Origin of the sequence: Peptoniphilus sp. GNH, assembly GCA_021307325.1 — a bacterium.
Taxonomy (GTDB): domain Bacteria; phylum Bacillota; class Clostridia; order Tissierellales; family Peptoniphilaceae; genus KA00134.
The window spans coordinates 1,786,735-1,844,405 of sequence record CP089931.1 but is presented as its reverse complement, the minus strand read 5'-3'; the positions used below and the strand labels follow the sequence as shown (position 1 = coordinate 1,844,405).

Below are 57,671 nucleotides of genomic sequence, written 5' to 3'. Positions count from 1 at the left end.
TAAAGGCTAAAAAAGTTTCAAAGGCTGAACCAGTTGAAAAGGAAGTTGATGTTGTAGTAGTAGGTGGCGGCGGTGCAGGTCTATCAGCAGCTATTTCAGCAGCACAAAATGGTGCCAAGGTTCTACTTGTTGAAAAGGCTCCAGCACTTGGTGGCAATACTGTAAGAGCAGGCGGACCTTACAATGCAGCCGATCCAGAAAGACAAAAATCTCTTCCACCAGCTGATGATGCAGCTATGGAAAAAATTATGGCCCTTACAACAAAAGAAGCTAAGTCTGAAGAACATAAAAAACTCATGGAAACTTTAAAGGCTGAACTTGATGAATATAATAAGGGACCAAAGGATCATCTATTTGATTCAGTAACTCTACATAAACTTCAAACTTATGACGGTGGAGATTATGCCGGCAAACTTGAATTTATCGAAAAACTTGCAGACGAAGCTCTTCCAACATCAGTTTGGATGGAAAAAAACGGCGTTCAATGGAAAAATGAAATCACAACCGTTCCTGGAGGACTGTGGCCTAGAGCCCATCTTCCTATAAATTCAGCAGGACAAGATTACATCTTGGCAGGCAAAAATGCCGCTGAAAAAGCAGGTGTTGAAATTCTTTTAAATTCTCCTGCAGAAGAACTTATAATAGAAAATGGAAAAGTAACTGGCATAAAGGGAAGCTCTGAAGGCGCTCCTATGACTGTAAAAGCAAAAGCAGTTGTACTTGCAACAGGTGGTTTTGCAGGCAATAAGGAAATGAGACAAATCTATAATAAAGCCTTGATAGACTCTCTTCCAACTACAAATGCTCCTTCTGTTACGGGTGATGGTATCAAGATGGGAGAAGCTGCTGGTGCCAATACAATCGGTATGGAATTTATCCAATGTCTTCCTCTAGGCAATCCAGAAAATGGATCTCTTAATGGATGGATAGGAGGATCAGGTGTAGAAAATTACTATCAAATCAACAAAGAAGGCAAGAGATTTATGGCTGAAGACGGTCGTCGTGATGAAATGACAGCTGCCCTTCTTGCACAAACTGATGCTTTCTCCTATGTTATTTCATGTGGCAACAACGAACTTGAAGTAAACGACAAAGGCGAAAATATTTGGGGCAACAAAATTGATGAACTAGTTGAAAAGAAAATAATTTTCAGAGCAGATACTATCGAAGATTTAGCTAAACAATTGAGTATTGATCCTGCTGTTTTAAAAGAAACTAATGACAAATTCAATTCTTATGTTAAGTCTGGAAAAGATGCTGATTTTGGCAGAACACTTTTTGGAAAACCAATGGACAAGGCTCCTTTCTTTGCATCTCCAAGAGTGCCTACTGTTCACCATACAATGGGCGGACTTGAAATCGACCTAACTTGCCACGTTCTTGATAAAGACGGTAAGACTATCCCAGGTCTTTTAGCTGCTGGAGAAGTTACTGGTGGTATCCATGGAAAGAACAGACTTGGCGGAAACGCTCTAGTTGACATCCATGTATTTGGTAGAATTGCAGGAGAAACTGCTGCAAAAGAAGCTAAGTAAAATTTAATCAAAATCTATAATAAAAAAGAAGGCGGCACTTCAAAGTCCGTCTTCTTTTTTAATTTATATAATAATTCTTAGTTTTAGTCTTTAATAAAATCAAAGCTAGAAATTTTTTCTTTCACTCAACTAATTGCAGGCAGAAAATAATTGTAAGCGAGTTATAAAATATTTGCTATCAAGGGCTAGAACATATTTTACTCTCACAAAATATATATTTTTTATTTTATTTCCAATCCTATTATTCATAAAAAGCCAAGTTTATTTGACTGTGACCCTTAAGTATAAATTCGTCAGCTTCTAAAAGATTTCCGTCTATGTTTCCCAAAATAGGCCTTTCAAATTTGAATTCCGCCTTTTTAGCTCTAAAGATATAAACTCCTTCTTCGCCGAGATGCTTTCCTTTTTTGTACTTGGGCAGAAGCCTTGCTATTTTAGGAAGCGAAAATTTTTTTACAAGTACAAGCTCAAAGATGCCATCTTCTAGATTGGACTTAGGCGATTGATTAAATCCCGAACCATAATAGGAGCCATTACATATAGCCATAAGCATATATTCGCCCTCTCCTATGACTTCCTGGTCTTTATCGTCTATGAAGCGGTATCTGAGCTTGTATCCAGGAATCTTTAAAAGAGTCTTTAGGATGCCAAATAAGTAGGCCCTCTTTCCTAAAAATTTATGCTTTTCTAAGATATCCAAGGTGTTTTTCAAAACAAGCGTGTCCAAACCAAAGGAGCAGACATTAAGTGATGTGGAATCATTTATATCCATAAGGTCTATTTTTCTTATTGAGGGATTACAAATATGTTCTAGCATATCATCCCAATTATAGGCTATACTTTTTGCAAAATCATTACCTGTTCCCATGGCAATAATACCTAGGCAGGTTTGACTCCCCCTTATAGCATTGGCCGCTTCTGAAATAGACCCATCCCCTCCTGCTATATAGACAAGCCCTTCTTTGTCATATTTTTTTGCGAATTGGCCTACCACATCTACTATGTGACCCTTTCTATTTGTTCTTATAAGCTCTAACTTGTCTATTAATCCTTCTTGCTTAAATCTTTCAACAATCTTTTTTTCTAATTTCTTATCATAACTTCCTGCTTTAGTCGAAAAAACCAGGAGGATTTTTTTAAAATTCATTAATCTAATTCCTTATAACTTGTTCCAAAAATCGGATTTTCTTCCTTGTCTATATACCCAGCTTCATAAAGCGACTTGACCTTTACCAAAATCTCTTCCTGACTGTAAGTTTCTTCCCCTCTTGAAAGTCTTTGGGCAACCATCAAACCATCTCTTAATTCATTAAAAGGCAAATATTGCTTAAATATTTTGTAAAATTCTTCATTTGATTGGCTAAGCCTTTCTTCCAATTCGTCAAAAGGATTGTCCTTGTGGGGAGATTTGGTCGATGCTGCTCTTATTCTAACAAAACTAGTCCTTCCAAGCTGAGAAGATGATATAAAAACATCTCCCGAACTCAAATACGGCAATCTCTTTGCTTCATCAGAAGACAAATCTGTTTCCTCTCTTATTGTGTCTATGTCAGAAGCTCTTACAGTCCTAAAGATGAATTTTGAATTTAATTGGGCTGTGACTGTTTCATTTAAAAGAGTTGGCCTTTGAGTTGCCAAGACCAAGAATACACCATATTTTCTTCCTTCTTGCGCAATTTCTTTTATTATTCTACCAGACGGAGATTCGTATCCTTTGGGGGCAAAATTATGGGCCTCATCAGTTACTATAAAAAATGGCGGGAAAAAGTCCTCAGCCTCACCTCTAAATTGAGCATCCTTGTAGGCCCTTCTCTTTTTGTAGAGAGTTGTCAAAAGGTAGGTTGAGAAGACTTGAATAGTTCTAAGAGAGCCTTGAATGACACAAACTCTGCCAGACTTTAGCTCTTCTTGCAAGAGTTCGATTCCATTATTAAATACTCCCTCTCTCCTTAGAGCATTAAATCTCCACATCACTCCCTTTACTGAATTAATGTTTAAGCTCTTGCCGTATTTGTTAAAAACCTTGAGCCTTCTTAGCCAATTTTGTTGCTCTTCTGCTCCCAAGCCTTCTTCGTTTAGCTTTTTCTTTATGGCTTCTTCTCCACCGAGTGCCAAGCCTTCAATCAAATCTCCCAAAAGTGTAGATAGGCTCTGCTCTGTCATGAAATTTTGAAATACCAAATCGACAACATTTTCCATGGATTCTGTAATGGGAGCAATAGCCCCTACTAGCACCTTGAAATCATATGAATTTATCGTCTTAAAATCTATGCCCACATTGTTTCCTATTTGCAATTTTTTAAAGAGTCCATCAAAAGATATTTCATCTTCTGTAGTATCTTCAAAATCCATTTCAAAATGAGGATCCAAAACCACTGTCGGCAGCTTTTTTTTCATGATTTCTTCAAGCAAAACCCTAAGTCCAAAAGACTTACCCGAACCAGATCCTCCAAAGACTCCTATATGAGGATACTCATGTAGCCCCTTATAATCAAAGACATAAGGCAGGTCGTTTTGTTTTTTTATATTTTCGTCATCAAAAATCTTGACTAGATTTTTGTACTTATCTTCTGCTTGCTTATACAAGTCATCTGTGTTTTTTACAACTCCCAAAACCAATCCCTTGGCCGGATCAGTCTTTAAAAGAATTTTCTTTACCTCTTCAAAATCTGGCAGTCTTACATTACTTCCTGTCAATATGGGATACATGGCCTCTTTGAAAAATCTAAGTCTTGCCACAAAAATAGTATCCTCATCCACATCAAAACCAAGACCAGAAAGACTTTTTAAAACATCATCATCTATAAAGTCTCCCGAAAAATCTAGCGGCAAATAGCGGTTATAGGTCTTAGCTTCCACAACTTCACCAAGGATATCTCCATGAACCCTATCTTCTACAACTAAAAATTCACTTATCCTAAAATTTCTATCACTTGAGCCAATATAAACTTCTTGTTGACTTGTAAGTCCTAAAACCTTCATCATCTCTTGTCCCTCTCCGAAATAAAAAATTTCTCATATATATCTCTATCCAAATTGTCTTGGCAAATTCTATCTATAAACTTATCGCTCACCTTGCATTGCCTATCCACCATATCCAAAATGAGAGGCACTCCCCTTGAAGATGATGGAACGAGTGAATAAATCAAATTTGAAATCTCCTCCAAATGGTCTTTTTGCTCGTTTAATATATCTATTCCTATGACATTTACATCTCTTGCCGGTCTTAAAAAGGCTGACGAAAGACCTTCGTAAAATTTTTTAGAATGAGTTTCTTTTATGAGCATGAGATCTTTATAGTTTAACTTGCCGTAGAGAAGCTCTCTATCATAGCTGAGATTATCCATCTTAAATGCCGAAGAAATTATCTTAGTTTTTATATCTTTTATGACACCGCAAAGGATGACTCCCCTTGCAAGGGCCTTAGCTCTAAAATCTTCCCATACCTTTCCAGCATCAATCTTATATCTTATAAGTCCTCCGTCCATTATTATAAGACTGGGGCTTTTTTCTTCAATGGCTTTTATCCCAACTTCAACCTCAAGTTGAGCAAGAATCTTTGTGGATTGATCTTCTCTTTCAGAGCCTCCATCCCTAATAGGACTATAAATTCTTGCCAATTCCACATTCTCATCCCTGCCCAAAAGCCCAACAGCCCTAAATATTTGCAGATAGTGGGGATAAGCTCCCCCTTTCTTATTTACAGAGCCGTCAATCGCACAGATTTTTCCAAATTTTTTCAATTTTTCTTCTGGCAGTTTGCTAAGCTTTTTAAAACTGCCCACATCACTTAGCCTATCTTTAAATTCCTGATCGCTTAAATTAAAAATTTCCCTGTACTTATCATTTATAGATTTATTTAATTGTAAAAGCTCTTGTCTTATATCGCTAATAATCATTTCAACTCCAAAGATTTTTTGTATAAATCATTTTTAGAAATTCCATATTCCTTAGCCAAAATCTTGACAGCCTCTGACTTGCTCATACCCTCACTTAGTTTTTCTTTAAGTAGCTCATCCAAATCGTAGACTTTTTCTTCCAAATTTTTTTCAACTACAATTACAAATTCGCCCTTTAAAGTCAAAAAACCTTCCTCTAATACCTGGTCCAGGTCTGTGTGAATGTAGTCCTCAAAAGTCTTGGAAAGCTCTCTTCCTATGAAAATCCTCCTCTTGCCAAAGATTTCCCTCATATCTTTCAAAAATTCTAAAATTCTATGAGGAGCTTCGTAAAATATTAAGGTCGATTCAAGATTTTTCAAATTTTCCAACTCTTTCCTTCTCCTTTGGGATTTCGGATCCAAAAATCCCCTAAAGCTAAAAAAGTCATTATCAAAGCCGGAAGCCACAAGAGCAACAACAAATGCACAAGGCCCCGGCAAAACTGTATACTCTATTTCATTTTCAATTAGAAGCCTTATCAAGCTATTGCCTGGATCAGAAATGCCAGGCATACCAGCATCTGAAATAACCGCTATATTTTTGTCCACCTTTTTTAAAATTTCTTCGGCAGCCTTTTTCTCGTTAAACTTGTGATAGGAAAACATGGGCTTTTTGATTTTCAAGTGGTTCATAAGTTTTGCAGATGTCCTAGTGTCTTCTGCATATATTTCATCGCACGTTCTCAAAACCTCCTCCACCCTTATAGTTATATCGCCAAGATTTCCTATGGGGGTAGGACAAAAGTAAATCATAATATTACCTCATTTTTCATTATGGATTCATAGTCCTTTGAATAGTTCTCATCTTCATAAATCAATATATCTCTCAAGTGATCTGCTCCTCTCTTAGAACCCTTTATGGCCTCTATCAAAACAACTCGAGATTTTGATTTTTCATCTTTTTTTACAAAGCAAAATTTTTTTACATGGATATTTTCATTCTCAAAAATTTGAAAAATTTCAGGCGCTCTTGTAGATGGACCCACCAAATATAATCTGCCCTTGTCCTTTAAAATGTACTTTGCCATTTTTATAAACTCTTTTAAGTCCAAGATGCCATGCCTTGCTGTAGCTTTAGCATAAGTCAAATTTTTTAAATAATTGTCGTAGTAGGGCGGATTTATTAAAACTGTGTCAAAAGAATTGGTGGCAAAATAGTCTTTTAAGTTGGCAACATTTTCATTCAAAACTTCTATCTTGTGATCAAGTCTATTCTCCCTTATAGATTCTTCTAGCATCTGCGAATATGACTTTTGAATCTCTACTGCAACGACCTTCTTGACCAAATTTGAACCAGCAATGCGCAAACTTATTATGCCTGTTCCCGCTCCAAGATCAGCGCAAATACCACTTGCTCTTGCAAAAGAAGTAAGTGCTAAAGAATCCAAAGAGTAGGAAAAACCATTCTCCGCTTGATAAATTATGTAGTCAGTCCCAGGAACTGTATCTTTTCTCATATAATCACCTTTTCTCTATTATATAGAATAAAGACTCTTTTATAAAGAAAAAAGCCCGGACTAACCGAGCTAAAATCTCATTTTATATTACACTTTTCAAAATTTTTAAAATTCATCACCTATCAGTCAAAAAATAAAAATACAAGTTATAATCTTGCAAATCTTCAGAAATACTCAAATGATCAAAAATCAATTTGTATTTCATATTTTCGTAATCTCCCTTGATTTCCAAATCCTCTGGACTTATTTTAGAGTTGGCCTCCTTAAAAGCCTTAACCCTATTTTTCAATTGGTTTATATCAATTTCAGCAATCGTATCCGGTTTTTCATCAACAATTTTATATATGTTCAACTTATTATTTTTGCAAATGAACCTCAGCGCCCCATATGCATATGCTACACTGGTATCATTTGAAATCATTATATGAGTAAGCTTGGTGTAGCCATCGACATTGAGGGTAAAGTCTCCAGAATTTAAATCATAATAAATTGGCTTATTTCCCAAACCACAATTGACACCAACACGTTGAAACCCAAAGACTTCTTCCACATCCGCCATTTTAAAGTTTTCAGGCAAGACTTTTATAGCTGACATTTCATCATTTCGATTCAGATATTCTAAAGATGATAGGATAATTTCCTTATCATTTTTGGATATTTCTGTATTAGGTATTATCTTGCCACCATTTACCATATTGTTTCTCTCCAAGGCTTTCATAAGTCTATTTGCCTGAGAGTCTAGAGATACAGCCTCAGCTGAAAGCGGGCCAAATAAGCTTACAGAAAGTAAAATTGTAAAAATAATTGGCAAAGCTATGTTGGAAGACTTCTTATAGATTGTGAGATATAAATTTGCTGAAAAAACAAATACTCCCATCATAAGAACAAAATACCTATTTATAGTAAATCCATATTGACTAACTCTAAGCCACATAGAAAAAAACATCATGCCCAAAAGAGGTAGGCTTAATATGGGTGATAATCGTCTAAATTTTTCCAATATCTTGACATCTTTTATATGACTTATGAAAAAATTAAATAATATTAGGAAAATTTCAAACCAGAGAACTAGATTTGTTATGATATTTTGCGGAAGGTCTCTTTGAATTAAAATCTTTCCAAAGTAGAGGTACAAAATTCCCATATATACAGAAAATATGGGCAAAATTATATAAGTAAATAAAACCTTCAATACTTTAGGAAAATTATAATCGTTTAAAGATCTGCTATTTGTCGGAAAACCCGAAAGAAAAACCGCTCCTGCAAATGGCAAAAAGGCAATAATCGCCGCTTTTTCATAAAAATTTCTTGAAAAGCTAAGGCCTAAAAGCTTGTTTGCCGCAAAATAAATTGCACAAATTCCAATGTAGACAACAAGAGAATACACAATAGAAGTCACAAGTGAATACAGAATCTCCATAACATAGGCTATATAGTCCTCGTGATAGGAAATTTTTCCTATATAAAAACATCCGATTGCAAACAAAATTAAAGACCCAAAATACTTGTAATTTGGCATATAAACATTTGCCTCAAAAAGCAATTTATAAACACCAAATATTACAGGAATAGCCAAAATATATGCAATAATAGAAATCTTAAAATTCCTTACCCTGTATTCTTCATAGCTTATGTTATAAGTGAGGCCCTCGCTCAAAAGTCTCAAAAATGCTGTAAGAGCGCATATAAATACGAATAGACAGCCCAACTTAAAATATCTAAACTCTTGATTATTGTTGGCATTTATACTTGAAATCTCAATTATATAAAAAACTGCCGCTATACAAACAGAAAGCATGGGCAGGGGAAATCTTATAAATGAACTGAATAGATTTGACAATCTTCCCTTGATTTTAGTTAAATACGCCATATATCCCTCCGAGTCTAATATAATACTTATAGATAATCTTGACAAGACTTTTACTCACACTTTAACCAAACTGTAACCATCTACAAGGTCTAGTCATGATTAATATTCAATTTCGAGAAAATACAATCCATGAGCTGGAGCTGTGGGGCCAGCATACCCCCTTCTGGTCTTGTCCAATATCTCTTTTATTTCTTTTATATCTTTTTTTTCATGGCTTAACTTGACAACACTTCCAACCATGATTCTAATCATATTTTTCAAAAAGCTCTTTCCGTAAAAGTCTATTATAATAAGATTATTTTTTCTTCTCACTTCTATCTTGTCAAGTCTTCTTATTGTGTCTTTTACCACTGCATTTTTGCCCATAAAGGATGCGAAATCTCTTTCTCCTGTAAGCTGGTCAAAAAATCTTTGCATATTTTTTTCATCGAGTTTAAAGGGAAAATGCCAAGCCCTATCCTCATACAAGCTATTTCTATACCTGCCATTATAAATTAAATAGCGGTAGTGTTTTTTCTTGGCAGAATATCTAGCATGAAATTTTTCATCTACATACTTTGAGCCTATTACGGAAACGTCCTTGGGTAGATGATAATTTATTACTTGAGGAAGATTTCCTATATCGATTTTTGTATCAGAATAAAAATTTACAGCTTGACCTTGAGAGTGAACTCCCCTGTCAGTTCTTCCTCCATAAAAAATTTTTACCGGGTGCTTAACCGTATCCTCAATCGCTCTTTGAAGAACTGATTCAACGGTTCGCTTGCCCGGTTGTTTTTGAAAGCCAAAAAAGCCACTTCCTATATAGGAGATTTCAAGAAATATGTTTCTCAAAATACAAACCTCCATACAATTATAAGTGCATAGAAGGCACAATTGCCGAAAAATAAGAAATAGTCCTTCTTTTTAAGACTTAATTCATTTAATTTTGTCCTTCCTTCGCCACCTCGATAGCATCTGGACTCCATCGCTGTTGCAAGCTCTGTCGCCCTTTGAATGCCATTTAAAAATAAAGGCACCAAAAGTGGCACAAGGCTTCTTGCTCTTTTTAAAATGTTTCCCGACTCGAAATCTGCCCCTCTTGCCATCTGAGCCTTTGTTATTTTATCCGTTTCTTCAATAAGAGTTGGTATAAATCTGAGCGCTATTGTCATCATCATTGCCAATTCGTGAGCTGGCATTCCAATCTTTTTAAAGGGCATCAAGAGGCTCTCCAATCCATCAGTAAGCTCGATAGGCGAAGTTGTCAAAGTCAAAAGCGAAGTCCCAACTACTAAAAATACTAGTCTTATAGCCATAAAAAAAGCTTGATAAAGGCCCTCATAGGTAACATGTAGTCGCCATATAGAAAAAATTTCCCTGCCACCTGTGAAAAATACATTTATTAAAAATGTCAGCAAAATTATCCATCTCAAAGGCTTTATTCCTCTTATGACCATAGAAAATGGCAAGTGAGATGTCTTTATTACAAGAATCAAATATGCCAATACGAGAATATATGGCACAAAAGAATCTATAAAAAACAATGATATTATAAAAATGAGCATAACTATAATTTTCATCCTTGGATCAAACTTATGAACTATTGAATTGCTGGGGAAATATTGTCCGATAGTTATATCTTTAAGCATTCTTTTTACTCCTCAAGTAGTTTTTCAAAACTTCAAAAGCTTCATCTACAGTTATGGCGTCATTGTCGATTTCAAGGCCCTTTTCCTTGAGTCTATTCATGAAAGTCTTAACCTGGGGCAGGTCTAAACCATAAGACCTAAGTTCATCTTCTCTTTGAAACAAGTCTCTAGGACTTCCATCCATTACAAGCTTTCCCTTACTCATAACTAGCATCCTAGATGTATATCTGGCTACATCTTCCATGCTGTGAGATACGAGTATGATAGTGATTTTTCTTTCTTCATATATTTTTAATATTTCATCCAGGATTTCCCTTGCTCCTCTTGGATCCAAACCTGCAGTTGGTTCATCAAGAATCAAAATTTCTGGTTCCATTGCTAAAACTCCAGCAATAGCTACTCTTCTTTTTTGTCCGCCAGAAAGGTCAAAGGGTGATGAATCTTTGAAAGTTTCATAATCTAAACCCACACTAGCCATGGCAGCCTTGACCCTATCTTTTATCTCATCGTTTGAAAGTTGCAGATTTATAGGACCAAAGGCTATATCCTTCTCAACCGTTTCCTCAAAAAGTTGATGCTCGGGATATTGAAAGACCAAACCAACTTTTTGCCTCAAGCCCGTTAATCTTGTAGAGCCTTTGCAGATAGATCTTCCTTTTACCAAGACATCACCTGATGTTGGTTTTAAAAGTCCGTTCAGATGTTGAGTAAGGGTTGACTTACCCGATCCAGTATGTCCTACTAGTCCTATAAACTCCCCATTTTCAATTTTCAAGCTCACATTGTCAATGGCTATTCTTGCAAATGGAGTATTCTCTGAATACACATGACTTAAATTTTTAACTTCTAATATTGACATACCTTATCCACCAAATCTTCCACAGTCAAAATGTCTTTGGGAAAATCATACCCCTCATTGTTAAGTCTATATGCAAGCTCTGTAACTTGGGGGACATCCAAGCCTAAACTTCTTATTTCTTTTACATTGGAAAAGACCTCTTTAGGACTACCCTTTAAAAAAATCTCTCCATCATTCATGACAATAACCCTATCAGCCATTACAGCCTCATTCATAAAATGAGTTATAAGAACAATGGTCTTGTTTTCTTCCTTGTTCAATTTCAAAACTGTATCCATGACCTCCTGCCTTCCTTGAGGATCAAGCATAGCAGTCGGTTCATCCATTACTATATACCGAGGACTCATTGCTAAAATTCCTGCAATTGCTACTCTTTGCTTTTGCCCACCAGAAAGAAGATGGGGGGCTTGTCTTTTATAGTCGCTCATGCCGACAATCTCAAGGCACTTGTCTACCCTTTTTCTAATTTCTTTTGATTCGACCCCTAAATTTTCAGGACCAAAAGCTACATCTTCTTCAACTAGGGTAGCGACAATTTGATTGTCTGGATTTTGAAAGACCATCCCAGCTCGAGACCTTATATCCCAAATTTTCTCTTCATCTCGGGTATCCATACCGTCTACCAAAATTTGACCCTCTGTCGGATTGAAAATCCCATTTATAAGTTTTGATAGGGTCGATTTGCCAGATCCATTGTGACCCAGTATAGCTACAAACTCGCCCTCTTTTATATTTATATTTATATTTTTTAATACATAGTCCTTGTCTTCTTCATAGCGAAAACTCAAATTTTTTATTTCGATCATACTAACCTCTCAACTAGTTTATAAGTTTATTACAAACTAGACCAATTATCAATCTTTCAATTTTTTAATAAGTTTTTTTAATTCATCGACTTCATTGATCTTAAAAATATAAACAAGAAGCAAATATACTATACCTCCCAAAGCTAAAGAAAGAAGTAAGCTCAAGCTTTGACCCAAATGAGTAAATATGCTTTTGGTTATAAAATTTGCACATATTATCATAAAAGATGAGGCCAATAAAATCTTTAATAAATTTATAAAAAAATTCTTAGTTAAAATCCATCCCAATCTGCTTTTAATACTTAATATCAAAAGTAAGGCCCCTATCCAAAATGAAGAAGATGTGGCAACTGCAAGACCCATAATGCCATAAGATTTCATCAATATTATCGACATAATCCAATTTACAAGAACCACAATAATAGAATTTATAAGAGCAGTTCTGGTATCCTTTAGGGCATATAAGAGCCTCAAAAGAGTTTCTCTTAAACCTATTGCTATAACTCCAAGAGCATAAAAGGACAAGGCGTATCCTGTTACCCTTGCATCCTCAAGAGAAAACTTGCCGCCCTTAAAAAGAAGATTTACCAAGGGCTCTGCAAAAAAGAATAAAACTATGGATGCTGGCACAACAAATACTGCCATTAGGGAAAGCCCCTCTCTTGTTTTTGCCTTGAGTGATGCAAAGTCATTTTCAGAAGATGCCCTGCTCATAGTCGGATAGATGGCAGTAATAACAGATGTTACCACAATACCCGTCACAAAAGATTGTAATTTATAAGCAAAGTTTAAGGTCGAAACAGCTCCCTCAAACATTTCACTTGCTAAAGATTTAGAAATTATAAAATTTAGTTCCATAACAGATGTTGCCAAAAAAATTGGAAGGATGGATTTTAGGCATTGTACAAGCTTTTTATCTTTAAAATTAAAACCCAAAAGAGATTTGTAGCCCGACTTTTTTAAATATGGATGGAAAAATATATATTGGAAACTAAATCCAACAAAAATCCCCAAAGCCAAAGAATTTATGCCAAATTTTTTAGCAAACACCATGGAAGCTATAATAATCGCATTCATTAAAATAGCATGAGAAACAGAAACTATAAAGTGTCCCTTGATTTGCAGATATGACTTGAAAATCGAATAAATACCTGTTGCTATAATAGAAAGTAAACCCGCCCTAGTCAAAAATACTGCATCAGAAAAAACTTGTCCCTCAAATCCAGGTGCCATAAGACCTATTATTTGACCTGCAAAAATAAGTCCTAAAACAAGTAAAATCAAACAGATGAGAAAAATCGCTCCTGCTAAATTGCCGGTAAACTTGTTTGCCCTTTCTGTTCCTTGCTCATGTTCTATTTCATCATAGATTGGAATAAAAGAACTGACCATGGCCCCCTGGATTACATTAGAGAAGGTCATGGGTATTTGAAATGCAATTAAAAAAACATCTGCTAAACTAGATGTCCCAAAAAAATACGCCAGAGCTTTTTCCCTAGCCAGACCAAAAATTTTTGATATAACAGTTATAATCATAAGGACAATGGATGTCGCTTTCATATTTCACCTCTTCCTAGAATTGTATAATAAAAAAAGCCAAAATAAAAGCTGGCTCTTTATCAAATTACTCCAATTATAGTATTTTTTTGAGTCAATAAAGATTTCTATACAGGACTTAATTTTTATATTTTTCCAAAAAAATCTTTGAAAACGTTTGACAAAAATAAGTCTGTCTGTTATTATAATAACAGATTCAATCAATTTGAATCTTATTCATCTTTTTTCTTCCAATACATAGAGATTTATCTCTGGGACCTCTTAGGGGGTCCATTTTATTTTTCAACGTTTTTATTTAGCTTTTTAACTTTTAATTAAAGCCTCTGTCTTTAACTTTTTAAAAATAAAATGAGCCACCCTTAGCAGCTCATTCTAATATCTTCATCTTATATTTTAAAATTTTTCTATACTTGCCTTTTCTATGATTACATCATCAAGTGGCTTGTCCATAGCATTTTTAGGAAGTGATGCTATTTCATCAACCACATCCATACCTTCAAAAACTTGACCAAAAACTGTATGCTTTCCATCTAGCCAAAATGTTCCGCCCAAATTTTCATAAACATCTACAACTTGATCGGGATATCCCTTTTCTTCTCCCATAGATCTCATCTGTCTTATTATATCTTCTTCAACAGGTCCTTTTTGAACTATAAAAAATTGAGATCCATTTGTGCCTGGTCCAGCATTTGCCATGGAAAGAGCTCCTCTAAAATTTCTATAATTCACATCAAATTCGTCTTCAAAAGGTCTGCCCCAGATGGATTCTCCTCCTCTTCCTGTACCTGTTGGATCTCCACCTTGAATCATAAATTCATCAATTATTCTGTGAAATATTATTCCGTCATAGTAGCCATTTTTTATATGTATCTTAAAATTTTCCACTGCCTTGGGTGCTATGTCGGGGAAAAGTCTTATTTTTATATCTCCGTGATTTGTTTTTAAAATTGCAATTTCTTCACCTTTTTCTGGTGTTTTTATTTGTTCTAGCATAATTCCTCCTAAATTAATAATTTAAAATCGTCGGTCTTTTTTCTTATTATAGCATAGATTAGGCTAAGCCCCAGTCCATTAAAAATCATGGTCAAGCTCATAGAAGTCCAGATGCCCAAAATTCCCATGCTCGTCATAAGAAATATGGCAAGTGGTACTCTTGAGGCGTGGCATATAGTTGATGCCATGGCTGGATACTTGGTAAGACCTAATCCATTTAACATACCTGCAGTCCCAATTTGAAGGCACATGAAAAATTCAGATGGCGAAATTATTTTTAAGTATTGGGCCCCTGCAATTTGAGTGTGAATATCTTGAGGTACGAAAAATTTAAAGAAGTCCTTGGCAAATATAAATAGAATTACTGTCCCGAACAAGCCTATAAAATACATTATATTTAAACCAATTTTTCGTCCTCTTTTGATTCTTTCATAGTTTCCTGCCCCAAAATTTTGTCCCATAAAGGCTGAAAAAGCTGTCGCTATACCATCTGATGTGAGCCAAGTTATAGATTCTATTTGAGAGCCGATAGAATAAACTGCTATATATTCTTCCCCGCAAATTGCTATATACTTGTTTAGAATTGTTCCTGCAATAGCGTGCACCATGCTTTGGGATGAAGCGGGAATTCCAAGTTTCAATATTTTTTTATAGTAAAATTTGGGAGCCACTTTTAAGTAGTTTGTCTTTACAAATTCCATTTTGAAGCTAATTGCAAAATATAGATATAAAAGAGTGGCTAAAAATTTGGCGAGAACTGTCGCTAAAGCGGCTCCTGCAACTTCTAATCTCGGAAATGGTCCAAGGCCGAATATCAAAATTGGATCAAATACTATATTAAAGATGAGAGCCACTAGGGCAACTTTAAATGGGATTACAGAATTTCCCTTGGCTGAAAAATTTGTCACTAGAATTGTATTTGTAAAAGAAAAAATATATCCTATTGTCACAATATAGTAGTAAGTCATGGTTTGCTCAAAAACTTCGCTTGAAAGCTTATAAAATCCAACTATAGACTTGCCAAAGAGCAAATAAATTGCAATTATAAAAAAGCAAATAAAATAGTGTACATGTCCTCCTGCTCTCATGACCTCCTCTGCCTCAACTTCATCCCCTCTGCCATAGGCTTGAGCAAGACCGACAGATACCCCTGTTTTACCTATTAAAATCAAGGCCTCTGTTATCCAAACAAAAAATCCAACAGTCCCCACAGCTGAAACAGCTCCTGTTGAAAGTCTGCCAAGCCATATGAGATCTATTATCGTGTACGCCATTTGAATAAAGGCTGTGCCCATTAAGGGCATAGCCATTTTTAAAATTACACTTGATATGTTTCCCTCCAAGAGGGAATTTTTATTTATTTCTTTCAATTAAAAATCACCTATATAGCTGCATAAGAAGTAAATATGCCAAGATATTGCATGACTGAAGCTACAATTACAAAAATATGCCAGATTGCATGATTAAAAGGAATTTTCTTGTTGGCATAAAAGAAGGAGCCTATTGAGTAAAATAAACCACCAAGCGACAAGAATATTATTAATTTAATCCCGGCTGTTCTATACATGGGCCTAAAAAGCATAACCGATATCCAACCCATAATAAGATACAGAGCAAGGGACAACTTATTATATTTGCCAAACTTGCCATAGGTAAAGATTTTAAATAAAACTCCTAAAAGAGCCATTAACCATATAAAAACAAGCATGACTATCCTAAAGGCCCCTCTTAAAGATAAAAGGATTATAGGAGTATAAGTTCCTGCTATGAAAATAAAAATTGATGAGTGGTCCATCACTCTCAAGATTTTTTTTATTTTTTGCCAGGGTACAGAGTGATAAATGGCACTCGAGAAATACAAAAATATCAAACAGGCCCCATATATGGCAAATGCAGTTGTAGAGATTGCCGATTTCATCTTAACAGATCTCACAAGCAGTAAAACAAGTCCAAGTATGCCTAGACCAAATCCCAACCAGTGAGTCAAGGCATTTGTGAGTTCTTCTGCAAAAGAATATGTTACAATTTCTACCTTGTCTCTAATTTTTTTAATCATTATACATCTCCTTGATCCGTTATTATAATAGGACCATTTTTTGTAATTGCCAATTGATGCTCGTATTGGGCAGATAACTTTCCATCTCTTGTCCTGGCAGTCCATCCGTTGGAATCCATCTTGAGCTGATAAGTTCCTTGATTAATCATCGGTTCAATCGTAAATACCATGCCTTCTTGTATTCTAAGACCCCTGCCCGGCTTGCCATAATGTAGAACTTGGGGATCTTCGTGCATATCCTTTCCTATGCCATGTCCTACGAAATCACGCACGACAGAAAAGCCATTAGACTCTGCATGGACTTGAATCGCATTTCCTATATCGCCCAATCTATTTCCTATTATGGCCTGATCTATTCCAAGATACATACATTCTCTTGTGACATCCATAAGTTTTTTTGCTTCGTCACTTATTTTGCCAACAGCATACGACCATGCCGAATCTGCCAACCATCCTCGTAGATTTACAACCATATCAACTGTTATGATATCTCCTTCTTTTAAAACATATTCTGTCGGAAAGCCGTGGCAAATTTCATCATTAACTGATGTGCAGGTTGCAAAAGGATAACCCATGTAGCCTTTTTGTTCTGGGCTTGCCCCGTTTTTTCTCATAATATCTTCACAAAATTTGTCCACTTCAAGAGTAGATACACCAGGTCTTATAAAATCTCTCAAAGACTTGTGTACCAAGGTCAAAACCTTGCCAGCTTCTATCATTTTTTTAATTTCTTCTTCTGTTTTTATAATAATCATATGTTACACCCACTATATCAACCAAATCCTTATCATCTTCAGCCCAAATAAGAGCCTCGGGGTTCAAATCAAATGCCATCAAAAGATCTTCCTCGGCACCTTTTAACCCCAACCTACACTTGGAACATGCCCTGTTATACCAAAGCTTTTCATCGTGTGGATAGCGTTTTATACCTCTATCAAGGGCCTGAATCGATTTTAAAAAGTTATCTTCTTCTATATAAAGAGCCGACAAATTTAAATAGACCAAGGATTCATCAAAATGCTTTTCAGCTCTTAGGTAATATTTTTCAGCTTCATCTAAAAGACCCTGTTTTTTTAGAATGACCCCCATATTGTAGAGGGCTCTGCCATAGTCATTTTTTAATTTAAGAGACATACCGCAGTATTTTTCTGCCGTCTTATAATCTCCCATCTCTTCGTAAATAGAAGCCAAATCATTTAAGGCTATGTGATCTTTAGTATTTAAGCTTATTGCCTTTTTTAGACAAGCTATGGCATCTTCTTTTTTACAAATCTTGTCATAAGATAAGGCCAAATAATACCATGCCTCTTGATAATCTGCATCCAGATCAATAGCTTTTTTGTATAAAGCTATTGAAGTCTTGGGATCTTTTCCTCTTGCATCATTAGAAATTGCAAGTCCATAATAAGCTCCCTCTTGATTTTTATCTAACCTTAAAATTTGCTTGAAATTATCAGAAGCATTCGAATAGTCTTCCAACTGCAAATAAATTCCAGCAATTTCATAAAGAGTAGATAAAGACTCTTCCTTGGAGCAAGAAAAATTCAAGGCCCTTTTAAAACTTTGCAAACTCATATCTAAATTTCCCTTTAAATAAAAGTCCTTAGCCATTAAAATATAATTGTTAAATTTTTTATTTAGAGAAATTTTATCCATAAACAAATTATAGCACAAGAAGTTTTTATTTGTTTATGAGAGCCGGGTGATTGTTTGAGAAGTTTTTTATCCTTTGATGAATATTTTAAAAATTTATTTGGTGAAAAAGTTGCAAAGCTCTCCCTAGATGGAGGTTTTACTTGCCCCAATAGGGATGGGCTGATTTCAAGACAAGGGTGTTTGTTTTGCAGCGAAAGAGGAGCTGGAGATTTTGCAGCCGATCCAAAAGTTTCGATAAAAGAACAAATTAAAAGTCAAAAAGAGCTTCTTGCCAAAAAATGGAAAGCGAAAAAATTTATAGCCTATTTTCAAAATTTCACAGCTTCCTATGGTCCAATCGAAAAATTAGAAAAAATTTACCAAGATGCCCTGATGGAAGATTCAATAGTGGGACTTGCAATATCTGCAAGGGCAGATACTATAACCGATGATTTTTTAGAACTTTTAGAGAAATTGAATAAAAAAACCTTCCTCTGGCTGGAGCTTGGCCTACAAAGTGTAAATGAAAAAAGCATATCCTTAATAAATAGAGGATACAGCCATGAAGTATTTGACGAAAAAATAAAACTTCTAAAAGCCCACAATATAAAATTTTTGTATCACGTAATTTATGGACTGCCTGGAGAAAATCGCAAGGATTTTTTAAATAGTCTTACTTATGTGAATAAAACTCTACCTTTTGGGGTAAAATTTCACTCACTATATATACAGACCGACTCAAAACTCTATAACTACTATCTATCTCATCCCTTCAAGCTTTTGACCAAGGATGAATATGTTGATATAGTTTGCGAATCCATAGAAAAATTGGACAAAAGAATTGTAATTCACAGAGTCACAGGAGATCCAAATAGGGACAAACTATTTTTGCCTCTTTGGACTAGGGACAAATTATCTGTAATAGCATCCATAGATAAAAACTTAAAACTTAGAAGAAAAAAGGAGGAAGTATGAAATTTGTATTTACAGAAAAAGCTCTTTCTTATTTGAAAGCAAAAAATGTTGAAGAAATTACAATCACAACCTACCATGGCAGAACCTGCTGTGCAGCTCCAATAGCTGAACCCGTCATAAATCTCGGCGCCCCCGCGGCATGGGATGATTTGTTTTTATCCTTTGAGCTCGATGAGCCTAAAATAAAAATTCATCTGACAAAACTTTTGGATTTCAAAGACAATACTGTAATACTAGATTTGGAAAAATATCTCATGTTTGAAAATTTGTGCGCTAAAAATTTAGATGTAAAAGATTTAGTTTAATATATACTCCGTGTGCTTTAATAAAGACTAATGTAGTTTGTGCTAATTTTGGCTTAATTAAATACTTATGTAAATAAAAAATGAGTTCAGGATGATTATCCCGAACTCATTTTTATTTATAATACTTAATCTCTTATATTGTCTTAGGCAATTACTTGTCCATTTCTGACAAATTCTTGTAAGTTTCGTATCTGTCCTTTGCATCTTCTTCTGCAATTTCGAAGAGTTGTTCTGCTCTTTCAGGGAACATTCTAGAAAGTGAAGTATATCTAACTTCTCCATCTAGGAATTCTCTGTATGGCATTGTAGGTGCTTTTGAATCAAGAACGAAAGGATTCTTTCCTTCTTTCTTCAATTCAGGGTTGAATCTGTATAAGTGCCAATATCCAGCAGCTACTGCACGTTTTTCTTCTTCGATTGAAGTTCCCATACCTGATTTGATTCCATGGTTGATACATGGAGCATAAGCTATGATTAGAGATGGTCCGTTGTAAGCTTCAGCTTCTTTTATAGCCTTTAGAGCTTGATTTCTGTCTGCTCCCAATGCTATTTGAGCTACATATACATATCCATAAGTTGACATCATAAGACCAAGGTCTTTCTTCTTTGTAGTCTTACCTGCTGCTGCAAATTGAGCAACTGCACCTGTAGGTGTAGACTTAGATGATTGTCCACCTGTATTTGAATAAACTTCTGTATCTACAACAAGGATGTTTACATCTTCTCCTGATGCAAGAACATGGTCTACACCACCAAATCCTATATCGTAAGCCCAACCGTCTCCTCCGATTATCCATTGGCTCTTCTTAGGCATGAATTTCTTTAGAGATTTTAGTTCATATATTACATCATTAGCTTCTTGATTCTTGTAATCCTTGTCTAAGAAAGGATAAACTGCTTCGCATTTTTCAACAATTGTTTCTTTGTTTTCCTTGTTATCAATCCATGCTTGGAAAGCAGCATTTGCTTCTGAGTCAAGGTTTAGTTCGATGAATTTTTCCATCAAAAGTTTGATTCTGTTTCTAGTTTGTACTTGTGAAACTTCCATACCGAAACCATATTCAGCATTGTCTTCAAACAAAGAGTTAGCCCATGATGGTCCCTTGCCGCATGCATCTTTGCAATATGGAGTTGATGGAGCTGAGCCTGCCCAAATTGAAGTACAACCTGTGGCATTTGCTATACTCATCTTGCTACCAAATAGTTGAGTTATAAGTTTTACATAAGGAGTTTCTCCGCATCCTGCACAAGCTCCTGAGAATTCAAGATGAGGTGCAAAGAATTGAGAATTCTTTATGTTATTTGGTGTAAATTCTTTTTCTTTTGAAGTAACTTTTTCAGCTGCGTATTCCCAATTTTCTTTTTGAGCTTTTGCCATTTCATCGAAAGGTTTCATTACAAGAGCTTTTTCTTTAGCTGGGCAAACTTGAGCACAGTTTCCGCAACCTGTACAGTCTAATGGAGATACTTGGATTCTATATTGGTAATCCTTAGCTCCAGGTCCTACACCTTGCTTTGTTTCAAACTTTTCAGGTGCATTTTTGCTTTCTTCTTCATTTAGCAAGAATGGTCTGATAGCTGCGTGAGGACATACAAGTGAGCATTGGTTACATTGGATACAGTTTTGAATATTCCATTCTGGAACCTTTACAGCAATACCTCTCTTTTCATATCTTGAAGTTCCTGATGGGAAAGTTCCATCTGCCTTATCTACAAATGATGATACAGGAAGATCATTACCTTCTTGTCTAGTCATAGGCATTAGAATTTCGTTTATAAATTCTGGAGCTCCGTCAAGTGAACGAGTGATATCAGATGTAGCATTTGACCATTCTGCAGGTACTTTAACCTTGTGAAGAGCATTTACTCCTTGGTCAACTGCTTGATAGTTCATTTGTACTATGTCTTCTCCCTTGTGACCGTATTCTTTTACAATTGATTTCTTCAAATATTTCATGGCATCTTCTACTGGAAGTACCTTTGACAAGTTGAAGAAAGCTGATTGAATAACCATGTTTATTCTTTCGCCAAGGCCTATCTCAGCAGCAATCTTAGTTGCATTTATTGTATAGAATTCGATATTGTTATCTGCTATATATTTTTTCAATGAGCCAGGAAGATTATTTTCAAGTTCTTCGTCTGACCATGTAGTATTCAATAGGAATGTTCCACCTTTTCTAAGACCCTTTAGAAGATCATAAAGATGAACATAGGATTGTCTTGAGCAAGCTATGAAATCTGCTTCACTAAGCAAATAAGTTGAAGTTATTTCATTTTTACCAAATCTCAAGTGAGACATTGTAACCCCGCCTGATTTCTTGGAGTCGTAGTCAAAATATCCTTGAGCATATAGGTCAGTGTTATCACCAATTATTTTGATTGCAGATTTATTTGCACCAACTGTTCCGTCTGATCCAAATCCCCAGAACTTACATCTGATTGTTCCTTCTGGTTCTGTTACAATCTTGTGTTCTATTGGAAGAGAAGTATGAGTAACATCATCAATTATACCAATTGTGAAGCCGTTTTTAGGTTCTTCTCTCTTTAAGTTGTCATACACTGACATGATTTGTGATGGGTTGGTGTCTTTTGAACCAAGACCATATCTACCACCAACGATAAGTGGAGCATCAGATCTACCATAGTAAACGTCTCTTACATCAAGATATAGAGGTTCTCCAGCAGATCCCTTTTCCTTAGTCCTATCTAGAACAGCTATCTTCTTAACTGTCTTAGGCATAGCATTTAAGAAATGTTCGTGTGAGAAAGGTCTGTAAAGATGAACTTTTAAAAGACCAACTTTTTCTCCCTTTGCAAGTAGATAGTCTACAACTTCTTCTATAGTTTCTGTTACAGAACCCATAGCTATGATAACATTTTCTGCATCTTCTGCTCCGTAGTAATTGAATAGACCATACTTTCTGCCTGTTAGCTTAGATAGTTCATTCATATATTCTTCTGTAATTCCAACGATATTTTCATAATATCTGTTAGATGCTTCTACAGATTGGAAATAGATATCTGGGTTTTGAGCTGTACCTCTTACTTCAGGTTTTTCTGGATGAAGAGCTCTGTTTCTGAATTCTCTTACAGCATCCATATCAACTAGCTTAGCAAGATCATCATAATCAAGAACTTCTACTTTTTGAATTTCGTGAGATGTTCTAAATCCATCAAAGAAATGAAGGAAAGGAACTCTACCCTTTATAGCTGCAAGATGGGCTACACCAGCAAGGTCCATAACTTCTTGAACTCCACCTGAAGCAAGCATTGCAAATCCTGAAGCTCTAGTTGCCATGACGTCTTGATGATCCCCAAAAATAGAAAGTGCATGAGATGCTAGTGCTCTAGCTGCAACGTGAAATACTCCCGGTAAAAGTTCCCCAGCTATCTTATACATGTTTGGAAGCATTAATAGAAGACCTTGTGACGCTGTGTATGTGCTTGTCAAAGATCCAGCTTGAAGTGATCCGTGAACAGCTCCTGCTGCGCCGGCTTCTGATTGAAGTTCCTTTACAAGAACTTCTTGTCCGAAAATATTTTTCCTTCCTGCTGCATTCCATGCATCAGCATGTTCTGCCATAGGTGATGACGGAGTGATAGGATATATACAAGCCACATCAGAAAAAGCATAAGCTACGTGAGCTGCTGCTTCGTTTCCGTCCATAGTTTTAAATTTTTTAACCATATTTACCTCCTAAAATTACTATACACAATACTCGTTTTATTATACTCCTTTCAGAAAAAAATAACAAACTTTTTAACAAGCTTTATGAAATTAAGTTTGATTCCAACTTGTCCCCAAAACAAATTGCCCCCAGAAATATAAAGAAGTGCTGTTTAAAATTATACAGATTTCTATTAAGTATTGTTAATTTTTTAGTTCATATTTATTTTATTACTAAAGCAGTCTTTTATGCAACTTATTTTTAAATAATTTAATAATTTTTAATATCCGACTTTTAAAAAACAAAAGACACTATGTAATAGTCATAGTGTATTTAAGTTAAGCTTATAAATCCAGTTTAAATCCTTGTATTTTTACAATCTTTTCTATAAGTTTTTTCTTTTCCAAAAGTTTTTGGGCTATAACTTCTGTTTTGCTTTTGCAATCTTTAAAGCTAGGATAAGAAACTGACAAGGCACTTTTTATTTTTCCGTCAATTTCTATTGGCACTGCTACACAACATACATTGGCTGATGCCTCTTCCTTTTCTATAGAGTATCCTCTTTTTCTTATCCTCTCAAGTTCAAGTAAAAATTCATCGAAATCAGTTATTGAATTTGGTCCTATTTTTTCCAATTTCCCATCTGGATAAATTTTTCTAATCTTTTCAACAGGCATTTCTGCCAAGATGGCCTTTCCTAGAGAAGTGACATGAGCTGGTAGTTTTTTCCCTACGGCGCTTACAACTTCTATGGAATCTTTTGAATTGACCTTTTCCAAATATAAAACATTTGATTCTGTCAAGATGCCAAATTGACTAAGTTCACCTATGTCTTCTACCAAACTTTCCATTTCTTCTTTTATAAAAGATAAAAGAGATAAGTCCCCCGAGTAAGAAAGTCCCAATTGAAAGAGCTTAAATGATATGCAATATTTTCCATCTTTTAAACTTAGATAGTTCAAGTCTACCAAGGTACTTAAAATAGGCGATAAAGTTGATTTTGGAATAGAGGTCTGTTCTGAAATGTCGCTTAAATTAAATTTCTTATCCCAATTGTCATCTATTAATTCTAATACTTTTAAAGTTCTCCATGTCGGTTTATGTAATGACAAAATATATTCCCATCCTTTCTATACTAATATTATATTATGAATATTTTTTTCGCCATACAAATTTTAAATTTTTTTCGTCATAAAGAATTTTTATTAAGGATAAAATAATACACATCATAAGCTTCTAAATTCAATTTGCCTTATAAAGGGTAAAACACTTTTTTTATTAACGGAAGAAAATTTTAATGTTCAATTTAAGCTTTAGGATAAAACTATTTTTAATGAGATTAGAAAATAAATCCATAAGCTAATAAAATGGCTAAAACAAAAAAAGTAGGTCAGAAAACTCCGACCTACTTATATAAACAATTTTATATTACTTATCCCTCTTAGTTAGGAATTCATTAATTTTTGGAGCAACTTCTCTTTGGCTTCTACCACCTACGAAAAGTCCGATATGACCAGTTTCTATTTCATGTAATTCTACATCCTTAGATCCAATCACATCAGGAATAACTCTTGTTGAATTTGGTGGCACTTGATTGTCCTTTGTTCCCAAAAGTACGATTGTTGGGCAAGTCACTTTCTTCAAGTCTACCTTTTGTCCATCTAATACGAATTCTCCCTTGTAGAGTTTATTTTCTACAAACATATTTTGAACAAACTCTTCAAAGCATCTGCCGGCTTGATCTGGAGAGTCAAAAATCCAATGTTCCATTCTCAAAAAGTTTGCCAGAGCTTCTTCATCATCCAAGATGTCAAGTATTGATACATACTTATCTACAAGTAGGTCAAAAGGTTTCAAGAATACAAAGCCTGCATTCATAAATTCTCCTGGCACGTTGCCAAAAGCTTCAACCATCTTAGCTGGATTCAAATCAGAACCCCATTTGAAAAGAGTTATGTCATGGCAATGGAAGTCCATTGGAGTAACCATGCTTACTAAATTCTTTATCTTTTCTTGGTGAAGGGCTGTATATATGAAAGAGAATGTTCCTCCTTGGCAAATTCCAAGTAGATTTATTTTTTCAACTTTGTGTTTTTCTCTTATAAAGTCTACACAAGCATCTATATAAACATTTATATAGTCTCCCATGCCAAGGTATCTATCCTCAGCTGTTGGATAACCCCAGTCTATGATATAGACATCTTGACCACCCTCAAGAAGTTTTTCAATTACGCTCTTTCCTGGTTGGATGTCCATCATGTATTGCTTATTTACAAGCGCATATGAAACCAAAAGAGGTGTCTTATTGAGCTTCTTTACTTTTGGAATGTAGTGATAGAGTTTCATCTTATCCATTCCAAAAACCAATTCTTTTGGTGTAGAAGCCATTTCTTCAACATAGTCCACATTCATAAGTGTTTCTATGCCTTTTAATAACTTTTCTTGAGAACCTACCATTTTTTCAAGAGCAGATTCCGCATTTATTCCAAAGATATTTTCCACTTTTATACCTCCTTCAATTATTTAGAAGCCTTTTTTGCTTCGCTACTAGCTTCATTCTTAGCTTGCAATTGCTTCTTTAAAGCTCTTACTTCTTTTTTAAGCTCATAAACTGTCTTGTAAAGGCTGTCCATGTCGCTTTTTACTGGTACAGGTAGGACTGATTTTATTTGACTTTCCAAAACCTTGTCAGAAGCTATCTTTAAATCAAGTAGAGAATTTGTAAAGGTTGAAAGAAGTTGTGAGAATTCACCTGTTAGGAATATTTCATCAAATTTTCCGCCAATTGCCTTTTTAAAGTTCTTATAGAACTCGTCAAAAGACTTCGGTTGCTTGCCTTCTTTTAAATCATTAAAGCTCTTTGTTATCATTTCTGAAGTTGTAGAGCTTATAATTTCGCTCATTCTAACTATAAATTGTGTGAAGAAAACCATGAACTTTACATATCTGTCAGTAGCTTCTAAAATTTGTGCTTGTTCATTTCTTTGGATTCCCATTTGAGGCATTTGTAGAAATTTTCCAAAAGTCTTGTCGTAGTTAACTCTCCACTTATTGAAATATTCTAGGAATCCTTGAGGATCCTTAAAAGCGCCCTTCATGAAAGCGTCTGACAATTCCACGATTGATTCAACCCATGGGCCATAAACAGTCTTCATTGTAGAAACAAATGTGTCATTTACGCTGATTGAAGATTTTACCAGATGTTGTATATTTTCAGGCAAATACGGCATCAAGTACAAATTTAGCATGTTTAGGCTTTGAGCCTTTGTATCTTCTATCAATTTTTCAAGATTTTCTTGATTTGGTTCAATGTTTTTGCTATAAATATCTGACCAAAGCTTATAAATATTGTAATAAACTTCAGATCCTTGGCCCATTTTTCCGATTACTTCCATAGGGCTGCCATAATAGCCTGTGAATGGATTTGAACTTAAAAATTGACTAAAAAATTTTTGATATTGTTCTGCCGGATTTGTTGAGAATGGTGCTGACAAATTTCCACCATAACTTTGTGCCATTTGGCTCCACATATCCATTAACTTCTTTTGAGATTCTAAATACTGATTGAATATGTTAAAATCTTTTTCCATTTCTACTTCCTCCTTTTTATAGTGTGTTACGAAAATTGGCAAGCCGGATAATTTTATTTATCTTTTCAGCTCTTATATAGTTTATATCACAAAAAATAATATTTAAACAGTAAATTTTAATTTTTTCTGTATTTTTAGCATAATTGAGCCGATTATTTTTTGGGGCAATGTTTTCCCTTATATTATAATTATTATTAATTTCTTTTGGTGTAGCTTCAGCTTTCTTGTTTTATATTTCTCTTGAGTTTTCACATTTAATATGCTATTATACTTAATGCATTAAATATTTGTCGGGATGTAGCGCAGCCCGGTAGCGCACATGTATGGGGTGCATGGGGCCGGAGGTTCAAATCCTCTCATCCCGACCATATTTTTTTGTATATTAATTAAATATAAGTGAAAATGAAAAATGACATCGTTTGTATTGATGTCATTTTTTTGTTTTTTATATTTATTTTTTATTTTTTATCAAGCTTTTCTTGCTTTCTCAAGTAAAAAAATAGGATTATTCCAAGAGCGATTCCCGCTAGACTAACTAATTGTGATACTCTAAAACTTCCAATGTATAAAGAATCTGTTCTCATCGCTTCTATAAAGAATCTGCCAAGACCGTATAGAATGATGTAGGCTACGAAAACTTGTCCTCTGAATTTTTTATTCTTGCTAAGATAAGTGTAGAGAAAAATAAAAATCGCAAAATTCCACAAGGACTCATATAGAAATGTGGGATGAACTTTTATCCCTTCCACTTCAATCGCCCAAGGAAGAGAAGTAGGACCCCCATGAGCCTCTCCATTTATATAATTTCCCCACCTTCCTATGCTTTGTGCAAGGACAACTCCAGGTGCCAAAGAGTCCAAAAAAGACCAAAAGGATATTTTTTTCTTTTTACAAAATATATATGCAACTATAATCCCTGTGATTATTCCACCATATATGGCAAGACCTCCCTCTCTCAAGGCGAAAATCTTTTTAAGATCATTTTTATAGTAGCCCCATTCAAAGACTACATAATAAATTCTAGCTCCTATGATTCCCAAAGGTACTCCAAAAAGAGCAAAATCTATAGTACAGTCCTTATATAAATCCTTATCTTTTTCTGCAATTCTTGTAGCAAAAACAAGGGCACATAGGACACCTAAGGCTATCAAAACGCCATACCAGGCAATCTCCAAACCACCTATTCTAAATGCAACTGGATCAATTTTCTTCATCTGCTTGTCTCACTATCTCCAAACCTGCAGAAACTCCAAGTCTATTAGCTCCAGCTTCAATCATTTCCTTAGCTTTCTTATAGTCTCTTATTCCTCCAGATGCCTTTACTCCCATTTCAGGTCCAACTGTCTTTCTCATTAGTAGAACGTCTTCTACTGTCGCTCCTCCAGTCGAAAATCCAGTCGAAGTTTTTACAAAATCTGCTCCAGCTTTTTTAGAAAGTTCACATGCCTTTACTTTTTCTTCTTCTGTCAAAAGGCAAGTTTCAATTATGACTTTTAGGACTTTATCGCCACAAGCATTTTTTATGCTTCTTATCTCATTTTCCACATAGTCATATTGCTTGTCTTTTAAAGCGCCTATATTTATGACCATGTCTATTTCACCTGCTCCATTTTTTAGAGCATCTTCAGTCTCTGCAACCTTCACTTCGCTAGTATTTTGTCCCAAAGGAAATCCTATAACTGTGCATACCAAAACATCTGTTTTCTTTAAAAGCTCTGCACATTTTTTTACATAAAAAGGATTTACACATACAGACTTGAAGTTGTGATCTGCTGCTTGCTTACAAAGTTCTTCTATTTGTTCTAGCCTCGCATCTGCCTTTAACAAAGTGTGGTCTATCATTTTATTTATTTTCATTAATCTCTCTCCCAGTTTGTATACACTTCTTGGACATCATCATTGTCTTCAAGCATGTCAATCATCTTATCCAACTTTGCTATGATTTCCTCATCGTTTATCTCTGCCATTGTTGAAGGAAGATAAGCCACTTCTGAAACTATAAAATCGTAACCTTCCTTTTCAAGACCATCTCTTACAGAAGAATAATCCTCCTGCTTTGTCAAGATTTCATAGGCTTCTTCTCTTTCTATTACATCTTCTGCCCCGAGTTCAAGAGCAAGCATCATAAGCTCATCACCGTCAATAGAATCCGATTTTTCAATACCGATTTGACCCTTTTTTTCAAACATGAAAGTTACGCTTCCACTAGTTCCGAGATTTCCACCAAACTTGTCAAAAGCATGGCGCACATCTGGGGCAGTTCTATTTCTATTATCTGTCAAGCACTCCACTATAACAGCAACTCCACCTGGTCCGTATCCTTCATAAGTAACTTCTTCAAAATTCGAATCTCCCAACTCTCCGTTGCCCTTTTTTATAGCTCTTTCTATATTGTCATTAGGCATATTTTCAGCTTTTGCCTTGTCTATGGCAGCCTTCAAAGATGGATTGTAGTCAGGGTCTGGGCCGCCATCTCTAGCCGCAACCATAATATATCTTCCCAACTTGGTAAAAATCCTGCCACGTTTAGCGTCTTCTTTACCCTTTTTATTTTTTATGTTATTCCATTTAGAATGTCCTGACATTTTTTCACTCCTTAAAATTTATATATTAAAATTATCACAGTTTTTTATTTATTTATCAACTATTTCCTAGCCACAAAATAAAAATCTGATCCCTTATCTTTTTGTGATTTTACACCATAGTCAAATCCATGTAAATCCAAAATAGATTTTACTATATAAAGGCCAAGACCAGTTCCCACACTAGACCTTTGATGATTGTCTCCGACTCTGTAAAACCTGTCCCATATGCTTTTTAATTGGTCTTCATCTATACCTATGCCCTTATCTATGACGTGAAATTCAACTTCATTTTCTCTTTGACTTATTTTGACCAGAATCTTTTTTTCATCCTTGGAATAATTTATGGCATTTGAAATTAAATTATAAATTACCTGACTAATTTTATTTTGATCGCAGCAGATATTCAAATCTCCACTCTTTTCAATTTTGAATTCATATCCAGCTTGTTCTTGTTGCAGCTTAAATCTTGCAACCACATTTTCTGCCAAATCTCCAAGATTATTTTCTGATATTCTGAGTTTTGCCATGCCAGATTCCAATTTAGACAAGTCCAAGAGGTCATTTACCAAATCTGTCAATTTGTCTGCCTCTTCGATAATTGTCCCTATGTGTTCTTGCCTCATATCCTTATTGTCGCCAGAAATATCCCTTATCATCTCTCCATAGGATTTTATTACAGTAAGAGGTGTCTTTAAGTCGTGGCTCACATTGGCTATTAAATCTCTTCTCATATTGTTGGTCTTTTTAAGCTCATAGGTAGCCCTATTTAAAGCTTCAGCCAGATTATTTATTTCAGTATAGGAACCCTTTTTGAAAAAAACTTGCGTATTGCCGTTTTCCAAAGCCTTAGCTGTGTTGGACATATCTGTTAAAGGCTTTGAAAATCTCTTCGAGAAAAAATAAGAAAGAATTGCACCCACAAATAGAGATAAAATCGAAACCAAGACTAGAATTTTTTTCAAGACACCAGTTGTCGCATCAACAGGCTCCAAAACCGAAGATATGAAAATATAGTAGCTGTCCTTGTACTTATCTCCCAAATTACCAATATATTCGATAACTCTGCTATCTATTCTAGGATATTTTATTACAGATACCTCATAGGCCTTGCCACTTTTAACCCTCTCAAAAGACTTGTTCAGTTCTCCATCTTCAAAGTCAATCCTATCTGGCCTTAGCAAAAATTCCCAAAAAGTTACAGGATATATAATTCTGCCTTCCTTGTTGACAACAGTTATGCTGACACCCTTTTTTATGGCATAGTTATAGAGGGTATATTCAAAATCTTCAGACTTAAATTCATTCTTGAGAGTGTTACCTATTTTCACAATTTCCCTTTGTTTCATAACCTCATAAAACGAATTTAAGAATACGGTCTGCAAAAGCCAAAGTATAATTAAAATCGTTGCCCCAAAGGCAACGAAATACTTCCATAATTTGAATTTTATAGTCGAAAAAATTTTTTCTTTCAAAGCATTCATCATATCCTCGTATCAAATTTATAGCCGATGCCTCTTACCGTAACTATAAACTTCCTATATTCCTTGATAGAATTTCTAAGCATCTTGATATGGGTATCCACCGTCCTGTCATCGCCATAAAAATCATATCCCCAAACCTTATTTAAGAGTTTATCTCTAGATAAAGCTATATTTTCATTCTTTACCAAAAAAGTTAGTAGATCATATTCTTTTGGAGTCATATCCACCTTCTTGCCATCCACAAAAACAACTCTGCCATCTAAATCTATCTCCAGACCTTCAAACTTCAAAATCTCATTATCAATTGTTTTTTTGTTTCTAGAAACTATAACCTTGAGTCTAGCCATGAGTTCTTTAGGCGAAAATGGCTTTACTACATAATCATCTATACCTATTTCAAATCCGAACAACTTGTCAAATTCTTCTCCTCTAGCAGAAAGCATGAGCACTGGTATATTTTTTATTTTTTTAATTTCCTTATAAGCTGAAAATCCGTCAAGTCTTGGCATCATTATATCCATTACTATCACATCATAGTCATTGTTTTTGCACAATTCCACAGCCTCAATGCCATCACAAGCCTGAGTGACCTCATGTCCCTCAAACTCCGCATAAGTTTTTATGACCTCTCTAATCTTAGCCTCATCATCAACGACCAAAATTTTAAACATAAATTCACCTCCCATAAAAGATATATCTAAAATGTGATAACTTTGTTAAATTTAGAAAGAAATTTTATTAAATCATTTTTTCCTCAAGAAGAACAAGCTCAATGCCCGCTGCCGATGCATATGATGCTAAAAATAAATCGTCTTCATACACAAGTTTGGCAAAGGCTGTTTTTGCTTCTTCAAGCCTATCTTCAAAAAGAGAAAGCAAATCCTTATCTTGCGGCAAAAACGAAATCGGAAAATCTCTTTCATAAGTCATCATTATGAAATTTTTAAAATCTAAATATTCATCCAGTTTATCTCCTGAATAAAAAGCTTTTATGTCAAGACCCTTATCTAAAAATTTAAAAAATTCCTCGATTTGATCGGCATATCTTATAGAATTATCCATATTTATGTATATTTTTTTCATTTCAAGCCTCCTCTAAGAAAAATCATAAATAAAAGTGGCTATAAAGGCAAGCAAAAAGCTCCTCTTTTTATAAGGAGCCTTTTATTCATTAAAATATTAAATTTTCTTTTACAATTATTTCTTCTTCAACAGGTTTAACTTCTTGTTTCTTTTCAGTTTTTTCAGTTTTTTCAGTTTTTTCAGTTTTTGCATCTTCCTTAGGCTTTTCTACCATTTCTCCCCAATCCTGACTTACGCCCCAGGCTCTGAGTTCTTCATCTGTTCCAAGCCATACTGGCATGCCAACTTTGGAATTTGGAAATATAAAAGTTTCTATATCATAATTAAACATCCTTATGCAACCATTAGATACATATCCTCCAATTTGCTTGGGATATATAGTGCCATGGATGCCATATCCAGTAAGACCTAAGCCCATCCATCTCTCACCCAAAGGATTCTTAGGATCATCTGCTTGAGTTGGTGTATATTTTCCTCCCATGCCTCCCCATGCAGGATTTTTTGCCTTATTTACAATTTTTGTCTTGGCAGATGGCGTTGGTGTTTCAGAAGTGCCCAAAGCAACTGGAAATTTGTACTTGGGACTTGTCCCAGAATAAAAAGTCAAGATTTTTTGCGTCTTATTGACAGCTATCCAAGGTCCCGTACTTGGCGGACTTGTGATTGTATCTTTTACAAACATCTTGTCATTTCTAAGCATTTTTTTTGTATTTTCATCCAACTTGCCAGTGACGGTCAAATTGTGGAGTGCTTGAAATTTTTTTATCTCATGGATTCTCTCCCAGCCTTTTTTGTCCATAAAATGATTTGGTCGCACATATGCTGCATATGATGAGCATGGCAAAATCATCAAAATCATTATAAGAACAATGATTGTTTTTTTAATTTTACTTATCATAGCTACCTCTTTAAAACTTTCTTTAAAAATTGACCTGTATAAGACTCTTTTACTTCAGCCACTTCTTCGGGGCTTCCAGTGGCAATTACTTGTCCACCTCCGCTGCCCCCTTCAGGTCCAAGATCGATTATATAATCCGCTGACTTTATTACATCCAAATTGTGTTCAATTACCAAAACGGTGTTTCCCTTGTCTACTAAATTATTCAAGACTCCTATTAGTTTGTCAACATCTGCAGTGTGTAGACCTGTTGTCGGCTCGTCTAAAATATAAATAGTCTTGCCTGTTGATACTTTTGAAAGTTCCAAAGCCAATTTAATTCTTTGAGCCTCTCCTCCAGAAAGTTGAGTCGATGGTTGACCTAGACTTATATAGGAAAGACCTACATTTTTTAAAGTCTCCAACTTTCTAAGAAGCCTTGGATGATTTTCAAAAAACTTGATTGCTTCTTCAACTCTCATATCCAAAACATCTGAAATGTTTTTCCCCTTGTACTTCACTTCCAAAGTCTCAGTATTGTACCTCTTTCCCTTGCAAACTTCACATGGCACATAAACATCCGGCAGAAAATGCATTTCAACCTTTATTATACCATCTCCTTTGCAAGCTTCACACCTGCCTCCCTTAACATTGAAGGAGAATCTTCCCTTCTTGTAGCCTCTCATCTTGGATTCATTAGTTACTGAAAAGATATCTCTTATTATATCAAAAGCGCCTGTATAGGTAGCTGGATTTGATCTGGGAGTTCTGCCTATTGGACTTTGGTCTATGTTCACAACCTTGTCCAAATTTTCTAGACCTAAAATATCTCCAACCTTTCCCGGTTTTATTTTAGATCCGTTTAATTTTTGAGCTAAAGACTTATATATGACCTCATTTACCAAGGAAGATTTTCCAGAGCCTGACACACCTGTGACAGCCACAAACATCCCCAGGGGAATTTTTACATCTACGTCTTTTAAATTGTTTTCTTTAGCACCTTTTACTTCAATATAAAGTCCATTGCCACTTCGCCTTTTATTAGGGACTTCAATTTTTTTTCTGCCGCTCAAATAGGCACCTGTTATAGATTCCTCAACCTTCATGATTTCTTTCGCAGTGCCTTGAGCTATTATATTTCCTCCACCATCGCCCGCTCCAGGACCTATGTCAACTATTTGGTCTGCCATCAACATTGTATCTTCGTCATGCTCCACAACTATAAGAGTGTTGCCTATGTCGGTTAAATTTCTAAGAGCTCCTAAAAGCTTTGCATTGTCTCTTTGATGAAGACCTATTGAAGGCTCATCCAAAACATAAATTACCCCGACCAATTGCGAACCTATTTGGGTGGCTAGTCTTATTCTCTGAGCCTCTCCTCCAGAAAGACTTCCTGCCATTCTTGAAAGACTCAAATACCCTAGACCCACATCATTTAAAAATCCAAGTCTAGATTTTATTTCCTTTAAAAGTTGCTTTCCTATTATGGCCTCTTTTTCAGTCAATTTTAAATTCTTAATAAATTCGTATGAATCAGCTATGGCAAGCTCCGTCAACTCAAAAATATTCAAATTGCCAACCTTAAAAGATAGAGCTGATGATTTTAATCTAGAACCATGACAAGTCGGGCATTCCACATCTGACATGAACTCATTAATCCTAGCATGCACAGAGTCGGAACTCGTCTCCATGTATCTTCTTTTTAAATTTTTATAAATTCCTTCAAAAACTCCATCATAAGATTTCCAGCCCGAAAAATAAGAATCAAATCCGAATGACAGCCTTTTGTCCGACCCATTAAAAAGGGCGTCTATAAATTCTGCAGGTGCCTCTTTTATAGGCTTGTCTATCGGAAATTTAAAATGGGCTGCCAAATTTTTTATCATTTCATAATAGTAGGTGCCATCCCCTGTCGAATAACATGCAATGGCTCCTTCCTTTATGGAAAGCTCAGGGTTTGGTATTACCAAGTCCTTGTCGACTTCTTTCGAAAATCCCAAACCATTGCAGCTGGGGCAAGCTCCTATTGGCGAATTAAAAGAAAATGTTCTTGGTGAGACTTCTTCTATGACTTTACCGCAAGATGGACACTGAAGTTTTGACGAAAAAGTCAAAATTCCATCTCCTATAACATCTATATTCACAAGGCCATCAGCCTTATCAAGTGCCAACTCCAAAGAGTCAGCAAGCCTTGAGCGAATCTCATCTTTTATTATCAATCTATCCACTACTATTGATATGTCATGGCTTTTATTTTTATCAAGTTCTGGAACATCATCTATGTCGTAAACTTCTCCGTCCACAAAAACTCTCACATATCCATCTTTTTTTATGCCTTCAAAGATTTTTTTGAAGGCTCCTTTTCTCTTTCTAACAAGAGGAGCTAGAATCTGAATTCTGCTTCTCTCAGGCAATTTCAAAATCTCATCTATCATTTGGTCAATCGAATAAGATGTGATTTCCTCATGGCAATCATCACAAAAAGGTCTTCCTATCTTTGCATACATAAGTCTTAAATAGTCGTAGATTTCTGTGACTGTGCCGACCGTTGATCTGGGATTTTGGCTAGTAGTTTTTTGATCGATCGAAATAGAAGGACTCATACCTTCTATGGAATCCACATCTGGCTTATCCATTTGACCTAAAAATTGTCTTGCATACGAAGATAAGCTTTCCACATATCTTCTTTGACCTTCAGCATAGATTGTATCAAATGCAAGCGATGACTTGCCCGAACCAGAAAGTCCTGTAAAGACTATAAATTTATTTCTGGGAAGGACTAGATTTACATTTTTTAAATTGTGCTGTCTGGCTCCCTTTATTATAATTTTATCTTCCAAATTATCATCTCTCCAACATCTGCTTAAGATTTTTTATCTCATCTCTAATTTCAGCAGCCCTTTCAAAGTCTAAAAGTTCCGCCGACTTTAACATCTCTATCCTAAGTCCCTCAATCATGGCTTTTATTTCTTCTGGATCAAAATCATCCTCATCATATCCAACTCTTTCTTCAGCTGCAATATGAGTGCTTACAATTTCTCTTATGCCCTTAGATACAGATTTAGGCACTATTGCATTTTTTTCATTGTAGGCAGCTTGGATTTTTCTTCTACGGTTGGTTTCATCTATTGTAACTTGCATAGACTTGGTTATAGTGTCAGCGTACATAACTACATAAGAATCCACATTTCTAGCTGCCCTTCCAGCAGTTTGTATCAAGGATGTTTCACTTCTTAAAAAACCTTCCTTGTCCGCATCCAAAATAGCAACCAAAGAAACCTCCGGCAAGTCCAGACCCTCTCTTAAAAGATTTATCCCTACAAGTACATCATATACTCCCAGTCTTAGATCTCTTATGATTTCCATTCTTTCAATTGTATCTACATCAGAATGCATATAGGTGACTTTTATTCCCATTTCTTTAAAATGATCTGTCAAGTCCTCGGCCATCTTTTTGGTTAGAGTTGTAACCAAAGTCCTATAGCCTTTTTCCTTTTGCTTCTCTATCTCATTTATCAAATCGTCAATTTGATTTTTGCTCGGTCTCACATAAATCTTAGGATCTAAAAGTCCTGTCGGTCTTATAACCTGCTCAGTTCTATTTTCTTCGTGTTCTTTTTCATATGGCCCTGGTGTGGCAGAAACATAGATTGATTGATTCATCATGGACTCAAATTCATTGAATCTAAGAGGCCTATTGTCAAGAGCCGATGGCAAACGAAATCCATAATTAACCAAGGTTTCCTTTCTTGACCTATCGCCATTAAACATTCCTCTTATTTGCGGAATTGTGGCGTGTGATTCATCAATTATAGTAAGAAAATCCTTAGGAAAATAATCTATGAGAGTATAGGGCCTTGAGCCAGCAGGTCTTTGAGAAAGGTGGCGAGAATAATTTTCTATTCCAGAACAAAATCCCATCTCAGAAAGCATTTCTAAATCGTACTCTGTCCTCTGTTCCAGCCTCTGGGCCTCCAGAAGTTTTTCTTGGTCCTTTAGCTCTTTTAGTCTTTCTTCAAGCTCTTCTCTTATACTTATAATAGCCTTATCCACCTTGTCCTTGGATGTAGCAAAGTGGGATGCTGGCCATATACTCACAAAATTTTTATACGAAAGCACTTCTCCTGTGAGGGCATTCATCTCTGCTATCCGATCTATTTCGTCTCCAAAAAATTCAACTCTTATTGAGTTTTCAGACGATGCTGCAGGGAAAATTTCAAGCACATCGCCCCTTACTCTAAAAGTCCCCCTCACAAAGTTTATATCATTTCTGACATATTGAATATCGACCAAATGTCGCATTATATCATCTCTAGACCTCTGCATACCTGGTCTTAGAGAAACGGTTAACTTTTTATAATCTATGGGGTCTCCTAGACCATAAATACAAGATACAGATGCGACAATTATCACATCTTTTCTTTCAAACAAGGCCATGGTTGCAGAGTGTCTGAGTTCGTCTATCTCATCATTTATAGAAGAATCCTTGGCAATAAAAGTATCTGTTTGAGGTACATAAGCTTCTGGTTGATAATAGTCATAATAAGAAACAAAATACTCCACAGCATTTTCTGGAAAAAACTCTTTGAACTCACCAACTAGTTGATAGGCTAGAGTCTTATTATGTGCTATTACTAGAGTCGGCTTTTGTACCCTCTCTATTATATTTGCCATTGTAAAAGTCTTGCCCGAGCCTGTAACACCGACAAGAGTTTGATGCTTCAAGTTTTTCTTCACACCATCGACTAGAGATTCAATCGCTGCTACCTGGTCGCCCATGGGTTTAAATTTTGAATGTATTTTAAATTCCATTTCATCACCCCACAATCAATAAGGGGCCACCTAGTGACCCCACAATCCTACTATATTAGTATATACCATTTTATTTTAATAAGACACTCAAATCCAAATCTTCGTAAATATTTATTCTATTAAGAGCAAACATAGACTGTCTAAGTCCCTTTATGATGACACTATCGCCCTCCACAGTTGTAAATGTTTGGTCTATGCCGGCTTCTCTTACAAGCACATCCGAAAGCCCATCATGCTCACCTAAAGGATATGCCATAGCCCTTATCTTATAACCCAAAACATCCTCAAGCTTTTTAAATTCTTCAAAGTCTTTTTTTATATAAGCTATATATTGATCTTCAGTCTCTGAATCCAACTTCAAAATCGAAGGCCTGCATTGCCCCTTTTCAAACTTTTCAGACTGATGAATGTCATAGCCATGGCTGGCAAACTCTATGATGCCTGACTTAGCCATTTCCTTTATCTCATCTAAACTGTAGTGGGGGATTATTTTTTCTCCCGTATCCTTGTAGGTGTCCTTGCCTATGGAAGAGCCTATTGGACAAAATACAGCTCTTAATCCATATTTTTTAAGCAGGGGATAGACTATCTTGTAATTTGACAAGTAGCCATCGTCAAAAGTCAAGAGGACAGATTTTTGTGGTATGTCAACGCCATCTTCCACATAAGATCTGATTTCTCCTAAACTCAAACAGTGGTAATCCTTATCCCTTATAAGTTTTAATAATTCTTCCAGCTTTCCTCTAGTTATGGTTGCTGCGTTTATAGCATCCTTGTCTATGTGATGCAACATGAAAACTTTAATTTTTTGGTCTTCACTTTCTATTTTGGGTCTTTCAATCTTGTAGACCTGATTCTTTTTTACTAATTTCCCAAAATCTTTGGCAATATAGCCATCTCCACCATAAATTTTTCTAATCATCATATCGCCCACATCGTTTCTGTAATGGGCAGTATCATAGAAAAATCTAGGATCTTCTGAAATTGATGAGTAAGTGAAGTCATAAAAATCGGATATTTTAGTTAGTTCTCTAAAAAACTCTTCCAATTCTTTTGGGTCATAGGACTCATAAGACGTCTTATATAAGGGATACATAAAAATTTTATAGGTTATATTTTTCTCTTCACAAGTGTCCACAACTTTTTTTAAATCCCTAAAAAATTCCTTCATGTACTTGAGCTTGAGAGCAGGCTTTTTCCATTGAAAGTCTGGATATTTTTTCAAATAATCTTCCCGACTACCTATGCCCTCTATATCTCTTAACCTCTTATCGTAATTGCCAGATTCTTCCAAAAATACATCATAGACTTGGGGTAGATAAGTCTTCTTTTTATAAGATCTCCTCATGTCGTTTGCATAGAGAGGATCTGCAAAAATGTAGTCCTTATAAAATTGCCAAGATGATTTTCCTGAAAGCTCCGGCTTCATTTTATAGTGTAGGTCATCTTCCCCCTTGTCATATTCTTCTGCAAAGGAAAAAGTTATAGGCAGTAGTACCTCGTCAACCTTATAGTTTTTTACTATATAGTTAAAAGTATCTAGGACATCCTTCATATCAGCTCCATAGTAGAAGAGATTGTAAAAAGACTTTCCGCTAGCCTTATCAAGACTTTCCTTCACTAGAGGACTAGATCCAGAAGAACCTAAGACATAGGCATTGTAATCCTTATTGTGCCTATTCAAGTATGAAATTTTAGCAGTTCTTGGGTTTCTGGTCATCCTATAAGAGTACCAGCCATCTTTTTTATCAAAAACTCCGAAGGGGTCATAATAATAATTTATTAAAGCAAGCACTGAAAGAACGCTCAAAAAAGCCAAAACTATTAATAAAACTGATTTTTTTGCCTTCATATTCACCTAATACTTTTGATATACAAATTCCATCTGTTTTACATCGCCCGATACAAGGCCGAAAACTACTGTAAGACCTATTACAAATGTCATCAAAATAAAAAAGTTTAAAGGACTAAGCCTTTCCAACTTGTCAAAAAAATTGCCTTCCTTTTCCTTGTAATAAGCCGCAAAACACATAATTATAATTGCCGCTATTAAGATGAGATATCCCATCTTCGTCATGCCCATAGCTTGATAGAAATGAGCTAAGAAATCTTTTCCGAAAAAATTAGAGACTGTGTAAGAGAGCATATCACGCAGTTGCGCTGGCGTATCCGCTTTTGAAAAATACCTTCCTATGCTAGTCACAAAAACAACCCATATGATTTTGAATGCGTACTTGATATTTTCTGGTATTTTTATTTTCTTATCCATCATTTTTCTAAAATTCTCTAAGATGAGCGAAAGAGAGATTACAACTCCGTAGAAAATACCAAACAAAAGAGATATGGCTCTTGCTCCATGCCACGCACCTATAAGAAAATAGACAACCAAAGTTGAAATCAAGAGTGTGACAATTTTCCCATACTTGGCTCCAAGTAGCTTTCTAGATTTCTTATTTATTTTTGTAAATGACCTCGAAAGACTCATGGGATAAAATACATACTCTCTCATGAAAGCTCCCAAGCTCATATGCCACCTTCTCCAATACTCTGCAACAGAATCGGCAAGATAGGGACTGTTAAAGTTTTCAGCAAGCTCAATGCCAAGGATTTTAGAAAATCCTCTCACCATGTCAATGCCCCCAGAAAAATCTGCATATATTTGGATGCCAAAAACAAACATGCCAAAAAGAAGTACAGCTCCCTGATAGGATGTGTAGTTTTTTACTAAGTTATCAACTGGTCCCACTAGCCTATCTGCTACTACCGTCTTTTTCATAAGTCCGAAAATAATCAAAATCAGACCTCTCAAAAGATTTTCATACTTGAACTTCTTTTTATTATAGAGAGTCTTAGAAAGCTCATCATATTTATCTATGGGACCTTGCAAAAAGGCTGGAAAATAAGCAATAAATGAAGCAAACTTCAAAAAGTTCCTCTGGGCCTTGTACTTGGATCTATAGATATCTACCAGATAGGCCACAGCCTTAAAAGTATAAAAAGATATTCCCAAAGGAGCAGCTATGGATTTGAAATCAAATTTGAAATCACTTAGCAAATTTATAAGACCCAAATATTTGAGTCCAAACAAAATTCCAAAATTCAATAAAAGTCCAAATATCAAGTATTTTTTGGATGTAGCCTTGCCCTTTTTCTTTCCAAGCTCATCTATAAGATTCTCTATCTTTAACGATAGAAAGTAGATGCTTATGCTTGTTAGCAAAATATAGATTATAGAAAATTTTTCTAAATAAAAATATAGGGCATATGAAATTACAAGAGTCCAAAGCCACTGAAAATTTCTAAATAAGCTATAATATAGAATTGTAAAAATTATAAGTCCCCCACACAGCCAAGGGCTTTGTAAGTTCAATTAATTTTCACCCAAAAACTCTTCCACAAGAGCCAATATCTTTTCAGGAGTTTCAAAATTTTCAGGAAGGATTTCTTCAACCCCAATTTCTATCTCAAATTCGTCATTTAATTCCATGATTAGAGAAACAGTATCGAAAGAATCTATAATTCCAGACTCAATAAGCTCTGTATCAGCTTCTATGTTTTCATCTCCCATTGGTGAAACTTCTTTAATTATTTGAATTATTTTTTCTAAGTTGCTCATTGTATATCTCCTTTAATTTATTTCTGTCTACTTTATTATTGGCATTAAGATAAAGTTTTTCAAGCCTTATGATTTCCTTGGGGAAAAAATGCCTTGGCAATTTGATTTTCAATTCTTTTTTGAGTTCTTTTGCCTCAATATCTCCCTCATAAAAGGCAATCAAGCTCTCCTTTTCCTTGTCAAAAATCACTCCACAAATGTTTACCCCTTTTTGAGAATTTATAGAGTTTTCAATTTCTCCAAGCTCTATTCTGTAACCTTGATGCTTAATTTGATTGTCCCTTCTGCCTTTGAAATAGACGTCTCCATTTTCATCCATCAAAGCTCTGTCGCCTGTTTTATAAATTATTTGAGGGAAATTTTTCTCTAGAGGATTTTGTATAAAAGAAAGCCTTGTCTTTTCCATATCTCCATAATAACCCATGGCAAGACCGGGTCCTTCCAAATAGAGATCTCCTTCTTCTCCAAGCTTGCATGGTCTATTCTCTTCATCCAATATCAAGACCCTAGAGCCTGTGATTTCTTTTCCCGCCGGTATCTTATTTAGATTTTCATCAGATTTTATCTTGTGATAAAGGCAATTGAAAGAGTATTCAGTCGGTGCATAGACATTGTAATAGTCTGCTTTTACATGCTCCATCCAGTATCTAATAGTCTTTTCAGGAATTACTTCCCCAGAAAACATGACAAGCTTTACCTTTTCAATCTTCTTATAGGAAAACACTTTAAAATTTTCCATCAAACGCAGGGCAAATGTTGACCATATAAGTGTATCTACATTAAATTCATTTATCAAGTCTATAATCTTCTTCGGGAAAGAAAAGTATTTAGTAGGAATTAGGCCCAAGCTCGCCCGATTGTAGAGGCAAAGATAGATAGACTTCAAGGAAGAGTCAAATTCAAAGCTGACTTGATTGCCAAATATATTATTGTCATTAAAATTAAAATCCTCATTGAAAAAGCGGCACATAGAAAGTATGGACTCATGCGATTTCAAAACCAATTTAGGTCTGCCTGTGGAGCCAGATGTGAAAAGTCCAAGTGCTGGATCTGAGCCTATGGCACTATTTTGAGGTTTGAAATTTTTGTCGTATTTCAAATCTCTAATTTCTTCCTCTATATTTATATAGGTATTTTCTTTTGCATCAGCAGAAATTATGCCGGCAAAATCTGTATCCTCTAAAATTTTTTTAAGCCTTGCATCGGGAGTTTTGGAACTTATGGGCACATAAAATCCTCCCAAAGCCAAGATAGCCATAAAAACACAAAGGTCTAGTCCCTCGTCTTTTATTAAAACCAAGATTGGCTTTTTTAAATCCAGCTTGAGCTTGTCCAAAGCTTTTGCTATAATCATGGATTTTTCATAAAAGTCCCCATAACTCATCTTGCCATTTTCTTCTAGTATGGCAATTTTATCTTTATCTTCTCTGTAACATTTTTCTAGTAAATTAAATAAATTTTTCATATATACCTCACAACTAATTATACTAGAGTCTTTGTGAAAATAAATAAAAAAAGAGCCCAAGCCCTTTTTTTATTTTATCTTTTTATTTAATACTTCAACTGCCTTTTGCAATTGCAAATCTTCCTTGTAAAATTTTATGCCTATTCCTTTTGTGTCTTGTGGCAAAGGCAAGTTTATATCTGGTTCGATCCCCTTTTTGTGGATATTCTTTCCCTTGGGTGTGAAATATTGAGCCGTTGTAATCTTTATTCCGTCTCCATCTCCAAAAGGAAAAGTCTGTTGCACAATTCCTTTGCCGAAAGTTTTAGTGCCAATAAGAGTTGCCCTTTCATGATCTTTTAAAGCTCCAGAAACTATCTCAGAAGCAGATGCCGAGGCTCCATTTATCAAAACCACTAAATTCTTGTCAGTATGGAAATCTCCAGGCTTTGCATCATAGTTAAAAAGACTTGTCCCATTTTTGGTAGAAGCGCTGACTATGTTGCCTTCTCTTATAAAAACATTGCAAACTTCAACAGCCCCTTGGACAATTCCTCCAGGATTTCCCCTCAAATCGAGGATATAACCCTTCACATTTTCAGCTTCCAATTCTTTTACAGCATCCAAGAAATCCTTGCCAGTTCCTTCGTCAAAATTGCTAATACCTATATAACCATAGCCATCTATCTTGTCCTTGACAACAGTTTTTGTATGAACCTCATCTCTTACTATGCTCAAATCAAAAGTATCCTTGTCTTTGGCCCCTGGTCTGTAAAAAGTTACCTTTACAGGAGTTCCCTTTTCACCTCTCATGACCTTTACTGCATCTTGAAGCTCATCAGCCGTGAAATCTTGACCCTCAACCTTGATAATCTTGTCTCCTGCCTTGACTCCCATCTTGTCTGCCGGGCCACCCTTTATAGGACTTACGACTGTTATCATGCCATCAGAACCAGCTGTAACCTCTACGCCTATTCCAAAAAACACTCCTGTAGTCATTTCCATTAATTTTTCAAATTCTTCTTTCGTGTAATATTCAGAGTAGGGGTCCTTTAATCCCTTTACTATCCCCTTTAAAGAGCCTATATAAAGATCCTCATCAGTGGTGTCATAAAGGTACTTGGATTTTACAAATTTTTCTAGGGCTCTTTGCTTAGCTGTTCTTGCTATAAGTGAATTTCCACTTAGAATATATCCAAAAATAGATACACCAGTCAAAATATTTGTAAGTACCAAAATTATTGCAAAAATTACTATATGTCTTTTTTTCATTCTTTACCTCATACATAAGAAAGTGGATTTTGTGTCGCTCCATTTATTCTCACTTCAAAATGCAAGTGGGAGCCTGTTGCCAAACCAGTCGAGCCACAAAGAGAAACAGTGTCCCCTCTTTTGACTTTTTGTCCGACTGACACCTTCAAGACTGAATTGTGAGCATAGACAGTAACGCAATCTCCGTGATCAATCATGACCACATTACCATAAGACCCCATTCTCTTTGCTGTTATGACAACTCCGTCTGCAGCAGCCTTTATAGGTGTGCCAGCTGGAGCTGGGATATCTATTCCTGAGTGAAACTTGGTATAGCCTAAGATTGGATGAGTTCTATAGCCATAAGGAGAAGATATCCTAGTGTGTCCAGGCACTGGCCAAGACAACTTTCCATTTCTCAATTGGGGGGCTGGTCCTCCGCCACTTCTGCCACTTTGCTCTTCTCTTTGCTTTCTTGCAATTTCCGAAGTAAGACTCCTGATTTCAGACTCCAAATCTTTGGATTGTTTGTTAAACTTATCTATCTCAGCACTCAAAAGGTCTGTGTTCTTTTCAAGCTCCGCCATATATGCCGCTTTTTGAGCATTTGTTGTCTCTAAAGAAGATTTCAAATTTTTTTGCTCTTTTTGTCTATCCTTTAAGACCGACATATCTCTTTTAAGAGCTGTCTCCTTGGTCTTTATGGTGTCGACTTGCTTAGTCACAAATTCTATAAGCTCCTTGTCATTTCTAGCTATGGCTTGGAGCATTTCATTGTTAGTTAACATATCTTCTATTGATTCAGAACTTAGTATAATTTCTAGGTTTCTAATATCGCCATTCATATACATGGCTCGGATTCTTCCCTTAAAAATTTCTCTTTTCTTAGAAAGATTAGCCTGAGCCTTGTTAAGCTCTTTGGTATTTGCTTCTATATCAAGATTTAATTTGCCGATTTCTCCATTTATCTTTGTAAGTGCTTCGCCAACTTCTGCAATCTTTCCATCTAGAACGTCTATTTCATCCTTGGTCTTGTTTACTAGCTTTTTATTTTCCTTAATCTTATCCTTAGACTTGCTAATTTGTTCCTGAATCTTATCCTTTTCTTTAGACTTCTTGTCCTTCTTGTCTTGAAGTTGCTTAGAGCTTTCTGCAAACACCGATGCAAAAACAAGAATAAGACTCATTAGAATTAAGCAGATTTTCTTTTTCATCTAAGCCTCCTAGACTTCAATAAATCTCTTGGTCGAGAACAAAGAGCCCAGATAACCTACTCCCAATCCAATAGCCAAAAATATTATCAAAAGATCTATTTTTATGATATTCGGATCGGCAAGAGAAATATTCAATATCGACAAAAACTTCAAATTAACTGAGGCAAAGAACTTTTTATAGGACATTATAGCTATAAAAAATGCCACCAAGGCCCCAAAAGACCCTATAAGTATGCCCTCAATCAAAAATGGCCCTCTTATATATCCATTAGAAGCTCCGACATATCTCATTATTTCAATTTCTTCTTTTCTATTTGAAACTGCAATCTTGATTGTATTGTGCATAATCAAAACCGCAACCAAAAGAAGCACACCTATTATAAATGAGCCGCCGTATTTTATGGCATTTGTTATCCTATTCATCTTGTTGATAAGCTCATAGTGGTAGTTGGTCTTGTAGACTAAGGGATCAGACCTAAAGGCATCTACAAAGTCATTTATAGAAGAAATTTCCTTTAATTCCACAATTATAGACGGTGGAAGAGGATTGTCGCCCTTTAGTGCTTCTAGAGAATCTGCATCTTGGCCAAGCTTCTTTTTCATTGATTCCAAAGCCTCTTCTTTAGATATATATCTTATATTTCTAACACTGTCATCATCGCCAATTCTCTTTATAAATTCGTTGACATCCTTGGCTGGGGCATCTTCTTTTATGAAAAATACCACCTTGTCAACCAAGGTATTGGTCTTGAACAAAGAAGAATTTATATTTAAAACCGTCAAAAGAACCAAGCCAAAAAGTACCAGCATGGATGCAATAGAAAACGCCGAAGCAAGACCCATGCCCAAATTTCTTCTAATACCCCTCAGCCCTTCTACAAAAATATTTCTGAGTTGTCTTATATATCGCATAGTATTTCCTTTCTAACATCACTTGATACGTGGCCATCTGTAAGAATAACTACCCTTTGCTTTATTGTATCTACAATATCCTTGGCATGTGTGGCCATGATTATAGTCTTGCCCGACTTATTTATATTTACAAGAGCATCCATAATCCCTGCTGCAGTATCCGAGTCCAAATTGCCAGTCGGCTCATCGCAAAGAAGTACTGGCGCATCATTGGCAATCGCCCTTGCAATCGACACCCTTTGATTTTCTCCACCAGATAAATTTTCTGGATATTCTCTTTCCTTGCCAACAAGATCAACAAGCTCCAAGGCATTGCCTACTCCCTTTAAAATTTCACTCTTGCTTGCTCCTTGAGTTTCCAAAGTATAAGCCACATTTTCAAAGACGGTCTTTCTCTTTAGAAGTCTAAAATCTTGGAATACAAAGGAAATATTTCTTCTAAGCCTGTGTATCTTAGACTTAGGTAGCTTAGTTATATCAACACCATCCAAAAGTATCCTGCCCCTAGTTGGTTTTTCTTCTCTTATCAAAAGCTTCAAAAGTGTAGACTTACCAGCTCCACTGGCACCCATAAGATAAACAAAATCTCCGCTGGGCACTTCCAAATTCAAATTGTAAAGAGCCATGACACCATTTTTATATTCTTTATAAACATTTTCAAAAATTATCACATTCTCACTCTCCGATACGTTATTATACTATATAGATAGCTTCATCTTCAAGAAACTTACTTTTTCAAGATTTATTAAAATTTTTTATTGCAGTTTAGACTAAATAAGTGTATTATTTTCGAGGTGAGTTTTTGAATAAATTTATTTTAAGACCCCACTACAAAGCCTTGAGGGATTCTATATGCCAAGCCCAAAAAATGACTTGGTCAAAGCAAGCCCTTGCGCTTATAAAAGATTCAAATTTGTACAAAGATTCCGAATCTATTTTTTCTTTTATTTCCTTTGGCAGCGAAATTTCGAGCCTAGAGCTTATAGAAGAAATCTTAAAAAGCGGCAAAACCTTGCTCGTTCCCAAAATTTTAAAAGGCGAAGACATCATGATCCCAGTTCAAATAGAAAAACTGAGCAGTCTCAAAAAAGGTTGCTTTGGCATCTTGGAGCCTTCTTCAAATACGCCTTACACCTTGCCCATAGACCTTACCCTAGTACCCGGTTTACTTTTCAACAAAAAAGGTTATCGAATAGGCTACGGCAAAGGCTACTATGACAAGTTTTTGAAAACAAACAAAACAAGATCCTTGGGACTTTGTTTTGATTTTCAAATAGAGGATATAAATTTTGAAGAAGACCATGATATAGCTGTTGATTATATTTGCACTGACAAGGCTATTTACAAAATAGGAGGATATTATGAATAGGTATGTAGGTACTGTTGTAAGAGGGCTCAGAGCACCAATAGTTAAAAAGGGTGATGACCTTGTTGAAATTGTTGTAGACAGCGTTAAAAAGGCTCTCGAATCCGAAAATATCAAAATGCGTGACAAAGATGTAGTATGTGTTACAGAATCTCTAGTCGCCAGAGCTCAAGGAAATTATGCAGACATAAAGGATATAGAAAAAGATGTATCCCAAAAATTCGCAAATTCTGACAGCATTGGACTCGTATTTCCTATCCTTAGCAGAAACAGATTTTCAATGATTCTAAAAGGCATTGCACAAACTGGCAAGAAAATCCACCTTCTCCTAAGCTATCCCAGCGATGAAGTTGGAAATCACCTGATGGATCCTGAAATCATTTATGAAAAGAAAATCAATCCCTACGCAGATCTTCTCGAAGAAAAAGACTACCGTAGGATTTTTGGTGAAGAAGTAAAACACAGATTTACAGGTGTAGACTATGTAAGCTTATACAAAGAAATTGCAGGAGACAATGTAGAAGTCCACTTCTCAAACGATCCTTGCAAAATCCTCAACTACACCAAAAATGTGATAGTTTGCTCAACCCACACCAGATTTGAAATAAAAAGAAAACTAATAGACAGAGGCGCAGAAAAAGTCTTGACTCTAGATGGCATTCTAGATCGCAGCGTAGACGGATCAGGCTACAACCCAGAATACGGTGTTCTCGGTTCAAATATCTCAAGCAACCACTCTGTCAAGCTCTTTCCAAGAGATGGACAAACTTTTGTAAATGCCATCCAAGAAAAGCTAAACGCCTACTCCGGCAAAAATATAGAAGTAATGATTTATGGCGACGGAGCCTTCAAAGACCCAATCGGAAAAATTTGGGAACTGGCAGACCCGGTAGTAAGTCCCGCCTATACAAAAGGACTTGAAGGAACTCCAAACGAAATAAAAATAAAATACATTGCAGACACCGAACTAGAAAATCTATCTGGCGAAGAAGCAATTGAAGCCATGAGAGAAAAAATCGAAGAAAAAGACGCTGAATTAATCGGCAAAGAAGCCTCCCTAGGCACAACTCCAAGAGCCCTGACAGACCTTCTCGGTTCACTAAGCGACTTGACATCAGGAAGCGGCGACAAGGGAACCCCAATAGTATATATCCAAGGCTACTTTGACAACTACGCAAGCAACTGATCCCAAAAATATAATATAAACCAAAAAACTGACTATGGTTTTAAGACCTTAGTCAGTTTTTTAATATCTTAATTCTCAAAATATACAACAAATTTCTAAGAGATATTGCAGGGTCTTTTACTTCAAAAAGGTATTTCGAGTGGAAAATATATAGAAAGATTAATAGAGGATGTAGAATATTGACAAAATTATAGTCAAGTTCTAGAATTTAAGGGCAAATTTATATAATCTAAGCTAAATGGGTGATAGAAAATATAATACTTACCTACTATGAGATAAATATAAAAATATAAAAATATAAATCTAAAAAGGAAAAATAAAATGGAGGTAAAAATGAAAGAAACCAAGAACAAAATAATGGGACTTTTCCTTGCCCTTGCAATGCTTATAGCTTGCCTACCCCTAAACCCAATACTTACATATGCAGATGACGGTGTAAAAATAGATGAGGCAAACTTTCCTGATGAAATATTTAGGTGGTATGTAAGCTGGTTTGATAAAGATAAAGATGGTACTTTAAGCCAGAAAGAACTTGATGCAGTTCAGAAAATGGATTTAAGTTTTTATAATTTTCATACCTATAGGGAATTAGATATAAAAAATTTAAAGGGCATTGAATATTTCAAAAATCTTAAGAAACTTCAATGTGTTAATAATAATAATCTAACAAGTTTAGACCTAAGTAAAAATACAGCCCTTACTGAATTGATATGTATTGGAACTAAACTAACAAGTCTAGACCTAAGTAATAATACAGCCCTTACTAAATTGGATTGTTATGAAAACCAACTAAGTAGTTTGGTTTTAGGTGAAAATAAAGTCCTTACTGAATTGGATTGTTATAATAATCAACTAACAAGTCTAGATTTAAGTAAAAATACAGCCCTTACTGAATTGAATTGTTATAATAATCAACTAACAAGTATAAATTTAAGTGAAAATACATCCCTTACTAAATTGGCTTGTTTTAATAACCAACTAACAAGTTTAGACCTAAGTAAAAACACAGCTCTTACTGAATTGAATTGTGATAGAAACCAACTAACAGGTCTAGATCTAAGTGGAAACGCAGCTCTTACTATATTGTATTGTTGTGAAAATCAACTAACAAGTTTAGATGTAAGTAAAAACACAACTCTTACTAAATTGATTTGTTTTAATAACCAACTAATAAATTTAGATTTAAGCAAGAACACGAATCTTGTTGACTTAGAATGTAGTAACAACAAAATAACAAAATTAGATCTAAGCAAAAACACAATCATTACTAATTTGCATTGTAAGAATAACCGACTAACAAGTTTAGATGTAAGTAACAACACAGCACTTACTAAGCTTGATTGTGAAGGTAACCAACTAACCAATCTAGACCTAAGCAAGAACACGGCTCTTAATGACTTTGAATGTAGTAACAACAAAATAACAAAATTAGACCTAAAAAATAATATAAATCTCGGAGGATTGAATTGCAGTGAAAACCAACTGACAAATTTAGACCTAAGCCAAAACGCTTATCTTTATCTAGTAAAGTGTCATAGTAATTACCTAACAAATTTGAATCTAAGCAATAACACACATCTTTATTATTTGGGGGGCAAAAATAATCCGTTGACATATGTAAAACTACCTGAAGAAAATCCTAATGAGGATTCTGATGAGGGTATTGAAAAGGAATTATCTCCTGTAACATATACTGTAAGAGTGGCAGAAGGAAGTTCAAAAATTCCCTTTACTGCACTTCCCCAAGGTTTTTACAAGGATAAGATTGATGGACCAATTACAGGTGCAGACTTAGAAGCAGATGGCTTTAAGTGGGATAGGTCAACTAACCCTATAAAATTTCAATATCAGTTGTGTGATAATCCAAAGGAAATTGTTGAAGCCAATTTAAAAATAATAATATTACCAGTAGCTAAAAGCGATCACTCTACATTCATTCCATTAAGGATAAGTGCAGCTAAAACTATAAAACTAAAAGTAAAATTAGTAATTGGCTCGAAAGAAATGATTAAATCAATAGATGGAATAGAAGAAAGAATAACTATGGATGTTGCTCCATTTATAAAAAATGGCAGGACTATGCTACCAATTAGGTTTATTGCAGAAGCTTTAGATTTTAATGTAGTGTGGGATAATGACCAAAGAACTGTAGTCCTAATCGATAAGGAAAATGTAGTGAAGATTCCAGTAGCCACAAACAAAATCATTGTAAATGGAAAAGAGTATGAAAGTGATGTCAAACCAGTCCTTAAAAATAACAGAACAATGCTACCCATAGCAAACATTGCAAGAGCCTTGGGCTTAGAAGATGGCAAAGACATTATTTGGGATGCAAGCGCAAAGGAAGTTATCATCACAAGAAAAGTTGCAAAATAATATATAACATGAATAAGTGTGGATTTTAAAATCGGCTCTATAATATCTTTGGAAACAAATTTCTAAGAGATAGTATAGAGCCTTTTATTTCAAAAAATATGCTAAATCAATAGGCAAAAAGTCTCCCTGGGCACAACTCCACGACCTAACAGATATCAGTTCATTAAGCGACTTTAGCTAAGGAAGCAGCTACAATAAAACCCCAATAGCATATATCCAAAGCACTTCGACAACCATGCAAGCAACTACTCCTTAAAATATAATATACAATACAAAAAACTGACTAAAGTTTTAAGACCATAGTCAGTTTTTTAATATCTTATCTTTCTCGGGTACTTTTAATTTATTTTTTTAACCCAAGAATCTTCCTAGCGTCATTAGGGCTAGCCACTTCATTCCCAAATTCTTCTATTATTCTAGCAGCTCTTTCTACAAATTGTCTGTTAGACTTTGCAAGTTGGTCCTTTCCATACATTACATTATCTTCCATGCCAACCCTAATATGTCCGCCCATAGCAACTGCTCCATAGATCATTTCCATTGCAGATCGACCCACTCCAAAACATGACCAAGTGGATCCTGGACATAAGCTTTCCATAGTTTCTTTCATGAAAACTAAATTTTTCATACTGCCTGCAATTCCATTTGCACATCCCATACAAAATTGAAAATGTAATGGTGCTTTCAATATTCCCTTTTTCAAATAGTAAGCTGCATTTCCTATCATGCCTGGATCAAACGCTTCTATTTCGGGTTTTATCCCCCATTTTTGTGTATTTATTCCAAGTTCCTCCAAAAATTTAGGATGATTTATAAATAAGCCTGAGTGTAGCCAATTCATTGAACCTGCATCATATGAACACATTTCTGGTCTCAATTTTTCTAAATGTTCTTGCCTTGTCTTATCTGTGGCGTTTAAATCTCCTGATGTAGTGAAATTTAATACTATATCACAATCCGGATGCCTTTGTCTTAAAATTTTTACCGTTTCTTCAAATTTATTGACATCCATTGTTCCTTTTCCAGCGTCATCTCTCATGTGAAGATGTGCTATGGCTGCTCCGCCCTTCCAGCAATCATATATATCTTCAGCTATTTCATATGGTGTCATCGGCACATTCGGATTATTGTCTTTTGTTGGCCAAGCGCCTGTCGTAGCTACTGTAATTATTGTCTTTGCCATTTAAATTCCTTTCTTCATATAATTTATCATATACATTTTGATTAATATGATCATTCTATCTTCTATATGTTTTTATATTTTTCTACAATATCTTTTCCAGATTTCGTAATCAACAAATGTCTTTTAAACATTCCTTTTTCAACTACATATCCTCTTCTTGTAAGATGTGAACAAATAGCAGACATTCTCAATGACTGAATTTTATTTTCTTTTATAAATTCAGCTTGCTTGTTTGAGTCGTGTTCTAATAGCCTTAACAAATCTAAATATTGCACTGATATATAATCTTTTGCCAGTTTTTCCTCTATATCCGTTTTTGTTCCAAGTGCATCTTTTCCTTTTTGAGTTAGTTCAAAGGTATAAAATGCAGATCCGATAAAGCCCTTTCTTAAAAGATATCCACCCTTATCTAATTTTTCAATTATAGCACTTGATATTTCCGATCCAACTCCCAAAGAGTCAGTAATGTCCGACATGTATGAGTGACCCACATACAATAGGTTAAGTACATTTAAATCTATTTCGTTTAATTTTACATCTTTCCTATTTGTTTTATTAGGAACTCTTTGCCAATCACTTTGTCCAAAATATTTAGGTTTATCTCCTATAGAAGCCAGGATTGCTACTATTAAAGTTACTACAAAGCCCAATGTTGCAAGAAAAATATATGAACCTACATTAAATACTTTAGTTAATTGCAAAATGGTAAATACAACCATAGTTGCCATTCCGCAAACAGCCCCCCAAAAAGCTCCTTTAGAATTAAATCTTCTCCATACAACTCCAAGTCCTAAAAGTATTGCCGGTGGAACTAACCAGCAATTAGCAAAAGCAAACAAATAAGTTGGTCCTCCAGGGAATTGACAAAGTAAAAATGTTACAACTCCAACAATTAGCATTATTATTTTTGACATTTTAAGTTGAGTTTTTGTATCAGCATTTGGATTTATAAGTCTTTGATATATATCTCTATTCGCTACTGCGGATGCGCCAAGGGCTGATGTTGATGCTGTTGATATAGACGCTGCAACGGCAGAAATTACCATAAGAGAACCTAATATCGGAATAAATGTCGATGCTAAAAATCCATAAACTCCAGTATCTAAAACTTTACCACCATTCCTTAAAAGTTCTCCTGGATAAAAGGCTCCCATGTATCCGCCCAAATATGCTAGAGGGATCATAAATACTACTAACAAAATAATAGCAGCATATACAAAAGACCTCCTCGCAACTTTTTCGCTCCTACAATTCGCAACTTTCATCCAATAGTAATTATTTCCCCAGACTAAAGCCGCTGCAAAACATATTACAAAGTTAAATATTGATGGATACGTAAGCTTTAACCCCGGTATTGTACCTTGGAACCCTTGATTTATGAAATTTCCTGGCTCCCATGAATTAAAAATAACATCTACCCAACCAAATCTTCTTGTAATTAGTATAAAGGCTGTAGGTACCATAACAACACCTATAAAAACTTGGAATAAATCAGTTATGGTTGTAGCCCATAGTCCTGATATAAATGTAAAAATTATAATTACTCCAAATATAATTGCTGTTACAAGTAATCTGTCCCAGCCAGTATAAGCTACAATATTGTCTACACTAGATACAACATTATTAGCCATAATCCCGCACATACCTATAACTGATGTTATAGCTACAACAGATCTGGTCTTAGTGTCATATCTCATCTCTAAATATTCAGGAAGAGTTTGAGCTCCACTTCTTCTTATAAAATTAGAATAGAGAAGTCCAAATAATAATAGACCGCAGATTGAATATATGCCGCCCCATCCAAGTCCGCCCAAAAGTCCATACTGAACAGTAAATGCTGGCGCAAGCGTAACTGTTGTTCCCGCAAATCCAATTGCACAAACACCAACTGTATTAATTATTGTAGAAATTTCTCTTCCTGCCAAAACATAATCTGATGATTCTTTGACCCAACTTTTGCTTATAAGCCCTGCTGAAAGTAAGAATCCGCAAAATATTATAAAAATTACTATAAAATAAGTATTCGCACTCATAATTATCTCCTACTCGTTGAAAATCGCCACTGCACGACACCATCCAGCACTACCGCCCTTTATTTTTACTGGTAGACACATGAATGTATATCCTGTAAAGGGTAAACTTTCCAAATTTGTTAATTTTTCTATGTGGCAATAAGCATGTTTTATACCAACTCTATGACCTTCCCAAATTATCTTAGGATCTCTTTGTTTTTCAAATATCTTTGCTTGTAAAGGAAGTGGAATATCCCATGACCATCCGTCAGTCCCCATTACCTTTACTCCATTTCCAATTAAATATTCTGTAGCTTCTGCTGTCATTCCAGGCCCAGCAGTTAAAAATTTTTCTGTGCCCCAATGCTTTGTCGCCCCAGTTTGCAAGAGAACAATATCCCCTTCTTTCAAAGTATAATCAAATTTTTTTAAGTACTCTTTTATGTCATTTGCACTTATTTGGTATCCATCTTCTTTATCGCTAAAATCTAATTTCACACCATTTCCTATGAACCAATCAAGAGGCACTTCATCAATTGACCATGCTCTTTTTCCATTCTCCATAGTTGGATAATAATGTATAGGAGCATCAACGTGTGTTCCTGAATGTGTTGTCAACATCACATCTTCAATTGCCCATCCATTTCCTTCTGGTAAATCTTCGACTGATATTAAGCCCTTAAAATAATCCACCATCTGAGTTGATGTTTCTTTATGTGTATGATATGTAATATGCGGTCTTTGTGGCGGTGGATCACTTGGTAAATCCGACTCGATTAAAATTGATAAATCTACTATTTTCATAAAATCTCCCCTTTTCTTTATTTTCTATTTGCTAGCAACAATATACAGAAGCAAATTGCGTGCCACTTATATTTAAAAAATATTTCCCATAAAATAAGCCTTCTATAAACTTTTTTTACGTGAAATCGTTTTTACTGTATTATTTTTTTTACATATCTAGAACAAATAGCACTTATTTGAGACTGTCTCATTTATGAAACGTATATTTTATGATACAATTATTTTTACAAGGGGGCTTTTATGGGGAATTTATTATTAAAAAATTTTTCAAAAGAAATTTTATTTGAATGTCTTATAGAGGAATTAGATGGATTCATGGTGTTTGATGAAAAAGGACGTTATGTTTTTGTATCCAGAAAATGGCAAGACATTACAGGATTTAACGAAAAAGATATCTTAAATAAATATGTAAAAGATGTTATACCACAAAGCTTAGTTCCAGATGTTATAAATTCAGGTTCTCCTATTAGAGGACAAATAATAACTCTAAATAATAAAAATGGAGAAGAGTTTCATTGTATATGTTCATATACACCTCTATTTAATAATGATAAGTTAATAGGAGGATTCACTATAACTTCCTTGGAAAGCTCTGGCGAATTGATGGAACTGACTTCAAAAATAAATAATCTTCTAAAAAAATTCGATTCTTACAATATAAATTTTTGCGAAACCAATCAGACCAGGTATTCAATTGATTCTATTACTGGAAAAAGTGAAGTTATAAAAAATTTAAAATCTAATATAAGAAGAGTTGCCAGATCATCTTCTACTGTAATAATAAGTGGAGAAAGCGGCACCGGAAAAGAGCTCATCGCCCATTCTATTCATCAACTTAGTTCAAGAAGTCAAAATCCTTTCATAAAAGTAAATTGCGCAGCCATACCCGCCGAATTATTGGAATCAGAATTTTTTGGATATAGCCCTGGAGCTTTTACTGGTGCTAAGCCAGGCGGTAAAAAAGGAAAATTTGAACTAGCAAATGGTGGAAGTTTGTTTTTAGATGAAATTCATCAATTACCTCTTAAGCTTCAACCAAAGCTATTGAGAGTTTTGCAAGAACAAGAGATAGAGCCTATAGGTAGTCAAGCATCCTTAAAAATTGATGTCAGGATAATAGTTGCTACAAATCAAAATTTAGAAAAATTAGTACGAGAAAAAAAATTTAGAGAAGACCTATTTTATCGGCTAAATGTTGTTAATCTAACTTCTCCACCTTTGAGAAATCGCAAAGAAGATATCCCCCTTTTGGCAGATAGTTTACTTTCAAAATTAAATAAACAATTGGGTATGGCAGTCCCAGGAATTTCAAACACTGTAAAAGAAAAATTTCAAGAATATGATTGGCCTGGAAATGTAAGGGAACTTGAAAATGTCATTGAAAGAGGAATGAATTTCGCCTGGGCCGATACTCTTTCCTGGGCCCATATTGGAGATTATTTTGAAAGTAAACAAATCAGCAGAAAGAGTTCTTTATACAAGGGAAAAACTCTTGCTAAGGCTAGAGCCATTGCCGAAAAACAGGCTATTTTGAATGCCCTTTTCTCTAATAATGGTAATAGAACAAAAGCTGCCGACGATTTAAATATTTCTAGGGCTATGCTTTATAGAAAATTGGATGAATTGAATATTGATATTTCAAGTGAGGTTTGAAAACTACATATATAAAAAAACAAATTTTGAACGATAGGGATATTTATCAATTTTTAAGAAGTATTTTATGTCGCTTTTACACAATTTATGTGATTTTAAAAGTAAAAAGATATAAATCGGCGGAGTTTGGTTATGCTGATTTTGTGAATCGCCAGACTATAAGACTTATAGAAAGTATCGGATATGATTTATATCTTATTGTCTGTTTTAGGCTTTCTAAGGCTTTTTATTTGAGGTTTAAGATATTTTCTTCTAATCTTATGGCTAATTATTGGAGGTTTTTATGCGATGGTCTAATTTTTTAAAAAAATTTATAGTATATATTTTGCTTGGAGTTCTTATAGGTGGAGTCGGTGGGCTTGTCATTGGTATTTCTAGTTCTTTTATAGATTTTAACTATTTTATCGAAAATATTTCGCTTGCTTTTTATAGCAATTCTTCTTATATATTTTTTGCGGTTTCTCTTTTGGGTCTTTTTGTCTATCTGTTCTTGTTTTATAGGGGAAAAAGGGATGTTCTAAATCAATTGAAGCATAAGTGCGATTTAATTGAAGATAAAACTCTGGCTTGGTCCATGACAGTTTCCAAACTTTCTCTTTTTATAAATTTTTGTTTTTATTTTATTACGATTTGGTCTTTAACTAGAGGTTATGTTGAGAAAAGTTTTGGCAATTTGTACTTTATATGCTCTTTTGTGTTTTTATTAGACCTTCTTGTCTATGCAATATTTTCAAAAAAGAGTTTTGATCTTTTAAAAATTTATCATCCAGAAAAAAATTCTGATTTTATGAATCTAAATTTTCAAAAGAAATTTATAGAAACTTTTGATGAAAAAGAGCTGGCAGAGCTTTCCAAGGCAAGTTTTATAGCTTATATGCGGTTGGGTAGGTTTTTGTTTTATCTTATGATCTTTATAGGATGTGCGGGCTTTGTGGTGGA

General features: G+C 35.1%; 48 protein-coding genes and 1 tRNA gene (2 of these 49 only partly in view). 9 read left to right on the top strand and 40 right to left on the bottom strand.

The annotated features are described in order from the left end of the window. A protein-coding gene (locus LV469_08800) for a flavocytochrome c (GenBank protein ID UHR03605.1) crosses the window boundary here: on the top strand, window positions 1-1,535 show its 3' portion. 4 nt of this gene lie to the left of the window's left edge; 1,535 of the gene's 1,539 nt are visible here — the last part of the coding sequence; its start codon lies beyond the left edge, outside the window; it ends in the stop codon at window positions 1,533-1,535. Between the two features lie 241 nt (window positions 1,536-1,776). Here the strand turns inward: LV469_08800 and LV469_08795 are convergent, their stop codons facing one another. From LV469_08795 to LV469_08720, 16 genes are all read right to left on the bottom strand, one after another. After that, window positions 1,777-2,682: a hypothetical protein gene (locus LV469_08795; GenBank protein UHR02719.1), complete on the bottom strand. Its 906-nt coding sequence runs from the start codon at window positions 2,680-2,682 to the stop codon at window positions 1,777-1,779. After that, window positions 2,682-4,520 (bottom strand): ATP-binding protein, encoded by a 1,839-nt coding sequence (locus LV469_08790; protein UHR02718.1) that lies wholly within the window; start codon window positions 4,518-4,520, stop codon window positions 2,682-2,684. Before LV469_08790 ends, LV469_08795 begins: the two co-directional genes overlap by 1 nt. Continuing rightward, a complete protein-coding gene (locus LV469_08785) occupies window positions 4,517-5,434 on the bottom strand; it encodes a DNA double-strand break repair nuclease NurA (protein UHR02717.1) in 918 nt (305 codons plus the stop codon). Before LV469_08785 ends, LV469_08790 begins: the two co-directional genes overlap by 4 nt. After that, complete coding sequence (rsmI, locus tag LV469_08780; GenBank protein ID UHR02716.1) at window positions 5,431-6,228, bottom strand: 16S rRNA (cytidine(1402)-2'-O)-methyltransferase; 798 nt, start codon at window positions 6,226-6,228, stop codon at window positions 5,431-5,433. The genes LV469_08785 and rsmI overlap by 4 nt, the downstream gene beginning before the upstream one ends. After that, window positions 6,225-6,932 carry a methyltransferase gene (locus LV469_08775; protein ID UHR02715.1) on the bottom strand — a complete coding sequence of 236 codons (708 nt, stop codon included), beginning with the start codon at window positions 6,930-6,932 and terminating at the stop codon, window positions 6,225-6,227. The genes rsmI and LV469_08775 overlap by 4 nt, the downstream gene beginning before the upstream one ends. Before the next feature lie 115 nt (window positions 6,933-7,047). Further along, entirely contained in the window at window positions 7,048-8,802 is a 1,755-nt protein-coding gene (locus tag LV469_08770; GenBank protein ID UHR02714.1) for a DUF4153 domain-containing protein, read from the bottom strand. A gap of 99 nt (window positions 8,803-8,901) precedes the next feature. Next, entirely contained in the window at window positions 8,902-9,636 is a 735-nt protein-coding gene (gene truA, locus LV469_08765) for a tRNA pseudouridine(38-40) synthase TruA (GenBank protein UHR02713.1), read from the bottom strand. Continuing rightward, window positions 9,633-10,433: an energy-coupling factor transporter transmembrane protein EcfT gene (locus LV469_08760; GenBank protein UHR02712.1), complete on the bottom strand. Its 801-nt coding sequence runs from the start codon at window positions 10,431-10,433 to the stop codon at window positions 9,633-9,635. Before LV469_08760 ends, truA begins: the two co-directional genes overlap by 4 nt. Then, window positions 10,426-11,292, bottom strand: coding sequence for an energy-coupling factor transporter ATPase (locus LV469_08755; protein ID UHR02711.1), 867 nt, complete (start codon window positions 11,290-11,292; stop codon window positions 10,426-10,428). The genes LV469_08760 and LV469_08755 overlap by 8 nt, the downstream gene beginning before the upstream one ends. Continuing rightward, window positions 11,280-12,098, bottom strand: coding sequence for an energy-coupling factor transporter ATPase (locus LV469_08750; GenBank protein ID UHR02710.1), 819 nt, complete (start codon window positions 12,096-12,098; stop codon window positions 11,280-11,282). The genes LV469_08755 and LV469_08750 overlap by 13 nt, the downstream gene beginning before the upstream one ends. A 48-nt stretch (window positions 12,099-12,146) precedes the next feature. Continuing rightward, the gene (gene murJ, locus LV469_08745; protein ID UHR02709.1) at window positions 12,147-13,658 is read right to left on the bottom strand and encodes a murein biosynthesis integral membrane protein MurJ; all 1,512 of its coding nucleotides are present in this window, start codon (window positions 13,656-13,658) and stop codon (window positions 12,147-12,149) included. A gap of 390 nt (window positions 13,659-14,048) precedes the next feature. Further along, complete coding sequence (locus tag LV469_08740; protein UHR02708.1) at window positions 14,049-14,648, bottom strand: peptidylprolyl isomerase; 600 nt, start codon at window positions 14,646-14,648, stop codon at window positions 14,049-14,051. 8 nt (window positions 14,649-14,656) lie between these two features. Beyond that, a complete protein-coding gene (locus tag LV469_08735; protein UHR02707.1) occupies window positions 14,657-16,018 on the bottom strand; it encodes an MATE family efflux transporter in 1,362 nt (453 codons plus the stop codon). Between the two features lie 11 nt (window positions 16,019-16,029). Then, window positions 16,030-16,704 (bottom strand): hemolysin III family protein, encoded by a 675-nt coding sequence (locus tag LV469_08730; GenBank protein ID UHR02706.1) that lies wholly within the window; start codon window positions 16,702-16,704, stop codon window positions 16,030-16,032. Beyond that, window positions 16,704-17,459, bottom strand: coding sequence for a type I methionyl aminopeptidase (map, locus tag LV469_08725; GenBank protein UHR02705.1), 756 nt, complete (start codon window positions 17,457-17,459; stop codon window positions 16,704-16,706). The genes LV469_08730 and map overlap by 1 nt, the downstream gene beginning before the upstream one ends. After that, the gene (locus LV469_08720; protein ID UHR02704.1) at window positions 17,428-18,360 is read right to left on the bottom strand and encodes a tetratricopeptide repeat protein; all 933 of its coding nucleotides are present in this window, start codon (window positions 18,358-18,360) and stop codon (window positions 17,428-17,430) included. The genes map and LV469_08720 overlap by 32 nt, the downstream gene beginning before the upstream one ends. Window positions 18,361-18,414: 54 nt before the next feature. On the opposite strand from LV469_08720, the gene LV469_08715 reads away from it, so the two are divergent. Together LV469_08715 and LV469_08710 are read left to right on the top strand one after the other, a co-directional pair. After that, a complete protein-coding gene (locus tag LV469_08715) occupies window positions 18,415-19,314 on the top strand; it encodes a TIGR01212 family radical SAM protein (protein ID UHR02703.1) in 900 nt (299 codons plus the stop codon). Then, window positions 19,311-19,619, top strand: coding sequence for a hypothetical protein (locus LV469_08710; protein ID UHR02702.1), 309 nt, complete (start codon window positions 19,311-19,313; stop codon window positions 19,617-19,619). The genes LV469_08715 and LV469_08710 overlap by 4 nt, the downstream gene beginning before the upstream one ends. 151 nt (window positions 19,620-19,770) lie before the next feature. Here LV469_08710 and nifJ read toward each other — a convergent pair whose 3' ends face one another. From nifJ to LV469_08690, 4 genes are all read right to left on the bottom strand, one after another. Beyond that, complete coding sequence (gene nifJ, locus LV469_08705; protein UHR02701.1) at window positions 19,771-23,307, bottom strand: pyruvate:ferredoxin (flavodoxin) oxidoreductase; 3,537 nt, start codon at window positions 23,305-23,307, stop codon at window positions 19,771-19,773. Window positions 23,308-23,631: 324 nt separating this feature from the next. Beyond that, complete coding sequence (locus tag LV469_08700; protein UHR02700.1) at window positions 23,632-24,399, bottom strand: IclR family transcriptional regulator; 768 nt, start codon at window positions 24,397-24,399, stop codon at window positions 23,632-23,634. Window positions 24,400-24,715: 316 nt separating this feature from the next. Continuing rightward, entirely contained in the window at window positions 24,716-25,789 is a 1,074-nt protein-coding gene (gene phaC, locus LV469_08695; protein UHR02699.1) for a class III poly(R)-hydroxyalkanoic acid synthase subunit PhaC, read from the bottom strand. A 17-nt stretch (window positions 25,790-25,806) separates the two neighbouring features. Further along, window positions 25,807-26,877, bottom strand: a complete 1,071-nt coding sequence (locus LV469_08690) for a poly(R)-hydroxyalkanoic acid synthase (GenBank protein ID UHR02698.1) — start codon at window positions 26,875-26,877, stop codon at window positions 25,807-25,809. A gap of 291 nt (window positions 26,878-27,168) precedes the next feature. On the opposite strand from LV469_08690, the gene LV469_08685 reads away from it, so the two are divergent. Then, window positions 27,169-27,245: transfer RNA gene (locus LV469_08685), tRNA-Pro, on the top strand. A 90-nt stretch (window positions 27,246-27,335) separates the two neighbouring features. On the opposite strand, the gene lgt is transcribed toward LV469_08685, so the two are convergent. The 17 genes from lgt to LV469_08600 all read right to left on the bottom strand — a co-directional run bounded on the left by lgt (window position 27,336) and on the right by LV469_08600 (window position 46,823). After that, window positions 27,336-28,091 carry a prolipoprotein diacylglyceryl transferase gene (gene lgt, locus LV469_08680; protein UHR02697.1) on the bottom strand — a complete coding sequence of 252 codons (756 nt, stop codon included), beginning with the start codon at window positions 28,089-28,091 and terminating at the stop codon, window positions 27,336-27,338. Continuing rightward, window positions 28,078-28,734 carry a deoxyribose-phosphate aldolase gene (deoC, locus tag LV469_08675; GenBank protein UHR02696.1) on the bottom strand — a complete coding sequence of 219 codons (657 nt, stop codon included), beginning with the start codon at window positions 28,732-28,734 and terminating at the stop codon, window positions 28,078-28,080. Before deoC ends, lgt begins: the two co-directional genes overlap by 14 nt. Next, window positions 28,734-29,462, bottom strand: a complete 729-nt coding sequence (locus tag LV469_08670; protein UHR02695.1) for a YebC/PmpR family DNA-binding transcriptional regulator — start codon at window positions 29,460-29,462, stop codon at window positions 28,734-28,736. The genes deoC and LV469_08670 overlap by 1 nt, the downstream gene beginning before the upstream one ends. A gap of 59 nt (window positions 29,463-29,521) precedes the next feature. After that, complete coding sequence (locus tag LV469_08665; protein ID UHR02694.1) at window positions 29,522-30,946, bottom strand: HAMP domain-containing histidine kinase; 1,425 nt, start codon at window positions 30,944-30,946, stop codon at window positions 29,522-29,524. After that, the gene (locus LV469_08660; GenBank protein ID UHR02693.1) at window positions 30,943-31,614 is read right to left on the bottom strand and encodes a response regulator transcription factor; all 672 of its coding nucleotides are present in this window, start codon (window positions 31,612-31,614) and stop codon (window positions 30,943-30,945) included. The genes LV469_08665 and LV469_08660 overlap by 4 nt, the downstream gene beginning before the upstream one ends. A 67-nt stretch (window positions 31,615-31,681) precedes the next feature. After that, window positions 31,682-32,026 carry a hypothetical protein gene (locus LV469_08655; GenBank protein ID UHR02692.1) on the bottom strand — a complete coding sequence of 115 codons (345 nt, stop codon included), beginning with the start codon at window positions 32,024-32,026 and terminating at the stop codon, window positions 31,682-31,684. Between the two features lie 88 nt (window positions 32,027-32,114). Continuing rightward, a complete protein-coding gene (locus LV469_08650; GenBank protein UHR02691.1) occupies window positions 32,115-32,924 on the bottom strand; it encodes a L,D-transpeptidase family protein in 810 nt (269 codons plus the stop codon). Between the two features lie 2 nt (window positions 32,925-32,926). Beyond that, window positions 32,927-35,743 carry an excinuclease ABC subunit UvrA gene (uvrA, locus tag LV469_08645; GenBank protein ID UHR02690.1) on the bottom strand — a complete coding sequence of 939 codons (2,817 nt, stop codon included), beginning with the start codon at window positions 35,741-35,743 and terminating at the stop codon, window positions 32,927-32,929. A gap of 4 nt (window positions 35,744-35,747) precedes the next feature. Beyond that, window positions 35,748-37,715, bottom strand: a complete 1,968-nt coding sequence (gene uvrB / locus LV469_08640) for an excinuclease ABC subunit UvrB (protein UHR02689.1) — start codon at window positions 37,713-37,715, stop codon at window positions 35,748-35,750. Between the two features lie 70 nt (window positions 37,716-37,785). Beyond that, window positions 37,786-39,567: a polysaccharide deacetylase family protein gene (locus LV469_08635; GenBank protein UHR02688.1), complete on the bottom strand. Its 1,782-nt coding sequence runs from the start codon at window positions 39,565-39,567 to the stop codon at window positions 37,786-37,788. A gap of 6 nt (window positions 39,568-39,573) precedes the next feature. Beyond that, window positions 39,574-41,085 (bottom strand): MBOAT family protein, encoded by a 1,512-nt coding sequence (locus LV469_08630; protein UHR02687.1) that lies wholly within the window; start codon window positions 41,083-41,085, stop codon window positions 39,574-39,576. Beyond that, a complete protein-coding gene (locus LV469_08625; protein ID UHR02686.1) occupies window positions 41,086-41,331 on the bottom strand; it encodes a phosphopantetheine-binding protein in 246 nt (81 codons plus the stop codon). Further along, window positions 41,297-42,796: an AMP-binding protein gene (locus LV469_08620; GenBank protein ID UHR02685.1), complete on the bottom strand. Its 1,500-nt coding sequence runs from the start codon at window positions 42,794-42,796 to the stop codon at window positions 41,297-41,299. The genes LV469_08625 and LV469_08620 overlap by 35 nt, the downstream gene beginning before the upstream one ends. A gap of 69 nt (window positions 42,797-42,865) precedes the next feature. Then, a complete protein-coding gene (locus tag LV469_08615) occupies window positions 42,866-44,047 on the bottom strand; it encodes a S41 family peptidase (GenBank protein UHR02684.1) in 1,182 nt (393 codons plus the stop codon). 8 nt (window positions 44,048-44,055) lie between these two features. After that, on the bottom strand, window positions 44,056-45,240 hold the full coding sequence (locus tag LV469_08610) for a peptidoglycan DD-metalloendopeptidase family protein (protein UHR02683.1): 1,185 nt from the start codon (window positions 45,238-45,240) through the stop codon (window positions 44,056-44,058). 9 nt (window positions 45,241-45,249) lie between these two features. Next, window positions 45,250-46,152, bottom strand: coding sequence for a permease-like cell division protein FtsX (gene ftsX / locus LV469_08605; protein ID UHR02682.1), 903 nt, complete (start codon window positions 46,150-46,152; stop codon window positions 45,250-45,252). Further along, window positions 46,140-46,823: an ATP-binding cassette domain-containing protein gene (locus LV469_08600; protein UHR02681.1), complete on the bottom strand. Its 684-nt coding sequence runs from the start codon at window positions 46,821-46,823 to the stop codon at window positions 46,140-46,142. The genes ftsX and LV469_08600 overlap by 13 nt, the downstream gene beginning before the upstream one ends. Before the next feature lie 131 nt (window positions 46,824-46,954). Here LV469_08600 and LV469_08595 point away from each other — a divergent pair, with 131 nt between their 5' ends. From LV469_08595 to LV469_08585, 3 genes are all read left to right on the top strand, one after another. Beyond that, window positions 46,955-47,521, top strand: coding sequence for a 5-formyltetrahydrofolate cyclo-ligase (locus LV469_08595; protein UHR02680.1), 567 nt, complete (start codon window positions 46,955-46,957; stop codon window positions 47,519-47,521). Next, a complete protein-coding gene (locus LV469_08590; protein UHR02679.1) occupies window positions 47,514-48,704 on the top strand; it encodes a coenzyme F420-0:L-glutamate ligase in 1,191 nt (396 codons plus the stop codon). Before LV469_08595 ends, LV469_08590 begins: the two co-directional genes overlap by 8 nt. 333 nt (window positions 48,705-49,037) lie before the next feature. Next, complete coding sequence (locus LV469_08585) at window positions 49,038-51,080, top strand: hypothetical protein (GenBank protein UHR02678.1); 2,043 nt, start codon at window positions 49,038-49,040, stop codon at window positions 51,078-51,080. 343 nt (window positions 51,081-51,423) lie between these two features. On the opposite strand, the gene LV469_08580 is transcribed toward LV469_08585, so the two are convergent. The 3 genes from LV469_08580 to LV469_08570 form a co-directional block, all read right to left on the bottom strand. Further along, window positions 51,424-52,263 carry a 3-keto-5-aminohexanoate cleavage protein gene (locus tag LV469_08580; GenBank protein ID UHR02677.1) on the bottom strand — a complete coding sequence of 280 codons (840 nt, stop codon included), beginning with the start codon at window positions 52,261-52,263 and terminating at the stop codon, window positions 51,424-51,426. Window positions 52,264-52,325: 62 nt separating this feature from the next. After that, complete coding sequence (locus LV469_08575; GenBank protein UHR02676.1) at window positions 52,326-54,296, bottom strand: sodium:solute symporter family protein; 1,971 nt, start codon at window positions 54,294-54,296, stop codon at window positions 52,326-52,328. 9 nt (window positions 54,297-54,305) lie between these two features. After that, on the bottom strand, window positions 54,306-55,079 hold the full coding sequence (locus tag LV469_08570) for a cyclase family protein (GenBank protein ID UHR02675.1): 774 nt from the start codon (window positions 55,077-55,079) through the stop codon (window positions 54,306-54,308). 240 nt (window positions 55,080-55,319) lie between these two features. On the opposite strand from LV469_08570, the gene LV469_08565 reads away from it, so the two are divergent. Both LV469_08565 and LV469_08560 read left to right on the top strand, forming a co-directional pair. Beyond that, window positions 55,320-56,732, top strand: coding sequence for a sigma 54-interacting transcriptional regulator (locus LV469_08565; GenBank protein UHR02674.1), 1,413 nt, complete (start codon window positions 55,320-55,322; stop codon window positions 56,730-56,732). Between the two features lie 283 nt (window positions 56,733-57,015). Continuing rightward, window positions 57,016-57,671, top strand: partial view of a DUF3169 family protein gene (locus tag LV469_08560; protein UHR02673.1) — the 5' portion only. The gene runs 91 nt beyond the window's last position; the window shows 656 of its 747 coding nt (coding positions 1-656); its start codon is at window positions 57,016-57,018; the stop codon falls past the right edge of the window.

What these genes read in the sequence shown, in the direction of transcription:
- LV469_08755 (UHR02711.1), bottom strand. Translation starts at nt 11,292, where the DNA reads ATGTCAATATTAGAAGTTAAAAATTTAAGTCATGTGTATTCAGAGAAT.
- deoC (UHR02696.1), bottom strand. Translation starts at nt 28,734, where the DNA reads ATGAAAATAAATAAAATGATAGACCACACTTTGTTAAAGGCAGATGCG.
- lgt (UHR02697.1), bottom strand. Translation starts at nt 28,091, where the DNA reads ATGAAGAAAATTGATCCAGTTGCATTTAGAATAGGTGGTTTGGAGATT.
- LV469_08580 (UHR02677.1), bottom strand. Translation starts at nt 52,263, where the DNA reads ATGGCAAAGACAATAATTACAGTAGCTACGACAGGCGCTTGGCCAACA.
- LV469_08730 (UHR02706.1), bottom strand. Translation starts at nt 16,704, where the DNA reads ATGATTAAAAAAATTAGAGACAAGGTAGAAATTGTAACATATTCTTTT.
- LV469_08650 (UHR02691.1), bottom strand. Translation starts at nt 32,924, where the DNA reads ATGATAAGTAAAATTAAAAAAACAATCATTGTTCTTATAATGATTTTG.
- LV469_08590 (UHR02679.1), top strand. Translation starts at nt 47,514, where the DNA reads ATGAATAGGTATGTAGGTACTGTTGTAAGAGGGCTCAGAGCACCAATA.
- LV469_08750 (UHR02710.1), bottom strand. Translation starts at nt 12,098, where the DNA reads ATGATCGAAATAAAAAATTTGAGTTTTCGCTATGAAGAAGACAAGGAC.
- LV469_08760 (UHR02712.1), bottom strand. Translation starts at nt 10,433, where the DNA reads ATGCTTAAAGATATAACTATCGGACAATATTTCCCCAGCAATTCAATA.
- LV469_08655 (UHR02692.1), bottom strand. Translation starts at nt 32,026, where the DNA reads ATGAAAAAAATATACATAAATATGGATAATTCTATAAGATATGCCGAT.
- LV469_08570 (UHR02675.1), bottom strand. Translation starts at nt 55,079, where the DNA reads ATGAAAATAGTAGATTTATCAATTTTAATCGAGTCGGATTTACCAAGT.
- LV469_08720 (UHR02704.1), bottom strand. Translation starts at nt 18,360, where the DNA reads ATGGATAAAATTTCTCTAAATAAAAAATTTAACAATTATATTTTAATG.
- LV469_08620 (UHR02685.1), bottom strand. Translation starts at nt 42,796, where the DNA reads ATGAAAAATTTATTTAATTTACTAGAAAAATGTTACAGAGAAGATAAA.
- rsmI (UHR02716.1), bottom strand. Translation starts at nt 6,228, where the DNA reads ATGATTTACTTTTGTCCTACCCCCATAGGAAATCTTGGCGATATAACT.
- LV469_08795 (UHR02719.1), bottom strand. Translation starts at nt 2,682, where the DNA reads ATGAATTTTAAAAAAATCCTCCTGGTTTTTTCGACTAAAGCAGGAAGT.
- LV469_08690 (UHR02698.1), bottom strand. Translation starts at nt 26,877, where the DNA reads ATGGAAAAAGATTTTAACATATTCAATCAGTATTTAGAATCTCAAAAG.
- LV469_08740 (UHR02708.1), bottom strand. Translation starts at nt 14,648, where the DNA reads ATGCTAGAACAAATAAAAACACCAGAAAAAGGTGAAGAAATTGCAATT.
- LV469_08775 (UHR02715.1), bottom strand. Translation starts at nt 6,932, where the DNA reads ATGAGAAAAGATACAGTTCCTGGGACTGACTACATAATTTATCAAGCG.
- nifJ (UHR02701.1), bottom strand. Translation starts at nt 23,307, where the DNA reads ATGGTTAAAAAATTTAAAACTATGGACGGAAACGAAGCAGCAGCTCAC.
- LV469_08665 (UHR02694.1), bottom strand. Translation starts at nt 30,946, where the DNA reads ATGATGAATGCTTTGAAAGAAAAAATTTTTTCGACTATAAAATTCAAA.
- LV469_08785 (UHR02717.1), bottom strand. Translation starts at nt 5,434, where the DNA reads ATGATTATTAGCGATATAAGACAAGAGCTTTTACAATTAAATAAATCT.
- LV469_08710 (UHR02702.1), top strand. Translation starts at nt 19,311, where the DNA reads ATGAAATTTGTATTTACAGAAAAAGCTCTTTCTTATTTGAAAGCAAAA.
- map (UHR02705.1), bottom strand. Translation starts at nt 17,459, where the DNA reads ATGATTATTATAAAAACAGAAGAAGAAATTAAAAAAATGATAGAAGCT.
- LV469_08610 (UHR02683.1), bottom strand. Translation starts at nt 45,240, where the DNA reads ATGAAAAAGAAAATCTGCTTAATTCTAATGAGTCTTATTCTTGTTTTT.
- uvrB (UHR02689.1), bottom strand. Translation starts at nt 37,715, where the DNA reads ATGGAATTTAAAATACATTCAAAATTTAAACCCATGGGCGACCAGGTA.
- murJ (UHR02709.1), bottom strand. Translation starts at nt 13,658, where the DNA reads ATGAAAGCGACATCCATTGTCCTTATGATTATAACTGTTATATCAAAA.
- LV469_08565 (UHR02674.1), top strand. Translation starts at nt 55,320, where the DNA reads ATGGGGAATTTATTATTAAAAAATTTTTCAAAAGAAATTTTATTTGAA.
- LV469_08670 (UHR02695.1), bottom strand. Translation starts at nt 29,462, where the DNA reads ATGTCAGGACATTCTAAATGGAATAACATAAAAAATAAAAAGGGTAAA.
- LV469_08660 (UHR02693.1), bottom strand. Translation starts at nt 31,614, where the DNA reads ATGTTTAAAATTTTGGTCGTTGATGATGAGGCTAAGATTAGAGAGGTC.
- LV469_08635 (UHR02688.1), bottom strand. Translation starts at nt 39,567, where the DNA reads ATGAAGGCAAAAAAATCAGTTTTATTAATAGTTTTGGCTTTTTTGAGC.
- LV469_08615 (UHR02684.1), bottom strand. Translation starts at nt 44,047, where the DNA reads ATGAAAAAAAGACATATAGTAATTTTTGCAATAATTTTGGTACTTACA.
- LV469_08625 (UHR02686.1), bottom strand. Translation starts at nt 41,331, where the DNA reads ATGAGCAACTTAGAAAAAATAATTCAAATAATTAAAGAAGTTTCACCA.
- LV469_08770 (UHR02714.1), bottom strand. Translation starts at nt 8,802, where the DNA reads ATGGCGTATTTAACTAAAATCAAGGGAAGATTGTCAAATCTATTCAGT.
- LV469_08790 (UHR02718.1), bottom strand. Translation starts at nt 4,520, where the DNA reads ATGATGAAGGTTTTAGGACTTACAAGTCAACAAGAAGTTTATATTGGC.
- LV469_08575 (UHR02676.1), bottom strand. Translation starts at nt 54,296, where the DNA reads ATGAGTGCGAATACTTATTTTATAGTAATTTTTATAATATTTTGCGGA.
- ftsX (UHR02682.1), bottom strand. Translation starts at nt 46,152, where the DNA reads ATGCGATATATAAGACAACTCAGAAATATTTTTGTAGAAGGGCTGAGG.
- LV469_08585 (UHR02678.1), top strand. Translation starts at nt 49,038, where the DNA reads ATGAAAGAAACCAAGAACAAAATAATGGGACTTTTCCTTGCCCTTGCA.